At 72.7% G+C, this 57,671-nt stretch carries 50 protein-coding genes and 1 riboswitch (1 of these 51 running past the window's edge); of the genes, 21 read left to right on the top strand and 29 right to left on the bottom strand.

What is annotated here, in order from left to right; translation table 11 throughout:
- The 6 genes from IG62_RS0125435 to IG62_RS0125410 form a co-directional block, all read left to right on the top strand.
- On the top strand, nt 1-1,025 hold the 3' portion of the coding sequence (locus tag IG62_RS0125435) for a DUF2252 domain-containing protein (RefSeq protein WP_030807716.1). Its footprint begins 340 nt before the window's first position; the window shows 1,025 of its 1,365 coding nt (coding positions 341-1,365); its start codon lies beyond the left edge, outside the window; its stop codon occupies nt 1,023-1,025.
- 89 nt (nt 1,026-1,114) lie between these two features.
- Entirely contained in the window at nt 1,115-1,774 is a 660-nt protein-coding gene (locus tag IG62_RS0125430) for a hypothetical protein (RefSeq protein WP_030807713.1), read from the top strand.
- 118 nt (nt 1,775-1,892) lie between these two features.
- Entirely contained in the window at nt 1,893-2,759 is an 867-nt protein-coding gene (locus IG62_RS0125425) for a thioredoxin domain-containing protein (protein WP_030807710.1), read from the top strand.
- Nucleotides 2,760-2,861: 102 nt separating this feature from the next.
- Nucleotides 2,862-3,410 (top strand): hypothetical protein, encoded by a 549-nt coding sequence (locus IG62_RS0125420; protein WP_051798552.1) that lies wholly within the window; start codon nt 2,862-2,864, stop codon nt 3,408-3,410.
- A gap of 43 nt (nt 3,411-3,453) precedes the next feature.
- Nucleotides 3,454-4,404: a thioredoxin domain-containing protein gene (locus IG62_RS0125415; protein WP_030807704.1), complete on the top strand. Its 951-nt coding sequence runs from the start codon at nt 3,454-3,456 to the stop codon at nt 4,402-4,404.
- A 91-nt stretch (nt 4,405-4,495) separates the two neighbouring features.
- Nucleotides 4,496-6,139: an alkaline phosphatase D family protein gene (locus IG62_RS0125410; protein WP_030807701.1), complete on the top strand. Its 1,644-nt coding sequence runs from the start codon at nt 4,496-4,498 to the stop codon at nt 6,137-6,139.
- Between the two features lie 45 nt (nt 6,140-6,184).
- Here IG62_RS0125410 and IG62_RS0125405 read toward each other — a convergent pair whose 3' ends face one another.
- Nucleotides 6,185-6,790, bottom strand: coding sequence for a dienelactone hydrolase family protein (locus tag IG62_RS0125405; protein ID WP_030807698.1), 606 nt, complete (start codon nt 6,788-6,790; stop codon nt 6,185-6,187).
- Nucleotides 6,791-6,900: 110 nt separating this feature from the next.
- Between IG62_RS0125405 and IG62_RS0125400 the strand changes: the two genes are divergently transcribed.
- Nucleotides 6,901-7,971: a mechanosensitive ion channel domain-containing protein gene (locus tag IG62_RS0125400; RefSeq protein ID WP_051798562.1), complete on the top strand. Its 1,071-nt coding sequence runs from the start codon at nt 6,901-6,903 to the stop codon at nt 7,969-7,971.
- Nucleotides 7,972-8,001: 30 nt separating this feature from the next.
- Here IG62_RS0125400 and IG62_RS0125395 read toward each other — a convergent pair whose 3' ends face one another.
- From IG62_RS0125395 to IG62_RS42245, 4 genes are all read right to left on the bottom strand, one after another.
- Entirely contained in the window at nt 8,002-9,594 is a 1,593-nt protein-coding gene (locus tag IG62_RS0125395) for a Na+/H+ antiporter (RefSeq protein WP_030807693.1), read from the bottom strand.
- 130 nt (nt 9,595-9,724) lie between these two features.
- The gene (locus tag IG62_RS0125390) at nt 9,725-10,666 is read right to left on the bottom strand and encodes an RluA family pseudouridine synthase (RefSeq protein ID WP_030807691.1); all 942 of its coding nucleotides are present in this window, start codon (nt 10,664-10,666) and stop codon (nt 9,725-9,727) included.
- Nucleotides 10,667-10,739: 73 nt separating this feature from the next.
- A complete protein-coding gene (gene lspA / locus IG62_RS0125385) occupies nt 10,740-11,342 on the bottom strand; it encodes a signal peptidase II (protein WP_030807689.1) in 603 nt (200 codons plus the stop codon).
- A gap of 128 nt (nt 11,343-11,470) precedes the next feature.
- Entirely contained in the window at nt 11,471-11,947 is a 477-nt protein-coding gene (locus IG62_RS42245; protein WP_420711104.1) for a TraR/DksA family transcriptional regulator, read from the bottom strand.
- Between the two features lie 7 nt (nt 11,948-11,954).
- On the opposite strand from IG62_RS42245, the gene IG62_RS50235 reads away from it, so the two are divergent.
- Nucleotides 11,955-12,209: a hypothetical protein gene (locus IG62_RS50235; protein WP_420711103.1), complete on the top strand. Its 255-nt coding sequence runs from the start codon at nt 11,955-11,957 to the stop codon at nt 12,207-12,209.
- A gap of 602 nt (nt 12,210-12,811) precedes the next feature.
- Nucleotides 12,812-15,955, top strand: a complete 3,144-nt coding sequence (gene ileS, locus IG62_RS0125370) for an isoleucine--tRNA ligase (RefSeq protein ID WP_030807685.1) — start codon at nt 12,812-12,814, stop codon at nt 15,953-15,955.
- Nucleotides 15,956-16,188: 233 nt separating this feature from the next.
- On the opposite strand, the gene IG62_RS0125365 is transcribed toward ileS, so the two are convergent.
- The 16 genes from IG62_RS0125365 to rsmH form a co-directional block, all read right to left on the bottom strand.
- Nucleotides 16,189-17,295 (bottom strand): DivIVA domain-containing protein, encoded by a 1,107-nt coding sequence (locus IG62_RS0125365; protein ID WP_030807681.1) that lies wholly within the window; start codon nt 17,293-17,295, stop codon nt 16,189-16,191.
- A gap of 49 nt (nt 17,296-17,344) precedes the next feature.
- Nucleotides 17,345-17,638 carry a YggT family protein gene (locus IG62_RS0125360; protein ID WP_030415214.1) on the bottom strand — a complete coding sequence of 98 codons (294 nt, stop codon included), beginning with the start codon at nt 17,636-17,638 and terminating at the stop codon, nt 17,345-17,347.
- 66 nt (nt 17,639-17,704) lie between these two features.
- The gene (gene sepF, locus IG62_RS0125355; protein ID WP_030415215.1) at nt 17,705-18,325 is read right to left on the bottom strand and encodes a cell division protein SepF; all 621 of its coding nucleotides are present in this window, start codon (nt 18,323-18,325) and stop codon (nt 17,705-17,707) included.
- A gap of 122 nt (nt 18,326-18,447) precedes the next feature.
- The gene (locus IG62_RS0125350) at nt 18,448-19,182 is read right to left on the bottom strand and encodes a YggS family pyridoxal phosphate-dependent enzyme (protein WP_030807678.1); all 735 of its coding nucleotides are present in this window, start codon (nt 19,180-19,182) and stop codon (nt 18,448-18,450) included.
- On the bottom strand, nt 19,179-19,925 hold the full coding sequence (gene pgeF / locus IG62_RS0125345; RefSeq protein ID WP_078872226.1) for a peptidoglycan editing factor PgeF: 747 nt from the start codon (nt 19,923-19,925) through the stop codon (nt 19,179-19,181). The genes IG62_RS0125350 and pgeF overlap by 4 nt, the downstream gene beginning before the upstream one ends.
- Nucleotides 19,926-19,939: 14 nt before the next feature.
- Entirely contained in the window at nt 19,940-21,196 is a 1,257-nt protein-coding gene (gene ftsZ / locus IG62_RS0125340) for a cell division protein FtsZ (protein ID WP_030807671.1), read from the bottom strand.
- A gap of 282 nt (nt 21,197-21,478) precedes the next feature.
- Complete coding sequence (locus IG62_RS0125335) at nt 21,479-22,294, bottom strand: cell division protein FtsQ/DivIB (RefSeq protein ID WP_030807668.1); 816 nt, start codon at nt 22,292-22,294, stop codon at nt 21,479-21,481.
- A gap of 22 nt (nt 22,295-22,316) precedes the next feature.
- A complete protein-coding gene (murG, locus tag IG62_RS0125330) occupies nt 22,317-23,408 on the bottom strand; it encodes an undecaprenyldiphospho-muramoylpentapeptide beta-N-acetylglucosaminyltransferase (RefSeq protein WP_030415220.1) in 1,092 nt (363 codons plus the stop codon).
- Between the two features lie 6 nt (nt 23,409-23,414).
- The gene (gene ftsW / locus IG62_RS0125325) at nt 23,415-24,842 is read right to left on the bottom strand and encodes a putative lipid II flippase FtsW (protein ID WP_420711102.1); all 1,428 of its coding nucleotides are present in this window, start codon (nt 24,840-24,842) and stop codon (nt 23,415-23,417) included.
- Nucleotides 24,843-24,900: 58 nt separating this feature from the next.
- Nucleotides 24,901-26,322 (bottom strand): UDP-N-acetylmuramoyl-L-alanine--D-glutamate ligase, encoded by a 1,422-nt coding sequence (murD, locus tag IG62_RS0125320; protein WP_051798560.1) that lies wholly within the window; start codon nt 26,320-26,322, stop codon nt 24,901-24,903.
- 41 nt (nt 26,323-26,363) lie between these two features.
- On the bottom strand, nt 26,364-27,428 hold the full coding sequence (gene mraY, locus IG62_RS0125315) for a phospho-N-acetylmuramoyl-pentapeptide-transferase (RefSeq protein WP_030417128.1): 1,065 nt from the start codon (nt 27,426-27,428) through the stop codon (nt 26,364-26,366).
- A gap of 5 nt (nt 27,429-27,433) precedes the next feature.
- On the bottom strand, nt 27,434-28,876 hold the full coding sequence (locus tag IG62_RS0125310; RefSeq protein ID WP_030807659.1) for a UDP-N-acetylmuramoyl-tripeptide--D-alanyl-D-alanine ligase: 1,443 nt from the start codon (nt 28,874-28,876) through the stop codon (nt 27,434-27,436).
- A 62-nt stretch (nt 28,877-28,938) separates the two neighbouring features.
- The gene (locus tag IG62_RS0125305; protein WP_030807656.1) at nt 28,939-30,714 is read right to left on the bottom strand and encodes a UDP-N-acetylmuramoyl-L-alanyl-D-glutamate--2,6-diaminopimelate ligase; all 1,776 of its coding nucleotides are present in this window, start codon (nt 30,712-30,714) and stop codon (nt 28,939-28,941) included.
- An 18-nt stretch (nt 30,715-30,732) separates the two neighbouring features.
- Nucleotides 30,733-32,736: a peptidoglycan D,D-transpeptidase FtsI family protein gene (locus IG62_RS0125300; protein WP_030807653.1), complete on the bottom strand. Its 2,004-nt coding sequence runs from the start codon at nt 32,734-32,736 to the stop codon at nt 30,733-30,735.
- A gap of 7 nt (nt 32,737-32,743) precedes the next feature.
- Nucleotides 32,744-33,397: a septum formation initiator family protein gene (locus IG62_RS0125295; RefSeq protein ID WP_030807650.1), complete on the bottom strand. Its 654-nt coding sequence runs from the start codon at nt 33,395-33,397 to the stop codon at nt 32,744-32,746.
- The gene (rsmH, locus tag IG62_RS0125290) at nt 33,394-34,395 is read right to left on the bottom strand and encodes a 16S rRNA (cytosine(1402)-N(4))-methyltransferase RsmH (RefSeq protein WP_051798551.1); all 1,002 of its coding nucleotides are present in this window, start codon (nt 34,393-34,395) and stop codon (nt 33,394-33,396) included. The genes IG62_RS0125295 and rsmH overlap by 4 nt, the downstream gene beginning before the upstream one ends.
- 426 nt (nt 34,396-34,821) lie before the next feature.
- Here rsmH and IG62_RS0125285 point away from each other — a divergent pair, with 426 nt between their 5' ends.
- The 4 genes from IG62_RS0125285 to IG62_RS0125270 all read left to right on the top strand — a co-directional run bounded on the left by IG62_RS0125285 (nt 34,822) and on the right by IG62_RS0125270 (nt 40,565).
- Nucleotides 34,822-35,382, top strand: a complete 561-nt coding sequence (locus tag IG62_RS0125285) for a beta-class carbonic anhydrase (protein WP_030807643.1) — start codon at nt 34,822-34,824, stop codon at nt 35,380-35,382.
- Between the two features lie 242 nt (nt 35,383-35,624).
- Nucleotides 35,625-36,644 (top strand): AAA family ATPase, encoded by a 1,020-nt coding sequence (locus IG62_RS0125280; RefSeq protein ID WP_030807639.1) that lies wholly within the window; start codon nt 35,625-35,627, stop codon nt 36,642-36,644.
- Nucleotides 36,644-38,032, top strand: a complete 1,389-nt coding sequence (locus IG62_RS0125275; protein ID WP_030807636.1) for a DUF58 domain-containing protein — start codon at nt 36,644-36,646, stop codon at nt 38,030-38,032. Before IG62_RS0125280 ends, IG62_RS0125275 begins: the two co-directional genes overlap by 1 nt.
- A gap of 82 nt (nt 38,033-38,114) precedes the next feature.
- A complete protein-coding gene (locus IG62_RS0125270) occupies nt 38,115-40,565 on the top strand; it encodes a transglutaminaseTgpA domain-containing protein (protein ID WP_030807634.1) in 2,451 nt (816 codons plus the stop codon).
- A 544-nt stretch (nt 40,566-41,109) separates the two neighbouring features.
- Here the strand turns inward: IG62_RS0125270 and IG62_RS0125265 are convergent.
- The 3 genes from IG62_RS0125265 to IG62_RS0125255 all read right to left on the bottom strand — a co-directional run bounded on the left by IG62_RS0125265 (nt 41,110) and on the right by IG62_RS0125255 (nt 43,266).
- Nucleotides 41,110-41,505 carry a DUF3040 domain-containing protein gene (locus IG62_RS0125265; protein ID WP_030415502.1) on the bottom strand — a complete coding sequence of 132 codons (396 nt, stop codon included), beginning with the start codon at nt 41,503-41,505 and terminating at the stop codon, nt 41,110-41,112.
- Nucleotides 41,506-41,764: 259 nt separating this feature from the next.
- A complete protein-coding gene (locus IG62_RS0125260) occupies nt 41,765-42,520 on the bottom strand; it encodes a methyltransferase (RefSeq protein ID WP_030807631.1) in 756 nt (251 codons plus the stop codon).
- A gap of 230 nt (nt 42,521-42,750) precedes the next feature.
- Entirely contained in the window at nt 42,751-43,266 is a 516-nt protein-coding gene (locus IG62_RS0125255; RefSeq protein WP_030807628.1) for an SAV_6107 family HEPN domain-containing protein, read from the bottom strand.
- A 250-nt stretch (nt 43,267-43,516) separates the two neighbouring features.
- Here IG62_RS0125255 and IG62_RS0125250 point away from each other — a divergent pair, with 250 nt between their 5' ends.
- The 5 genes from IG62_RS0125250 to IG62_RS0125230 all read left to right on the top strand — a co-directional run bounded on the left by IG62_RS0125250 (nt 43,517) and on the right by IG62_RS0125230 (nt 49,856).
- Entirely contained in the window at nt 43,517-44,386 is an 870-nt protein-coding gene (locus IG62_RS0125250; protein ID WP_030807625.1) for an ATP-binding cassette domain-containing protein, read from the top strand.
- Nucleotides 44,358-46,565 (top strand): YhgE/Pip domain-containing protein, encoded by a 2,208-nt coding sequence (locus tag IG62_RS49645; RefSeq protein ID WP_030807622.1) that lies wholly within the window; start codon nt 44,358-44,360, stop codon nt 46,563-46,565. The genes IG62_RS0125250 and IG62_RS49645 overlap by 29 nt, the downstream gene beginning before the upstream one ends.
- Before the next feature lie 35 nt (nt 46,566-46,600).
- On the top strand, nt 46,601-47,224 hold the full coding sequence (locus IG62_RS0125240) for a TetR/AcrR family transcriptional regulator (RefSeq protein ID WP_030807619.1): 624 nt from the start codon (nt 46,601-46,603) through the stop codon (nt 47,222-47,224).
- 417 nt (nt 47,225-47,641) lie between these two features.
- Nucleotides 47,642-48,262, top strand: coding sequence for a DUF4126 domain-containing protein (locus IG62_RS0125235; RefSeq protein ID WP_030807616.1), 621 nt, complete (start codon nt 47,642-47,644; stop codon nt 48,260-48,262).
- Between the two features lie 70 nt (nt 48,263-48,332).
- Entirely contained in the window at nt 48,333-49,856 is a 1,524-nt protein-coding gene (locus IG62_RS0125230; protein ID WP_030807613.1) for a phytoene desaturase family protein, read from the top strand.
- A 73-nt stretch (nt 49,857-49,929) separates the two neighbouring features.
- Here IG62_RS0125230 and IG62_RS0125225 read toward each other — a convergent pair whose 3' ends face one another.
- The 5 genes from IG62_RS0125225 to IG62_RS0125205 form a co-directional block, all read right to left on the bottom strand.
- A complete protein-coding gene (locus IG62_RS0125225; RefSeq protein ID WP_030807610.1) occupies nt 49,930-51,138 on the bottom strand; it encodes a hypothetical protein in 1,209 nt (402 codons plus the stop codon).
- 36 nt (nt 51,139-51,174) lie between these two features.
- Entirely contained in the window at nt 51,175-52,092 is a 918-nt protein-coding gene (gene metF / locus IG62_RS0125220) for a methylenetetrahydrofolate reductase [NAD(P)H] (RefSeq protein ID WP_030807608.1), read from the bottom strand.
- A gap of 109 nt (nt 52,093-52,201) precedes the next feature.
- Nucleotides 52,202-52,852 (bottom strand): thiamine phosphate synthase, encoded by a 651-nt coding sequence (gene thiE, locus IG62_RS0125215; RefSeq protein ID WP_030807605.1) that lies wholly within the window; start codon nt 52,850-52,852, stop codon nt 52,202-52,204.
- A gap of 131 nt (nt 52,853-52,983) precedes the next feature.
- Entirely contained in the window at nt 52,984-53,349 is a 366-nt protein-coding gene (locus IG62_RS0125210) for an Rv2175c family DNA-binding protein (RefSeq protein WP_030807602.1), read from the bottom strand.
- A gap of 152 nt (nt 53,350-53,501) precedes the next feature.
- Entirely contained in the window at nt 53,502-54,785 is a 1,284-nt protein-coding gene (locus tag IG62_RS0125205) for an NAD(P)/FAD-dependent oxidoreductase (protein WP_030807598.1), read from the bottom strand.
- Between the two features lie 155 nt (nt 54,786-54,940).
- Nucleotides 54,941-55,053, top strand: a riboswitch (TPP riboswitch).
- Here IG62_RS0125205 and thiO point away from each other — a divergent pair.
- The 3 genes from thiO (at nt 55,051) to IG62_RS0125190 (ending at nt 57,329) form a co-directional block, all read left to right on the top strand.
- The gene (thiO, locus tag IG62_RS0125200) at nt 55,051-56,262 is read left to right on the top strand and encodes a glycine oxidase ThiO (protein WP_199812526.1); all 1,212 of its coding nucleotides are present in this window, start codon (nt 55,051-55,053) and stop codon (nt 56,260-56,262) included. Its footprint overlaps the riboswitch before it by 3 nt.
- Entirely contained in the window at nt 56,259-56,480 is a 222-nt protein-coding gene (gene thiS, locus IG62_RS0125195; protein WP_030415488.1) for a sulfur carrier protein ThiS, read from the top strand. The genes thiO and thiS overlap by 4 nt, the downstream gene beginning before the upstream one ends.
- Nucleotides 56,481-56,486: 6 nt before the next feature.
- Complete coding sequence (locus tag IG62_RS0125190) at nt 56,487-57,329, top strand: thiazole synthase (RefSeq protein ID WP_051798549.1); 843 nt, start codon at nt 56,487-56,489, stop codon at nt 57,327-57,329.
- Nucleotides 57,330-57,671 lie beyond the last annotated feature (342 nt).

The following is a 57,671-nucleotide window of genomic DNA, read 5'->3' as shown; positions in this document are numbered from 1 at the left end:
GCCCGTTCACCTGGGACCTCAAGCGGTTCGCCGCCTCGGTCGCGCTGATCGGCTACGCCAAGGCGCTCAGTGACGAGCAGATCACCCACCTGGTGCGGATATACGCCGGTGCCTACCGGGAGCGGATCCACGCGCTGGCCTCCGGCACGAAGCGGGCCGACAAGGACGCGGTGCCGCCCTTCAGCCTGGACACCGCCGAGGGCCCGCTGCTGGACGCGCTGCGCGACGCCCGGTCGCTGACCCGCTTCGCGCTGCTGGACTCGATGACCGAGATCCGCGACTTCGAGCGGCGCTTCGCCGCGGGCGGCGGCAGCGTCGAGCTGGACGCGGCGACCCGCTACAAGGTGCTCGCCGCGTTCGACGGCTATCTGGAGACGCTGCCGGAGTCGAGCCTGGGCCGGCCGGACTCCTACCGGGTCAAGGACGTGGTGGGCCGGCGCGGGATCGGCATCGGTTCGGCCGGCCTGCCGTCGTACAACATCCTCCTGGAGGGCAACAGCGACGCCCTGGAGAACGACGTCGTGATCTACATGAAGCAGGCGCAGACCCCGGCGGTGTCCCGGCACATCACCGACCCCGCGGTCCGCGGCTATTTCGAGCACGAGGGCCACCGCACGGTCATCTCCCAGCGCGCCCTGCAGGACCACGCCGACCCGTGGCTGGGCTGGACCGAGATCGAGGAGGACGGGCGCCGCACCGGCCAGCTGGTCGCCGAGATCTCGCCGTACGCGGTCGACCTGGACTGGTCGGACATCGACGACCCGGAGGAGATCGCCGCGGTCGTCGCCGACCTGGGCCGCGCCACGGCCACCATGCACGCCGCGGCGGACGACGAGAGCGGCCACTCCCTGGTCCCGTTCTCGACCGAGCGGGCCATCGACGCGGCGATCGCCGCCGACGAGGACGGCTTCGCCCCGCTGCTGGTGGACTTCGCGCACTCCTACGGCGCCCGGGCCCGCGCCGACCACCAGATCTTCGTCGACCTCTTCCGCAACGGCCGGATCCCGGGCCTGAAGGAGGCCTAGCCGGGAGCGGGCGGGTCCCGATCATGCCTGGTCGGGCCCCCCGTCCCCTTAGGCGCCACTTATCCCCGCGCATGGCACACTCGGCAGCGATGGACATCTCGGCGGCACACCTGCGGGCACTGCGCGCGGCGCTCTTCACGGCGCTGTGCGTGTCGCTGTCCGCGGGCTCCCACGTGCTGCTGTCCCGTATGCCGCTCCCCCTCACCACCGTCGCCGCGCTCTGCGCCGCCGTCTTCGCGCTCGCCTACGCGCTGGCCGGCCGGGAGCGCGGCTACTGGCGGATCGCGGCGCTGCTGCTCCCCCTGGAGCTCGCCGCCGACCTGGTGTTCAGCCTCGGTCAGCACACCTGCTACGGCGCGGCGGGCGGCCCGGTGGCCGGCCCGCTGCGCTCGCTCGGGGTGGACCTGCTCTGCGGCGGCGGGAGCGTGGGTGCCCCCTTCCTGCGGCTGACCGACGAGCCTTCCGTGCCCGCCTCGGCCTGGCTGCTGCTGCTCGCGGCGCACCTGGCCGTCGGGCTGCTGGCGGCCGGCTGGCTGCGCCGCGGTGAGGCCGCGCTGGCCCAGCTGCTCGGCGCGGTCTGCGCGGTCGCGTTCCGCCCGCTGCTGATCGCGGTCGCGGTCATCGGCACCACGGCCGCCCGGCCGCGCCCCGTCCCGGCCTCCGTACGGACCGGGCCGCGGGCCCGCGCCGTCCCCCTGCTCGTGCACTGCGTCGTGCGCCGCGGGCCGCCCTGCGTGCTCGCCGCCTGAGGCCGGTTCTCCCCCGGCCCGCGCGGCCCGGCCGCGCCGTACGCGTACGCTCACCCGCGCCGCGTACGCCTCCCGCAGCACGCACACCCGTCCCACGGACCCCACGGAGCAGGAAGTCATGAGCAACCGCAACAGCCAGTCCAACAAGCAGGCAGCCCGCGAGCGACTGCGCGCCGAGCGCGAGCGGCAGGCGAAGAAGGACCGGATGCGCCGGCAGCTGATCGTCGGCGGTGCGATCGTCGGCGTGCTGGCGATCGCCGGCGGCATCGGGGTCGCGGTCGCCACCTCGGGGGGCGGCAGCTCCTCCGGCGGCGACGCCGCGGCCAGCGCGGGCGACAGCACGGTGTGGGCGAAGGCCGCCAAGGCCAAGCTGGTCAAGCCCGCGAACACCACCGGCGCCAAGGGCACGACCGTCGTCGTCGGCAAGCCGGACGCCAAGAACACCCTCGGCCTCTTCGAGGACCCGCGCTGCCCGGGCTGCGCGGCCTTCGAGCAGAACGTCGGCGCGACCGTCGAGAAGGACATCAAGGACGGCCGGTACAAGGCCGAGTACCACCTCGGCACGTTCCTCGACGCCAACCTCAAGGGCACCGGCTCCAAGAACGCGCTGTCCGCGCTGGGCGCCGCGCTCAACGTCAGTCCGGACGCCTTCCTGAAGTACAAGTACGCGCTGTACTCGAAGGAGTTCCACCCGGAGGAGACCGGGCCGGACAAGTTCGCCGACGACAGCTACCTGATCAAGGTCGCCGACACCATTCCGGCGCTGAAGGGCAACGCGGCGTTCCAGAAGGCCGTCAAGGCCGGGACGTACGACCGGTGGGCGCTGGAGATGTCCACCGAGTTCAACTCCCACAAGGACGTCACCAGCACCCCGACCCTGAAGGTCAACGACACCGTCATCGGCACGGACAGCCCGCAGGGCAAGGTGGCGCCGTCCACCGTCGCGGCCTTCAACTCGATGGTCGACAAGGAGCTCAAGCACTGACCTGACGGTCCGTGGTGTTCCCCGGCCGGCGTGCGGTCCGCACGCCGGCCGATGCCAAATCTTGACCCGGCCGGATGCCGTGAACATGGCAGACTCCCGACCGTGCAGGCGACGGGAGTGCGCCCGGGCGCCCGGCCTGCGGGCGCACCGGCGGTTCAGCTCAGGGTGGTGCGGGCGGCGCTGTTCACCGCCCTGTGCACCACGCTGTCCGCGGCCTCCCATGTGCTGCTCTCGCACGCCCCGTTGCCGCCCGCCGCGGTCGCCGCGATCTGCGCCGGGGTCTTCGCCGCGGCCTGTCCGCCGACCGGCCGGAAGCGCGGCTACCGGGCCGTGGCCGGGCTGCTGGTGCCGCTGGAGCCGGCCGCCGTCTTCACCGCCGGGCAGCACACCTGTTACGGGCCGGCCGGCGGGGTCGGTCTGCTCGCCGCCGGCTGGCTGCACCGCGGGGACGCCGCCCTGGACGCGCTGCTGCGCGCCGCGGCGGCCGCCACCTTCCGCCCGCTGCTGACCGCGGCCGCGGTGGCCGCGGCGGCACTGCTCCCGCCCCGCCGCCGGGTCCGTCCGCTGCACCCACTGCCGCCGGCCCGTCCGCTCCCTCTCCTCGTGCACTGCGTCCGGCGCCGCGGCCCGCCCCGCCCGGCCGCCGTCTGACCTTCCGTACGCACCACCACACCACCTTCGAGGGGACCCCCACATGAGCAACCGCAACAGCCAGGGCAACAAGCAGGCGGCCCGCGAGCGCATCCGCGCCGAGCGCGAGCGGCAGAAGAAGAAGGAGCGGCTGCGCCGGCAGCTCGTCGTGGCCGGCGCCGTGGTCGGCGTGCTCGCCGTGGCCGGCGGGATCGGCTTCGCCGTCGTCAAGGCCAACGAGCCGACCGGCTGGGAGGCCGCCAAGGAGGCCCGGCAGGTCGCCCCGGCGCACACCCAGGGCAAGGACCACACCGAGATCCTGATCGGCGACCCGAAGGCCAAGGAGACCATGGAGGTCTTCGAGGACGTCCGCTGTCCGGCGTGCGCGGCCTTCGAGCAGAGCAGCGGCTCGGCGCTCCTGAAGGACCTCCACGACGGCCGCTACAAGGTCCGCTTCACGATGTACACGTTCATCGACGGGATGCAGGGCGGCGAGGGGTCCAAGAACGCGCTGAGTGCCCTGGGCGCGGCGCTCAACGTCAGCCCCGAGGCGTTCTTGAAGTACAAGTCCGCGCTGTACTCGGGGAAGTACCACCCGGACGAGCGCGAGGACCTCTACGCCAAGGACTCCGAGCTGCTCAAGGTCGCGGCCGACGTGCCGGAGCTGAAGAACAACAAGGCGTTCGAGACGGCGGTCAAGAAGGGCACCTACGACCGCTGGGCGATGGACATGACCGCGCTGTTCGGCCGCAAGGGCGTCAAGGGCACGCCGACGTTCATGCACGGCGACAAGAAGCTGGTGATGCCCCAGATCCCGCAGGATCCGCGGATGACGCAGGCGCAGTACAACCGGCTGGCGAAGGCCGCCTTCGAGAAGATGATCGACAAGGAGTTCGGCCCGGCGAAGGGCGCGGGCGCCGGGGCGGACGCCGGCAAGAACTCCGGCGGGGATTCCGGCAAGAGCGGTGGAAAGGGTATTCGCGAGGGCGAAAAGGACCCCACCGGCTCCCACTGAGCGGACGTCCGGCAACGGGAGGGCGAATTCCGGGTAATTCCCCTGCACCGCCCTCCCGTTGACCGTCTACCGGCCAGTAGGGTGAGCGGCCGTGACCGATCACGACCAGATCTCGCGCCGCACCGCCGTCACGGCCGTCGCCGCCACCGCCGCCCTCCTGCCGCTCGCCGGTGCCACCGCCGCCCACGCCCAACAGGGCCCGGGCCAGGGCTCGTTCTTCCAGCACGGGGTCGCTTCGGGGGACCCGCTGCCGGACGGCGTACTGCTGTGGACCCGGGTCACCCCGGACCCGTCGGCCACGCCGGGCTCCGGCCGCGGCCCGGCCACGGAGGTGGCCTGGGAGGTGTCCGCCGACAAGGGCTTCGGCACCACCGTCGCCCGGGGGAAGGTGACCACCTCGGCGGCCCACGACCACACCGTCAAGGCGGACGTCCGCGGCCTGCGGCCGGCCACCACCTACTACTACCGCTTCACCGCGGGCGGGCAGCACTCCCCCGTCGGCCGCACCCGCACCGCCCCCGCGCACGACGCCGCGCCGGGCAACGTCCGCTTCGGCGTGGTCTCCTGCGCCAACTGGGAATCCGGGTACTTCTCGCCCTACCGCCACCTGGCGGCCCGCACCGAGCTGGACGCGGTGCTGCACCTCGGCGACTACCTCTACGAGTACAAGTCCGGCGAGTACCCGGACTTCAAGTACGTCGTGCGTCCGCACTCCCCCGCCCACGAACTGCTCACCCTCGCCGACTACCGGATCCGGCACGGCGTCCACAAGACCGACCCGGACGCGCTGGCGATGCACGCCACCCACCCGGTCATCGCCATCTGGGACGACCACGAGTTCGCCGACAACGCCTGGAAGGGCGGTGCGGTCAACCACCAGCCGGACACCGAGGGTTCCTGGTCCGCCCGGATGGCCGCGGCGAAGCAGGCGTACTTCGAGTGGATGCCGGTGCGGCCGTCCGTCGCCGGGACCACCTACCGCCGGCTGCGCTTCGGCAACCTCGCCGATCTTCACCTGCTGGACCTGCGGTCGTTCCGCGACCAGCAGGCGGCACCGGGCAGCGGCGCGGTCGACGACCCGGGCCGGACGATCACCGGGCGGGCCCAGCTGGACTGGCTCAAGGCCGGTCTCGAACGCTCCGACACCGCCTGGCGGCTGGTCGGCACCTCGGTGATGATCTCCCAGGTCGCCTTCGGCTCCATACCGGCGCGTCTGCTCGGCCCGCTCGCCGAGATCCTCGGGATACCCAAGGAGGGCCTGGCGATCAACACCGACCAGTGGGACGGCTACACCGACGACCGGCGCGAACTGCTCAGCCACCTCAGCGACCGCGGGATCGACAACACCGTCTTCCTGACCGGCGACATCCACATGGCCTGGGCCAACGACGTCCCGCTGAAGGCGGCGACCTACCCCGCCACCCCGCCGGTGGCGACGGAGTTCGTGGTCACCTCCGTCACCTCCGACAACGTCGACGACTTCCTGCACGTCGCCCCGCACACCGTCTCGCTGGCCGGGGTCGCCGCCATCCGGGCCGCCAACCGGCACGTGAAGTGGCTGGACATGGACTCGCACGGCTACGGGGTCCTGGACGTCCAGGCCGAGCGCACGCAGATGGACTACTACGGCATCTCCGACAAGACCGACCCGAACGCGACCAGCAGCCTGCTGCGCTCCTACCGCACCCGGAGCGGCACCCAGCAGATCGAGCGGGCGGACCGGCCGGCGGGCTAGGACCGGGGCGGCGGGCCAAGGGGTGACTCCCCTGGCCCGAAGTCCTCAGATTTCCGCCAGGAACCCCAGCGCCACCTTCCAGGCGCTCTCCGCCGCCTCCGCGTCGTAGTCCGGCAGGTCGGGGTCGGTGAAGAGGTGGCCGGCGCCGGCGTAGCGGAAGACCTCCACGTCCGCGCCGGCCCGGCGCATCTGCAGGTACCAGGCGGTCAGCCAGTCGTGCGGCTCGAACGGATCGGGGTCGGCGACGTGCAGCTGCACCGGCAGCTCGTCGACGACCGCGCCCTCGGCGATGTCCGAGGTGCCGTGCATCAGCAGCAGCCCGCGGGCCTTCTCGTCGCCCAGCGCGAGGTTCTGGGCGACCGCGCCGCCGAAGGAGAAGCCGGCGTAGACCAGCCCGCGCTCGGAGTACGGGGCGACGGCCGTGATGGCGCGCTTGAGCAGCTCCTCCTTGCCGATCTCGTCCTTGATCAGGATGCCGTCCGGCACGGAGTCGGCGGTCCGCCCGTCGAACAGGTCGGGGACGATCACCTCGTGTCCCGCGGCGCGCAGCCGGGCCGCGGCCGAGTGGACCGCGGGGCGCAGCCCGCACACCGAGTGGAACAGCACAATCGTCAAAACCCCGCTGGTCGCGGGCTCGCTGGAGGCCGGCACTGCATCACTTCCCTTGATCGGATCGCTCTCCTTCCATCCTGCCAGTTACGGTCGGCAGGACCGGGTACCCGCACAGACAGCGCATCCCAGCCGAGGAGGAATCCGTGTCCGTGGAGGACGTGCTGCGCCCCATCGCCGTCCTGGGCGGCTCCGTCGTCATCACGCTCGTCCTGGTCTGGCTCGCCGACCGGGCGCTGCGCCGGGTGGACGCCGCGCACCCCGAGACCCCCCTGTGGGGGCTGCTGCGGCGCTGCCGGATACCGCTGCAGGTGGCGCTGTGCGCGGCCATGCTGCGCGGCGCGTACGACGAGACCGGGCTGAAGGCCGTCGAGAATCACGAGGCGGGGATCGGCCAGACGCTCAGCCTGGTGCTGATCGCGGCCACCGCCTGGCTGGCCATCCGTGCCGCGGCGGCGATAGTGGAGTCGTCGTACTCCCGCTACGCGGCGAGCGCCCGGGACGTGGCGCGGGTGCGGCGGGTGCGCACCCAGGTGACGCTGATCCAGCGGGTGGTGACGGCGGTGGTGACCGTCGTCGCGGCCGCCTCGATGCTGCTGACGTTCCCGGAGATGCGGACGGTCGGCACGTCCATGCTGGCCTCGGCCGGGCTGCTGGGCATCGTCGCCGGTATCGCCGCCCAGTCCACCCTCGGCAACCTCTTCGCGGGGCTGCAGATCGCCTTCGGCGACATGGTGCGGATCGGCGACACGGTCGTGGTGGACGGCGAATGGGGCACCGTCGAGGAGATCACCCTGACCTTCCTGACCGTGCGGACCTGGGACGAGCGGCGGATCACCATGCCGGTGTCGTACTTCACCGGCAAGCCGTTCGAGAACTGGTCGCGCGGCGGCGCCCAGATGACCGGCACGGTCTTCTTCCACCTCGACCACAGCGCGCCGGTGGAGAAGATGCGGCAGCACCTGCTGGAGGTCCTCCAGGAGTGCGCGGACTGGGACGGCCGGGCCTGGAGCCTGGTGGTCACCGACACCACGCCGACCACGATCCTGGTGCGGGCGCTGGTCACCGCCCGGGACGCGGACGCGATCTGGTCCGTGCGCTGCGAGGTCCGCGAGCGGATGCTCGAATGGCTGCGGACCGAGCACGCCTACGCGCTGCCGCGGATCAGCACGGCACCGGCGGAGCTGGACGGGCCGCAGGACGCGGGCCGCACGCGCGACTGACCCCGGAGCCCCCGTGGGCCCGCGGACGTCTCAGGGGGCGCCGCGCAGACTGCGCATGTCCAGATGGCGCAGCACCCGGTCGACGATCTCCGGGTCGGCGCCCGGCTCGCTGCGCGCGGCCAGCACCTCGTGGCGGGCCGCCGAGAGCATCTCGCCCTGGATGCGCTGCACCTTCTTCAGCCGGCTGATCCGCTTCTCGAAGAGCTCGCGCCGCTCGTCGTCGACGATGTCCGGCGCGATCCGGGCGCCGATGTCGAAGGCCCGGCGGGAGAGCTGGTCGCTGACCTCGTCGGGCAGCTCCTCGACCTCCATGATCTCCTTCAGCCGCCGCTTGGACGCCTTGATCACCCGGACCGCCAGCTCCCGCTCCAGGGCGTCCACGGCGTCGGTGTCGGCCCGCACCCGCAGCCTGCGCACGAGCCAGGGCAGCGTCAGGCCCTGGACGAGGAGGGTGGCGAGGACCACCGCGAACGCGATGAAGAGGATGTCGTTCCGGGCCGGGAACGGCCCGCCGTCCACGCCGAACGGGATGGCCAGCGCCAGCGCCACCGAGGCCACGCCGCGCATCCCCGACCACCACATGATGAGCGTCTCGCGCCAGCTCATCGGGATGTCCTCGTCGTAGTCGCGGCGCTTGTGCATCCGCTTGGCCAGCCAGGCGGCGGGCAGCAGCCACAGCAGGCGGACGCCGACGACGACCGCCACGACCACGGCGCCGGCGCCGATCAGCTGGCCCCAGCGGTGCGCGGCGGCCCCGAAGATGTTGTGCAGCTCCAGGCCGATCAGCCCGAAGGCCACACCGGTGACGAGGGTGTCGACGACCTCCCAGAAGGTGTATCCGGCGAGCCGGCCCATCACGTCGTCGGGGTCGACCGCGTACTCGGCGAGGAAGAGCGCGCAGGTCAGCACCGCCAGCACCCCGGAGCCGCGGAACTCCTCGGCGAGCACGTACGCCACGAACGGCACCAGCAGCGTCAGCCCGATCTGCAGCGTGGGGTCGCCGAGCAGGCCCATCAGCTTGTTGGTCACCCAGCCGATCGCCAGACCGACCGCTATGGCCACGACGGCGGACAGGACGAGGGAGCCGAGCGCGCCGGGCACCGAGAAGGTGCCGCTGACCGCCGCGGCGAGCGCGACGTGGTAGAGCACGATCGCGGTGACGTCGTTGAAGAGCCCCTCGCCCTCCAGGATGGAGACCATCCGGCGGGGCAGCCCGAGTTTGCCGGCGACCGCGGTCGCGGCCACCGGGTCGGGCGGGGCGACCAGCGCGCCGAGCACCACCGCGGCGGCCACCGGCATCCCGGGCACCACCGCCTGGGCGACCGCGGCCACCGCGGCCGTGGTGGCGAAGACCAACGCGACGGCGAGCAGGAAGATCGGCCGGAGGTTGGCGGTGAACTGCCGCCAGGACGTGCGCTGCACGGCCGCGTAGAGCAGCGGCGGCAGCACCACGGGCAGGATGAACTCGGGCGGTACCTCGACGTTGGGGACGAACGGCAGCAGCGCCAGGACGGCCCCGGCGAGGGTCATCAGCACCGGTGACGGCAGCCCCAGCCGGTCGCCGACCGGAACCATCACCACGGCTCCGAGCAGAAGGACGAACAGCAGAGCCAGCTGGTCCACGGTGGCTACGCTCCGAAGCGGTCGGATTCGATCACTTTCCGCCCAAGGGTGCCATGCCCGCCGTGGTTGACCGCCGTGCCGGCCCGCGCGGCGCCGCGTTCCGCCGGCCGCGCGCCGGCCCGCGGCTCCGTCAGCTGCTCTCGTCCCGCACGGTGTCCAGGGCGTGCTGGAGATCGTCCGGGTAGGCGGAGGCGAACTCGACCCAGCTGCCGTCGGAGGGGTGCTCGAAGCCGAGGCGGACCGCGTGCAGCCACTGCCGGCCGACGCCCAGCCGCTTGGCGAGGGTGGGGTCCGCGCCGTAGGTGAGGTCGCCGACGCAGGGGTGGCGGTGGGCGGCCATGTGCACCCGGATCTGGTGGGTGCGGCCGGTCTCCAGCTTGATGTCGAGCAGGCTGGCCGCGCGGAACGCCTCGATCAGGTCGTAGTGCGTGACCGACGGCTTGCCCTCGGCGGTGACCGCCCACTTGTAGTCGTGCTGCGGATGCCGGCCGATGGGGGCGTCGATGGTGCCGCTCATCGGGTCCGGGTGGCCCTGGACCAGGGCGTGGTAGCGCTTGTCGGGGACGCGCTCCTTGAACTGCCGCTTGAGGGAGGTGTACGCCCGCTCGGACTTGGCCACCACCATCAGGCCGGAGGTGCCGACGTCGAGGCGGTGCACGATGCCCTGGCGCTCGGCGGCGCCGGAGGTGGAGATGCGGTAGCCGGCCGCGGCCAGTCCGCCGATGACGGTGGTGCCGGTCCAGCCGGGGCTGGGGTGCGCGGCCACGCCGACCGGCTTGACGATCACGACGATGTCGTCGTCGTCGTGCACGATCTCCATGCCCTCGACGGGCTCGGCGACGATCTCCACGGGCGCCGCGGCCTGCGGCATCTCGACTTCCAGCCAGGCACCGCCACGCACCCGCTCGGACTTCATCACCTCGGACCCGTCGACCCGGACCTTTCCGGCGGCGGCCAGCTCGGCCGCCTTCGTACGGGAGAAGCCGAACATCCGGGCCAGCGCGGCGTCGACGCGCTCGCCCTCCAGGCCGTCCGGTACGGGCAGGGTGCGGATCTCGGGAATGGTGCTCACCCCACGAGTATGGCAGTTGCCCCATGGTGTCCTGCCCGGCGGCCGGGGGCCCGGGCACCGACCCCTGGTGAGGTCAGTCCTTGTGGAGCGTTCCGTCGGGGTCCAGCCCCCGGAACGAGAGGATCACGATCAGGATGCCGCCGCAGACGATGGCGGAGTCGGCGAGGTTGAAGACGGCGAAGTGCGCGGGGGCGATGAAGTCGACCACGGCGCCCTCGAAGACGCCCGGCGAACGGAAGATCCGGTCGGTGAGGTTGCCGAAGGCGCCGCCGAGCAGCAGCCCGAGGGCGATGGCCCAGGGCAGGCTGTAGAGCTTGCGGGCGACCCGGGCGATGACCAGGATCACGGCCGCCGCGATGATCGTCAGGAAGATGGTCAGCGCCTCGCCGATGCTGAAGGCGGCGCCGCGGTTGCGGATCACGCTGAACTGCAGCAGCGTGCCGATCACCTGGATCGGCTCGTGGTTCTCCAGCTTGGCCACGACCAGCAGCTTGCTTCCCAGGTCGAGCAGGTAGACCACGCACGCGACCAGCAGCAGCGCGGCGATCCGCCGCTTGCCGCGGCCGGCGCCCCGCTCCGCCTCCGCCGGTGCTTCCGCTGCGGCCCCCGCCGTGGGATCCGCTCCGGTACCCGGCTCGGGTTCCGGCGTGCCGGTGATGCGTTCCGCCTCTGCCACGTGTGAGTCCCTCAGCCCGTCGTGTCCGCGGCCAGGCCGTGCCTGGCTGAACCACGAGAGTACGGCACACACGTACGGGCGCGGGCGGTCCGGGGGCCGCCCGCGACGACCGGTCCGAGAGCGCCGGCTCAGCGGCGCTCCTGCTTCTGCTTGCACTCCACGCACAGCGTCGCCCGGGGGAATGCCTGCATCCGCGCCTTGCCGATGGGGTTGCCGCAGTTCTCGCACAGCCCGTAGGTGCCCGCGTCCAGCCGGCCGAGGGCCCGCTCGGTCTGGTGGAGCATCTCGCGGGCGTTGGAGGCGAGCGCGAGCTCGTGTTCGCGGGTGATGTTCTTGCTGCCGGTGTCTGCCTCGTCGTCACCGGCGCCGTCGCCGGAGTCGCGCATCAGCCCGGCGATGGCGTCCTCGGCGGAGGTGATCTCCAGCCGCAGCCGCCCGACCTCCTCCATCAGTTCCGACCGGGCCTCGGCGACCTCGGCGGCCGTCCAGGGGTCCTCGCCGGGCCGGACCGCGAGCTCGCCCGGCGCCGCGGCCGTCCGGGCCACCGGCACCGCGGAGTCGTTGCCGTGCTCCCCGGCCGTCGCGGCCGCCGTCTTCTTCGCCACCACCGTCTTGGCTCCCGTCTTCTTCGCGGGAACCGCGGCCTTCGTGGCCGGAGCCCGCTTCGCGGTCTTCGCGGCCGCCGTCGTCCTGGCCGTGGTCTTCGTGGCCGTCGTCTTCCGGGCGGCCGCCTTCTTCGGAGCGGCCTTCTTCGGAGTGCTGTTCTTCGGTGCGGGCTGCTTCGCGACGGCCTCGCCGGCAGGCGTCGTGCTCTTCTCCGCGGCGGTCTTCTTCGCCACCATGGCCGCGACCCCTTCACATATGTGACTTTTATTCGCGAATCGTGACGGGAACGATAAATCGCCACAGAGCATGCGGCAACGGGACGCACCGCCCCATCGGGTCCTGCCACCCGGCCCGGAAGTCCGGTCTGCCTCGGTTGTGCCCCGCTGCCCGCCCCGTAATCCGCTTGGCCGCCCGGCACCCGGCCGCTGGCCATTCGGGTCACGCCCCGGTCGCACGCCCCCATCACGCGCCGCCGCCGGCACTCCGTACGGAACCCCGCGCACGCCCCCGTGCGCCCCCGCCGGAATTCCGGTCGGCCGCTGTCGGTGGCGCCCCGTACACTGGGCCCAGCGAGAGGCAGTGATGGGACGAGTAGCGCCGTACGCAGCCAGCAGCGACCCGGGGACGGTGGAAGCCCGGGGGCGTGCGCGGCGTGAAGATCACCCCGGAGCCGCCGGAAGAAAGCGCTGGACAGTGGGCTTGGCCCACGGGCCTCGGGCCACCCAGGGCGAGTAGAACCGGCAGCGCGACCCCAATGAGGGGGCGGTGCGGCACGCACCGCCAAGGAGGGTGGTACCGCGGGAGCCAGCGCTCTCGTCCCTCCGGACGGAGAAGCAGCAGATGTCCGCCGGAGGAAGCCCCCGATGAGTGAGCAGCCCTTGTACCGCCAGGTACCCGCCCAGGTAGACCTGCCCGCCCTCGAGCATGCCGTGCTCGATTTCTGGCAGGAGCAGAAGGTCTTCGCCCGCACCCTCCAGCAGTCCGAGGGCCGGCCCGAGTGGGTCTTCTACGAGGGCCCCCCGACAGCCAACGGCATGCCCGGCGCGCACCACATCGAGGCCCGCGTCTTCAAGGACGTCTTCCCCCGGTTCCGCACGATGCAGGGCTACCACGTCGACCGCAAGGCCGGCTGGGACTGCCACGGCCTCCCGGTCGAGCTGGCCGTGGAGAAGGAGCTGGGCTTCAACGGCAAGAAGGACATCGAGGCGTACGGCATCGCCGAGTTCAACGCCAAGTGCCGCGAATCGGTGACCCGGCACACCGACGCCTTCGCCGAGCTCACCACGCGGATGGGCTACTGGACCGACCTCGACAACCCGTACCGCACCATGGACCCCGACTACATCGAGTCGGTGTGGTGGTCGCTGAAGCAGATCTTCACCAAGGGCCTGCTGGTCCAGGACCACCGCGTCGCCCCGTGGTGCCCGCGCTGCGGCACCGGCCTGTCGGACCACGAGCTGGCGCAGGGCTACGAAACCGTCGTCGACCCCTCGGTCTACGTCCGCCTCCCGCTGACCTCCGGCCCGCTGGCCGGCGAGGCGTCCCTCCTGGTCTGGACGACGACCCCCTGGACCCTGGTCTCCAACACGGCCGCCGCCGCACACCCGGACGTCACCTACATCGTCGCCACCGACGGCACGGAGAAGCTGGTCGTCGCCGAGCAGCTGCTGGAGAAGGCGCTGGGCGAGGGCTGGGAGGCCACCGGCCGGTCCTTCACCGGCCGCGAGATGGAGCGCTGGTCCTACGAGCGCCCGTTCTCCCTGGTCGAGCTGGAGGGCGCCAACTTCGTCGTCAACGCCGAGTACGTCACCACCGACGACGGCACGGGTCTGGTCCACCAGGCCCCGGCCTTCGGTGAGGACGACCTCAGGACCTGCAAGGCGTACGGCCTCCCGGTCGTCAACCCGGTCCGCCCCGACGGCACCTTCGAGGGCGAACTCCCGCTGATCGGCGGCCAGTTCTTCAAGAAGGCCGACGGCACGCTGGTGGCCGACCTGGACGCCCGTGGCCTGCTCTTCAAGCACATCGCCTACGAGCACAGCTACCCGCACTGCTGGCGCTGCCACACCGCGCTGCTCTACTACGCCCAGCCGTCGTGGTACATCCGCACCACCGCGATCAAGGACGCCCTGCTCCGGGAGAACGAGAACACCAGCTGGTTCCCCGAGTCGGTCAAGCACGGCCGGTTCGGCGACTGGCTGAGCAACAACATCGACTGGGCGCTGTCCCGCAACCGCTACTGGGGCACCCCGCTGCCCATCTGGCGCTGCGAGGACGACCACCTCACCTGCGTCGGCTCGCTCGCCGAGCTGACCGAGCTGACCGGCACCGACCAGTCGGGCCTGGACCCGCACCGCCCGTTCATCGACGCGATCACCTTCGGCTGCCCCGAGGAGGGCTGCGCCCACACCGCGGTCCGCGTCCCGGAGGTCATCGACGCCTGGTACGACTCCGGCTCGATGCCGTTCGCGCAGTGGGGCTACCCGTACCGCAACAAGGAGCTCTTCGAGAAGCGCTACCCGGCGCAGTTCATCTCGGAGGCCATCGACCAGACCCGCGGCTGGTTCTACACACTGATGGCCGTCGGCACCCTGGTCTTCGACAAGTCGTCGTACGAGAACGTGGTCTGCCTCGGCCACATCCTCGCCGAGGACGGCCGGAAGATGTCCAAGCACCTGGGCAACATCCTCCAGCCGATCCCGCTCATGGACCAGCACGGCGCGGACGCGGTCCGCTGGTTCATGGCGGCCGGCGGTTCGCCGTGGGCCGCCCGCCGGGTGGGCCACAACACCATCCAGGAAGTCGTCCGCAAGACCCTGCTGACGTACTGGAACACCGTCGCCTTCCAGGCGCTGTACGCCCGGACGTCCCAGTGGGCGCCGTCCGCGTCCGACCCGGCCCCGGCCGAGCGGCCGCTGCTGGACCGCTGGCTGCTCGGTGAACTCCACACCCTCGTCGAGCAGGTCACCGAGTCCCTGGAGTCCTTCGACACCCAGCGCGCCGGCAAGCTGCTGTCCACCTTCGTCGACGACCTGTCCAACTGGTACGTCCGCCGCTCGCGCCGCCGCTTCTGGCAGGGCGACGCGGCCGCGCTGCGCACCCTCCACGAGGTCATCGAGACGGTCACCCGCCTGATGGCGCCGCTCACCCCGTTCATCACCGAGCGGGTCTGGCAGGACCTCGTCGCCCCGGTCACCCCGGACGCCCCGGACTCCGTCCACCTCTCCAGCTGGCCGGTCGCCGAGCAGTCGCTGATCGACCCGGCGCTCTCCGCCCAGATGGCGCTGGTCCGCCGGCTGGTCGAGCTGGGCCGGGCGACCCGCGCCGAGTCCGGTGTGAAGACCCGCCAGCCGCTGTCCCGCGCGCTGGTCGCGGCCCACGGCTTCGCCGGGCTGCCGGAGGACCTGCGCGCCCAGATCGCCGAGGAGCTCAACGTGAGCTCGCTGGCGTCCCTCTCGGAAGTGGGCGGCTCGCTCGTCGACACCACCGCGAAGGCCAACTTCCGCGCGCTGGGCAAGCGGTTCGGCAAGGGCGTCCAGGCGGTGGCCAAGGCCATCGCCGGGGCCGACGCCGCGGCGCTCTCGCTCGCGCTCCGGGAGGGCACGGCGAGCGTCGAGGTCGACGGCGAGACCGTCTCCCTCGCCCCGGACGAGGTCATCATCACCGAAACCCCCCGCGAGGGCTGGTCGGTGGCCTCCGACGCGGGCGCCACGGTCGCCCTGGACCTGGAGATCACCCCCGAGCTGCGCCGGGCCGGTCTGGCCCGGGACGCGATCCGGCTGATCCAGGAGGCGCGGAAGAACAGCGGTCTGGACGTCGCGGACCGGATCGCGCTGCGCTGGGCGTCGTCCGACGAGGAGGTCCGTACGGCCCTGGCCGAGCACGCCGGCCTGATCGCCGAGGAGGTCCTCGCCACGGACTTCGCCCCCGGCGAGCCGGACGACGGTTACGGCCCGGCCTTCACCGACGAGGCACTGGCACTGACGTTCCACCTCCGTAAGGCGTAATCCGCGAGGCCCGACCTCGCCTCGAATGCCCCGGTGTGCGCCACACCGGGGCATTCGTCATTTCCGTACGGATGTGGGTAGTTGGGACCGGTTTGTCGATACGGAGACCGGTCGCCACCGACCGGCCGGGGGCGTGCCCCGACAGGTCCGGCCCACCGCACAAAAGGGCCGGGCCCCGAGGGAAGTCCCTCGGGGCCCGGCCCTGATTGCCGACGTTACGCCTCAGGCGGGCGTCAGTTGTCGTCCTCGTCGATGAGGAAGCCCCTCATCGGCGACGGGGTCTGCTGCATCGGCGACGGGCCCTGCGGCCGCACCGGAGCCATCGGCTGGGTCATCGCCGGCGACATCTGCTGCTGACCGCCGTAGGACGGACCGCCGCTGGAGCCGTTGCCCATCGAGTGGTTGCCGCCCATGGACTGGCCGCCACCCATGGTGTGGTTGCCGCCCATCGTGCCGGCACCGGCCGACGCCATCGACGGGGACGGCGGCAGCGAGGCGGCCGCCGGGGTCCGCGGCGGGGCGAGCGAGTCGTCCGCCTGGTTCTCCAGCTGACGCAGCTGGCTCTCCAGGTAGGACTTCAGTCGCGTGCGGTACTCGCGCTCGAAGCCGCGCAGGTCCTCGACCTTGCGCTCCAGCGTCGCGCGGGCCGACTCCAGCGAGCCCATCGCCACGCGGTGCTTCTCCTGCGCGTCCCGCTCCAGCGCGTCGGCCTTGGCGCGGGCGTCCCGCTCCAGGCCCTCGGCGCGGCTGCGCGCCTCGCCGACGATCTTGTTGGCCTCGGAACGGGCCTCCGCGATCGCCTGGTCGGCGGTCTGCTGCGCCAGCGACAGCACGCGCGCGGCGCTGTCACCACCGGGACCGCCCTGCGGGCCGCCCTGCTGGAGCTGCTGCGGACCACCGGGGCCGCCCATCGGGCCACCCATCGGACCGCCGGGGCCCATCGGGCCGGGACCGTGCGGGCCCTGCGGGCCGTGGCCACCGGGACCAGGAGGCAGCTGCGGTGCACCACCGGGCAGTTGGGGCGGGCCACCCATCCCCTGCTGCTGCGGCGGGACCGGCTGCGGACCGGATATGGCGGCGGGCACAGGAGCCCCCGGACGCTGCTGCTGCTCCTGCTGCTGGTCCGGTCCCTTGCGCAGCCCCTGCTGCTGCTGGTTCTGCGCGGCGGCGCGCGTAGCGGCGGCCAGCTTGGCGCGCAGGTCCTCGTTCTCCCGCAGGAGCCGGGTCAGTTCGGCTTCGACCTCATCGAGGAAGGCATCGACCTCGTCCTCGTCATAGCCTTCTCGGAGGCGGACGGTCGTGAACTGCTTGTTCCGCACGTCCTCGGGGGTCAACGGCATCTCTACTTCACCTCAACGTAGTCGTCGGCAATCGGCAAGACCGTATCGTTCACACCAACAACACCGACCTCACGACGGTGATCAGGATGTAGACGATGATCATCAATACGAAGAAGGACAGGTCGAGCGCCACGCCCCCGAGACGCAGCGGCGGGATTACCCGCCGCAGAAGCTTGAGTGGCGGATCAGTGACAGTGTAGGCGGCCTCCAGAATGACCACCATCGCCTTGCCGGGTTGCCATGAACGGGCGAACTGGAAGACATAGTCCATCACCAGCCGGAAGATCAACACGATCAGGAAGCAGTACAGCGCGATATAGATCACCTGACCAGCGACACTCATCTCGCGCGTCCCTCTCCCCTTGCTTCTGTGTCGGCCCTACGGCCTCGGTGTGCCCGGTGTTGCGTCTCAGCTCTGGTTGAAGAACCCGCCCTCTGCGATGCGGGCCTTGTCCTCCGCCGTGACATCGACGTTAGCAGGCGACAACAGGAACACCTTCTGCGTCACCCGCTCGATGCTGCCGTGAAGACCAAACACCAAACCGGCCGCAAAGTCGACAAGTCGCTTCGCATCGGTGTCATCCATCTCCGTCAGATTCATGATCACCGGAGTGCCCTCGCGGAAGTGTTCCCCGATGGTACGGGCTTCGTTGTAGGTCCGGGGGTGCAGCGTGGTGATGCGGTAGGGCTCCCGCTCGGACACAACCTTGGGCATGATCACCGGTGCGTTCTTCTCCAGATTCGGACGGTCGGGTGTGATGGATGACACGGGGGCGATTCGCGCGGGTCGTCCGTTTTCCGGGGCGAGCGGGGCGGGTTCGCGTTGCGCCGGGGGCGTCACGGCACGGACGGGTTCGTCCCGTTCCGGGCGTGTTTCGGCCTGCACTTGGTGCTGTTGCCGCCGTCCCCGGTCGGGTTCCGGGTCGAGCTCGGGCTCGAACTCGTCGTCGGGGTCGAACCCCCGGCCGTCGTACCCATCGTCCTCCACGAGGCCGAGGTAGACCGCCATCTTGCGCATCGCGCCGGCCATTCTCTGCGTCCTCCGCTCTGTGGTGGATCGGCTCCGTCACCAGGGCCTTGGATCCACGCGGCCTCCCCGCTTTCTGCGGAAATGACCATATTTTGTGCTGTGGTCCGACTTGCTTGGCGACGTTACCCGAGCCGTGGTCGGACTCCGAGTACCGCGGTACCGACGCGCACATGTGTCGCTCCGGCCGCCACGGCGTCCTCAAGGTCCGCGCTCATGCCTGCTGACACCATGTTGGCAGCAGGATGGGTGGCGCGCAGGTCGGTTGAGATTTCCATGAGCCGTTCGAACGCGGCCAGTTGGCGGCCGGCATACGGCCCGGCCAGCGGCGCGACCGTCATCACGCCGTCCAGCCGCAGCCCTTCGGCTCCGGCGATCGCCTCCGCCAGCGCCGGGACGCCGTCCGGTGCCACACCGCCCCGGTCACCGGTGCTCCCCCGAGCCGCACCCGACTCGACGTCAAGCGCCACCTGGATCAGGCATCCCAGCTCCCGGCCCGCGCGGACCGCTTCCTTGGAGAGCGCGGTGACCAGTCGCGCCCGGTCGACCGACTGCACAATTCCGGCATAACTCGCCACGGACCGCACCTTGTTGGTCTGCAACTGACCGACGAAGTGCCAAGTAAGCGGCAAATCAGTGCATTCGGCGGCCTTGGGCGCCGCCTCCTGGTCACGATTCTCGGCGACCTGCCGCACCCCCAGTTCCGCCAGCAGCCGGACGTCGCTCGCGGGGTAGGTCTTGGTGACGACGATCAGCGTCACCTCGTCCCGCGGCCGTCCGGCCTTGGCGCAGGCGGCGGAGATACGATCCTCCACCCGCGCCAGGTTGGTCGCCAGTTCCGTTCTACGGTCGTCCGTCACAGCTCGCCGTCCAGCCACACGTAACTCGCGAGCCGCCCGGTCGTGCGGTCGCGCCGATAGGAGAAGTGATCCGCGGATTCCCGCGTGCAGACGTGCGAGATGTGGGCATCGTCACGCACCGGCACGCCCGCCGCGGCGAGTTGGGCACGTACGCCGGCGGTGACGTCCACCGCCGGGGTGCCCCAGCTGGTCGTCGCGTGTGCTTCGGGCACCACCGCCGCGACATCGGACCGCATCCGGTCGGGCACCTCGTAACAGCGTCCGCAGATCGCCGGGCCGGTGTGGGCGAGGATCCGGGCCGGCTCCGCGCCCAGCTCGGCCATCGCCTCGACGACCGCAGGTACGACACCGGCGACCAGACCCGGCCGGCCGGCGTGTGCCGCCCCGGCGACGCCCGCGACCGGGTCGGCGAGGAGTACCGGGGTGCAGTCGGCGGTCAGGACGGCGAGCGCGAGACCCCGGCGGGCCGTCACCACCGCGTCCACGCACGGGACGTCGGCGTCGCGCCAGGGTCCGTCGACCACCGCCACGTCCCGGCCGTGGACCTGGTTCATCCAGACCACCGCGGTCGGGTCGAGACCGAGCGCGCCGGCCGCGCGGGCGCGGTTGGTGCGGACGGCCTGCGGGTCGTCGCCGACCGCGCCCCCCAGGTTGAGCTGCTCATACGGAGCGGCGCTCACCCCGCCCCACCTGTCGGTGAAGGCGAAGTGCGCGCCGCTTTCGTGGTGCTGTTTCCCTATCACTTCGGTGCTTTACGTCACTTCAGGAAGTCGGGAACGTCGAGTTCCTCGGCCGCGCTGTCGGAGTACGACGGACGGGCCGGGGGAACCTGCGGTCCGCTCGACGGGGTGGGTGCCGCCTCGCCCAGCGAGGACGACGGCTCGGCGGCCGATTCACCACGGTCCGCCAAGGACCCGGCGTCCCGTACGGGGACGGAGCCCAGGCCGCCGAACGACGAGGCCGGGGTACGGGGCTCGGGCGGGGCGGCCGGACGGCTGGCGGCCGGGGCCGGCTCCTCGCGCTTCGGGGACGACAGGGTGGACTGCTGGTCACGGCGGGCCGGCGGCTGGCCGCCGTCGAAGCCCGCGGCGATGACGGTGACCCGGACCTCGTCGCCCAGCGCGTCGTCGATGACCGCGCCGAAGATGATGTTGGCCTCCGGGTGGGCGGCCTCGCTGACCAGCTGGGCGGCCTCGTTGATCTCGAAGAGACCGAGGTCGGAGCCGCCGGAGATGGACAGCAGCACGCCGCGGGCGCCGTCGATGGACGCCTCCAGGAGCGGCGAGGAGATCGCCATCTCCGCGGCGGCCACCGCGCGGTCGTCGCCGCGCGCCGAGCCGATGCCCATGAGGGCCGAGCCGGCCTCCGACATCACGGACTTGACGTCGGCGAAGTCGAGGTTGATCAGACCGGGCGTGGTGATCAGGTCGGTGATGCCCTGGACACCCGACAGCAGCACCTGGTCCGCGGACTTGAACGCGTCGAGCACGCTCACCTGGCGGTCCGAGATGGACAGCAGCCGGTCGTTGGGGATCACGATGAGGGTGTCGACCTCTTCGCGCAGCTGGGCGATGCCGTCCTCGGCCTGGTTGGCGCGACGGCGGCCCTCGAAGGTGAACGGCCGGGTGACCACACCGATCGTCAGGGCGCCCAGCGAGCGGGCGATGTTGGCGACGACGGGTGCGCCGCCGGTGCCGGTGCCGCCGCCCTCGCCCGCGGTCACGAAGACCATGTCGGCCCCCTTGAGGACCTCCTCGATCTCCTCGCGGTGGTCCTCGGCCGCCTTGCGCCCCACGTCCGGGTTGGCGCCGGCGCCGAGGCCGCGGGTCATTTCGCGGCCGACGTCGAGCTTGACGTCGGCGTCGCTCATCAGCAGCGCCTGCGCATCGGTATTGATCGCGATGAACTCGACGCCCTTGAGCCCGACCTCGATCATCCGGTTGATGGCGTTCACGCCACCGCCGCCGATGCCGACGACCTTGATGACTGCGAGGTAGTTCTGCGGTGCTGCCACGTCGAAGGCCTCTCGCCTCGAGTTACGTGTCGTCGCCGCACTTGCCTGTGGACGCCGACTGATGCCGATGGGACGGTCCGTATCGCCGACCCGAACCCTAACGTTGAAGTTTAGGGTTACCTGTGCCTGTGTTCCTTGGTTCCATAGTCCCTTTGGAACGAGACACTAAGTCGACAAGGCGCGCCCGTTCAACGAACACGCCGAACCTCCCGTTTTTCTTTTCACCCTATGTGATCACCCATAGTCGTAGCCATCCAGGGTGCTGGCCTGCGACTTGGTACGTCAACTCCCGGACACCGCAGGGGCGCTGGGGACCGAGACGTCGAAGTGCCGGGCGGTACCGGCCGCTTTCAGCAGCGCGACCAGCACCTTCGCCTTTTCGGCGCCCTGTTCGCGGCTACCCCAGGCGACCGTGCGCCCGCCGGCCAGTTCGACGCTGATGGCGTCATATGACCGTACTCGGACCTTGCGTACGTCTTTGCGTACGACTGGGGGCAGATCCTGAACGACCTCGACCGCGGCGCGCCGCAACCGGTCGGGACCGAACCGGCGCAGACTCGGGGAGTCGGAAACGGACATTTCCAGAAGGGGAACGCCCTTGGGGGCGGCGCTGACGGTGGCGAACCGGACGCCCTCGGCGTCCACTTCGGCAAACTTTCCGCCCGTTTGCATCAGCAGTTCCGGGGTTCTTTCCGTCACTTCGAGACTGATGGTGTGCGGCCAGGACCGTTCCACGTCAACGCTCTTGATGCGTGGCAGCCGGGCCCGCAACCGGCGTTCGAGGGCGTCGGTGTCCACCGAGATCAGCGGGGAGTTCACCGGGGCGTGCGCCGCCGCGACGACCTCACGCGGGGTCAGGACGTCGGTCCCGGTGGCCCGGACGCGCTCCAACCGCAGCCAGTCGGAGGCGTAGAGCGCCCAGACGCCGAACGCGCCGAGCAGCACCGCGAGGACCAGGATGATGATCAGACCGCGGCGGCCCGGCGCGCGACGGGGCAGGCGCACCCAGCGGAGTCTTCGCCCGCGCACCTCCGCGGAGGAGGGCGGGCCGGACGGTGACTTCTTCTCGCCGCGCCGGGCGGTCGTCGGTCCGGCCACGCTCCCTGCCTTCTCTCGTGCGCTACTTGCGGTGCTGCTCGATCGCCTCGTACACCATGCCGACCAGCAGCTCGTCGGCGTCCCGGCGGCCGAACTCGGAGGCCGCGCGGGACATCTCGTACAGCCGGTGCGGATCGGCCAGGACCGGGAGCACATTGCCCTGCACCCAGTCCGGGGTCAGCTGGGCGTCGTCGACCAGCAGGCCCCCGCCGGCGTTGACCAGCGGCTGGGCGTTCAGCCGCTGCTCGCCGTTGCCGATGGGCAGCGGGACGAACGCGGCCGGCAGCCCGACGGCGGACAACTCGGCGACGGTCATCGCGCCCGCACGGCAGAGCATCATGTCCGCCGCGGCGTACGCGAGATCCATCCGGTCCACGTACGGTACCGGGACATAGGGCGGCATCCCGGGCATGTTGTCCACATGCGGCAATTCGTTCTTCGGGCCGACCGCGTGGAGCACCTGGATGCCGGCGCGCTGGAGGGCCGGCACTGCGGCCTGGATGACCTCGTTCAGCCGGCGGGCACCCTGGGAGCCACCGGACACCAGCAGGGTCGGCAGGTTGGGGTCGAGGCCGAAGGCGGCCCGCGCCTCGGGGCGGACCGCGGCCCGGTCGAGGGTGGCGATGGTGCGGCGCAGCGGGATGCCGACGTAGCGGGCGCCGCGCAGCTTGCTGTCGGGGGTGCTGACGGCGACGAATTTCGCGTACCGCGAACCGATCTTGTTGGCCAGGCCGGGGCGGGCGTTGGCCTCGTGGACGATGATCGGCACCCCGAGGCGCTTGGCGGCCAGATAGCCGGGCAGCGCCACGTAGCCACCGAAGCCGACCACGCAGTCCGCCTTGGTGCGCTCCAGGATCTGCTCGGCGGCCTTGATCGTGCCGCGCAGCCGCCCGGGGACGGTGATCAGTTCGGGGGTGGGCTTGCGCGGCAGCGGTACGGCCGGGATGAGGCCCAGCTCATAGCCGCGCTCCGGGACGAGCCGGGTCTCCAGCCCCTTCTCCGTACCGAGTGCCGTGATCCCCACGGTGGGGTCCTGCCTCCGCAGTGCGTCCGCGAGGGCGAGCGCGGGCTCGATGTGGCCGGCGGTCCCCCCACCGGCGAGTACGACATGCACCGAAATTCACCGCTCTCCGGACGGCCGCTTCTTGACGCGCCGTCTCATCGTCTTCCATCTCACCCCAGCCGGTTTCCTGCCGAAAACCGGCTTCCGCGTAGCCAGCGCGGCCAGCGCCGCCCGGGCGGCGGGCTCGTCACGCGCGAAGGCGATCAGCAGCCCGACGGCGAACATCGTCGGCAGCAGGGCGGAGCCTCCGTAGGAGAACAGCGGGAGCGGGACACCGGCGATCGGCAGCAGGCCGAGCACCGCACCGATGTTGACCACGGCCTGGGCCGTGATCCAGGTGGTCACACCTCCCGCGGCGTACCGTACGAAGGGGTCCTCCGTGCGTCCGGCCACGCGGATACCCGCATAGCCTAGAGCCGCGAAGAGGGCGAGGACCGACAGCGTCCCCGCCAGACCCAGTTCCTCCCCGGTGATGGCGAAGATGAAGTCGGTGTGCGGTTCAGGGAGTTCGCCCCATTTTTCCATACTTGCACCGAGGCCGGAACCGAAGAATCCGCCGGAGGCCAGGGCGTAGATCCCGTGCACGGCCTGCCAGCACTGGTCACCGGGGCCCGGATCGGTCGCCCCGATGCAGGCGAGCCGGGACATCCGGTTGGCGCTGGTCTTGATCAAGAGCGCGCCGATCACCGTCGCGGTGCCCAGCACCCCGACGAACAGCCGGGTCGGCGCACCTGCCAGCCACAGCAGCCCGAACAGGATCGCCGTGAGAATGATCGCGGTGCCCATGTCGCCGCCGAGCATGATCAGACCGAGCAGCAGGAACGCCACCGGGATCAGCGGCACCAGCAGGTGCTTCCACTGCACCAGCAGCTTCTTGTCGTGCTTGCGGGCCAGCAGGTCGGCGCCCCATAGAACCAGCGCGAGTTTGGCGAACTCGCTCGGTTGCATCTGGAAAGGACCGCCGAGGTTGATCCAGTTCTGGTTGCCGTTGACCGCGACCCCTATGCCCGGAATCTGCACCAGGCACATCAGGAAGACCGAGCCCGCGAGCAGCGGATAGGCCAGCGTACGGTGCAGCCGGACCGGCATCCGGGTCGCGATCAGCAGCAGCACGCCACCGAGCACGGCCGCGAGCAGCTGTTTGCGAAAGAAATACGACGGGGCGAGGCCGGACTGCAGCGCCTTGATCTGGGACGCCGAGTAGACCATCACCAGGCCCAGGACGGTGATCAGCAGACTGCCGCCGAGGATCAGGTAGTACGCGGTCAGCGGACGGTCCCAGGCGCGCTTCAGCCGGTCCAGCAGCCGCTGCGGACCGCCGGCCGACGGACGGCCGCCGCCGCGCGCCGGACGCGCCGTCGCGGGCCGGCGGGACGGGCGCGCGGGGCCGGACACGCGCCCGCCGGCTCGCGCGGCGGATCCCGCGCGCGGTCTCGCGGACGATCCTCCGCCCGCTCTGCCTGCGTCCGCCGATCGGGCCGTCATCCTCGTCCCCTCCAAGTGCGCTCGCCGCCGGCTGCCGGCGGCCACGGGGAGAAACGGTCTACTGGTCCTTCGCGGTCAGCTCGCGGACCGCATCGGCGAAGGCGTCGCCCCGCTTGTTGTAATTGACGAACATGTCCATCGAGGCACAGGCCGGAGCCAGCAGGACGGTGTCGCCGGGCTCGGCCAGACGGGTCGCTTCCCGGACGGCCTCGGGCATCGCCCCAGTGTCGGTCCGGTCGAGGTCGACGACCGGGACCTCGGGGGCGTGTCGCGCCAGGGCTTCGCGAATCAGCGCCCGATCGGCACCGATCAGCACCACGCCGCGCAACCGGGCCGCCGCCGTCTTCACCAGCTCGTCGAAGGTTGCGCCCTTGGCGAGCCCGCCGGCGATCCACACGATGTGCTCGTACGCCGCCAGCGACGCCTCGGCGGCGTGCGTGTTGGTGGCCTTGGAGTCGTCGATGTAGCGGACGCCGTCGATCTCCGCGATGTGCTGGATGCGGTGGGCCTCCGGGTGGAAGGCGCGCAGGCCGTCGCGCACCGCGGCCGGGGCGACGCCGTAGGCCCGGGCCAGCGCGGCGGCGGCGAGGGCGTTGGCGACGTTGTGCGGGGCGGCGGGGCCTGCGCCGGGTGCGATGTCGGAGACCTCGGCGAGCTCCTGGGCCTGCTTCTGGCGGTTCTCGACGAAGGCGCGGTCGACCAGGATGCCGTCGACGACGCCGAGTTCGGAGGGGCCGGGGGTGCCGAGGGTGAAGCCGATGGCGCGGCAGCCCTCCTCGACGTCGGCCTCGCGCACCAGGTCCTCGGTCGCCTTGTCGGCCACGTTGTAGACGCAGGCGACGCGGTTGCCCTCGTAGATCCGGCCCTTGTCGGCGGCGTAGGCCGCCATGGAGCCGTGCCAGTCGAGGTGGTCGGGGGCGAGGTTGAGGACCGCGGCGGAGTGCGCGCGCAGCGACGGTGCCCAGTGCAGCTGGTAGCTGGAGAGCTCGACGGCGAGCACGTCGTAGGGGCGGGCGCCGTCCTTGCCCTGGTTCAGCACGACGTCGACGATCGGGGTGCCGATGTTGCCGACGGCCATGGTGTGCAGGCCCTCGGCCTCCAGGATGGCGGCGAGCATCCGGACGGTGGTGGTCTTGCCGTTGGTGCCGGTGACCGCGAGCCAGTCGGCCGCGTCCGGTCCGCGCAGCCGCCAGGCGATCTCCACGTCGCCGACGACGTCCACACCGGCCGCCGCGGCCGCCGCGAACAGCGGGCTGTCGGGCTTCCAGCCGGGCGAGGTGACGACCAGGTCGGTGCCCTCGGGCAGGGTCTCGCCGTCGCCGAGGCGGACCGCGATCCCGGCCGCCTCCAGTTCGCGCGCGGACTCCTGCTGCTTCTCGCCCGCGCCGCCGTCCACGACCGTGACGCGGGCGCCGAGGCCGGCCAGGGCGCGGGCGGCACTGATGCCGCTCACGCCGAGGCCGGCGACGGTGATGTTCATGCCGGCGAACCCCTCGGGGATCCGGTCCGGGTCGTGCGTGGTCACTTCGCTGCCTGCCAGCCGCCGTAGAAGATGCCGAGTCCCACGATGACGCACATGCCCTGGATGATCCAGAACCTGACCACCACAAGGACTTCGGACCACCCCTTGAGTTCGAAGTGGTGCTGTAGTGGCGCCATCCGGAAGACCCGCTTGCCGGTCATCTTGAAGGAGCCGACCTGGATGACCACGGACATGGTGATCAGGACGAAGAGGCCGCCGAGGAGGGCGAGCAGCAGCTCCGTGCGGGAGCAGATGGCCAGACCGGCGAGCGCGCCGCCCAGGGCCAGCGAGCCGGTGTCGCCCATGAAGATCTTCGCGGGCGAGGTGTTCCACCACAGGAAGCCGAAGCAGGCGCCCATCAGGGCGGAGGCCACGACCGCCAGGTCGAGTGGGTCGCGGACCTCGTAACAGCCCGGTCCCGCGGTGATCTGGTTGGCGCAGGACTCCTGGTGCTGCCAGATGCCGATGAAGGTGTACGCGCCGAAGACCATCACCGAGGCGCCGGTGGCCAGGCCGTCGAGGCCGTCGGTGAGGTTCACGCCGTTGGACATCGCCAGGATCATGAACAGCGCCCAGATGACGAAGAGCACCGGGCCGATCTGCCAGCCGAAGTCCTGGGTGAAGGACAGCCGGTCCGAGGCCGGGGTCTGTCCACGCAGGTCCGCGAACTGCAGCGAGAGCACGGCGAAGGCGATGCCGACGATGAGCTGGCCGGCCATCTTCGCCTTGGCCCGCAGGCCCAGCGAGCGCTGCTTGACGATCTTGATGTAGTCGTCGAGGAAGCCGACCAGGCCCATCCCCGCGAAGAGGAAGAGCACCAGCACGCCCGAGAACGTCGGGTCGCTGGAGGTGATCACCTTCGTGACGACGTAGGCGATGATCGTCGCCAGGATGAAGGAGATGCCGCCCATGGTGGGCGTCCCCTTCTTGCTGCCGTGGGTGCGCGGGCCGTCATCGCGGATGAACTGCCCGTACCCCTTCTTGGCCAGCAGTTTGATCAGCAGCGGGGTGCCGATCAGGGTCAGGAAGAGCCCGATCATTCCGGAGAAGAGGATCTGCTTCATCGAGTTCATCGGGTCGCGGCTCCACCCTCGGCGCCCGAAAGCCCTGCGTCATCCAGCAGTGCTGCGGCCACCCGCTCCAACCCCACCGACCTGGACGCCTTCACCAGCACGACGTCTCCCGGCCGCAGCTCGCTGCGCAACAGGTCGACCGCCGCCCGCGCGTCGGACACGTGCACCGACTCCTCACCCCACGAACCCTCGTTCTTGGCGCCCATGTCGAGCCAGGCCGCTTCCCTGCCGCCGACCGCCACGAGCTTGCTGACGTTGAGCCGGACGACCAGCCGCCCGACCGCGTCGTGTTCGGCGAGTGACTCCTCGCCGAGCTCGGCCATCTCACCGAGCACCGCCCACGTACGAGCACCCTTCGCCTTGGCGGCGGCGCCCATCGCGACCAGCGCACGCAGCGCCGCTCGCATGGACTCGGGGTTCGCGTTGTAGGCGTCGTTGACGACCGTCACGCCGTCCGCGCGCTCGGTGACCTCCATGCGCCAGCGGGAGAGCGTGCCGGCTTCGGAGAGCGCGGTGGCGATCTCGTCTACGGGCATGCCCAACTCATGGGCGACGGCGGCCGCGGCGAGCGCGTTCGACACGTGGTGCTCACCGTACAGCCGCATGGTCACATCGCTGCACCCGGAGGGTGTGTGAAGCGTGAAGGCGGGCTGTCCGAGCTCCGTGAGCCGGACATTCTCGGCGCGTACGGCGGCGTCCTCGGCCTCGCCGAACAGCACCGTGCGGGCCTTGGTGCGAGCCGCCATGGCGCGGACGTAGGGGTCGTCGGCGTTCAGCACCGCGATCCCGCCGTCCTCGGCGGCCGGCAGCGCCTCGACGAGTTCGCCCTTCGCCTCCGCGATCTGCGCACGGCCGCCGAACTCGCCGATGTGCGCGGAGCCGACGTTGAGCACCACGCCGATCCGGGGCGGGGTCAGCGCGGCGAGGTAGCGGATGTGGCCGACGCCGCGGGCGCCCATCTCCAGCACGAGGTGACGGGTCGTCGCATCGGCGCGCAGCGCGGTCAGCGGCAGCCCGATCTCGTTGTTGAGGTTGCCCTCGGGCCAGACGGTCGGGCCGTGCCGCTGCAGCAGCTGGGCGATCAGGTCCTTGGTGCTGGTCTTGCCGGCCGAGCCGGTCAGGCCCACGACGGTGGTGCCCAGCCGCTCGACGACGGCGCGGGCGAGTGCGCCGAGCGCGGCGGTGACGTCGTGCACGACGATCGCCGGGACGCCGAGCGGGCGGGCGGCCAGTACGGCCACCGCGCCGGCCTCGACGGCGCCGCGGGCGAAGTCATGGCCGTCGACGCGTTCCCCGGCGAAGGCCACGAACAGGCCGCCGGGGCGGACCGCCCGGGAGTCGGCAACGACCGGTCCGGTGACCTGACGGTCGGCGTCCGGTATGTCGTACTGCTGCCCGCCGACGATGCTCGCGATCTCTGCGAGGGACAGGGAGATCACAGGTCACCCCCGGCGAACGGCGGTCGGTGACGGCGAATCGGTTGTGCGCGCATGGCGGAGTGTCATCCCTGGTGTTTCGGGTGCGGTGACGTCAAGGAAGCCTCGATGGCCTCGCGCAGCACCTGACGGTCGTCGAAGGGGCGTACCACTCCGGCGATGTCCTGGCCCTGCTCATGGCCCTTGCCCGCGACGATCACGGTGTCGCCGGGCTCGGCGCGGGCGACGGCGGCGGCGATGGCGGCGGCCCGCTCTTCTTCCACCAGCACCGTGCCGCGTTCGTGGATCGGCACCTCCGCGGCGCCCGCCAGCATGGTGGCGAGGATCGCGAGCGGGTCCTCGCCGCGCGGGTTGTCGGAGGTCAGGATGGCCGTGTCGGCGAGGCGGGCGACCGCGGCGCCCATGGGGGCGCGCTTGTGCGGGTCGCGGTCGCCGCCGCAGCCGAGGACGGCGTGCAGCTTGCCGTCGGTGACCTTGCGCAGCGCGCGCAGGACCGACTCGACGGCGTCGGTCTTGTGGGCGTAGTCGACCACCGCCAGGTACGGCTGGCCGGCGTCGACGCGCTCCAGGCGGCCGGGGACGCCGGGCACCGCGGCGACGCCGTCGGCCGCGGTCTGCGGGTCGATGCCGGCGACGACCAGCGCGGTGATCGCGGCGAGCGCGTTGGCCACGTTGAACGGGCCGGCGATCGGGGAGGCGGCGCGCAGCGTCTGCCCGTCGGGGCCGTGCACGGTGAAGGTGGAGCCGAGCGCGCCGACCTCGACGTCGGAGGCGCGCCAGTCGGCGTCCGGGTGGCCCTCGGCGGAGAAGGTGGTGACCGGGACCTCGGATTCGCCCTCGGCCAGCCGCCGGCCGTACTCGTCGTCGAGGTTGACCACGCCGGCCCGGCTGCGGGCCTTGGTGAACAGCTGGGCCTTGGCCTGGAAGTAGTCCTCCATCCCGGAGTGGAACTCCATGTGCTCCGGGCTGAGGTTGTTGAAGATCGCGACGTCGAAGACGCAGCCGTCGACCCGGCCGAGGACCAGGGCGTGGCTGGAGACCTCCATGGCGAGGGCGCGGACGCCGCGCTCGCGCATCACGGCGAACAGCGCCTGCAGGTCGGTGGCCTCCGGGGTGGTGCGCTCGGACTTGATCCGCTCGTCGCCGATCCGGGTCTCCACGGTGCCGATCAGACCGGTCAGCCCGCCGTCGGGGCGCTTGGCCGCGGCGGCGCGCAGTCCGCCCTCGATGAGGTACGCGGTGGTGGTCTTGCCGGAGGTGCCGGTGATGCCGATCTGGAGCAGGTCCTCGCCCGGCGCGCCGTAGATGGAGACGGCCAGGGCGCCCATCCGTCCGCGCGGGTTGTCGACGACGAGGACCGGCAGGCCGGTCGCGGCCGCGCGGTCGGCACCGGACGGGTCGGTCAGGATCGCCGCGGCGCCGAGGTCGGCGGCCTGGGCGACGAAGTCGGCACCGTGCAGCCGGGCGCCGGGCAGCGCGGCGTAGACGTCGCCGGGACGGACCGCCCGGGAGTCGTGCGTGATGCCGGTGACGTAAACGGGCTGCGCGGCGTCAGCCGCTCCGGTGGAGCCGGTGCCTGCACCGGGATACTCGGGTGCAAGCGCCGGGGTTCCCAGCTGCTCGGCGAGGTCCGCCAGGGGGGTGGGGCGGACGTGGTCAGGGCGCGGCGCTCCCGGGTACGTACCGGGGCCACCCTTCTGAGCGTGCGGGGCGTTCGGGGACTGATCAGCTTGTGACACGGCGGTGAGCGTACCGGGCCGATCGGGCCCGGGGCGAAGTGAGGGCCGTGTGGGGGCGCGGTCGGCGGGCTCGGGGAGGCCGTCGGGGGTGATGGTCGTCACGGCGGGATTGCCTCGATTTCATTGGCCTGGCCTGAAGGTGACCGGCAGGCGCGGGGGCTCGGCGCCGGTCGGCGGTACCTGGAGGGTCTTCAGCGCGAAGGCCATGACCTGCTGGTAGATCGGGCCGCAGACCTGGCCGCCGAAGTAGCTGCCCTTGGTCGGGTTCTGCACGGCGCAATAGACCGTGATGCGCGGTTTGTCCGCGGGGGCGAACCCGGCGAAGGACGCGGTGTAGCCGTGGTAGCGGCCGGTTTTGGGGTCCACCCGGTTGGAGGTGCCGGTCTTGCCGCCGACCCGGTAGCCGTCGATCTTCGCCTTCGCGCCGGTGCCCTCCTCGTCGTCGACCACCGACTCCAGCATGGTGGCGAGGGTGCGGGCCGTCTTCTGGCTGACCACGCGGGTCTTCGCGGGCTTGGGCGCCGGGACGAAGCGGCCGTCGGGCCCGGTGCTGCCGCGGACGAGGGTGGGGGCGATCCGCTCGCCGCCGTTGGCGATGGTGGAGTAGACCGAGGCGGCCTGTACGGCGTTGAGGGACAGCCCCTGGCCGAAGGGGATCGTGTACTGCTGTGAGGTGTTCCATGCCTGCGGCTTGGCCAGGATGCCGTCGGTCTCGCCCGGGAAGTCCAGCCCGGTCGGCCGGCCGATGCCGAATTTGCGCAGGTAGGAGTAGAGGACCCGGTTGGCCTCGGGCTGGGTCCGGCCGAGCTGGCCGGCCGCGAGGATGGTGCCGATGTTGCTGGACTTGGCGAGCACGCCGTTGAGCGTGAGGTGCCAGGTCTCGTGGTCGACGTCGTCGGCGAAGAGCCGGTCGCCGCGGTGCAGCCGGTTGGGGACGGTGACCCGGGTCGACGGGGTGGCGACCCCCTCCTCCAGTACGGCGGCCATCGACATCAGCTTGCTGGTGGAGCCCGGTTCGAACGCGTCGGACAGCGCGGCGTTGCCGAGCGCCTCCGGCTCCGCCTTGGTGATGTCGTTGGGATCGAAGGCGGGAGCGTTGGCCAGTGCCAGGATCTCGCCGGTGCGGGTGTCCTGGACGACGACGTAGCCGCGGTCGGCCCCGGACTTCGCCACCTGTTTGGTGATGGCCTGCTGGGCCGCCCACTGGATGTCGCGGTCGAGGGTGAGCTCCATGTCGGCGCCGGGGACGGCGGGGTGCTCCTGGGTGGCGGCGGTGGGCACCCTGCGGCCGCCGGACTGGGCGTAGACGAGCTTGCCGTCCTTGCCGGCGAGCTGTGTCTCGAGCCGGGCCTCCAGGCCGCCGCCGCCCTTGCCGACGCTGTTGACGAAGCCCAGGACGCCGGAGGCGAGGTCCTTGTTGGGGTAGACGCGCCTGCTGTGTTTGTCGGCGAAGATCCCGACCAGGACGTCGGGGCGGGGCGCGCTCTTGGGGGCGGCGGCCGCCCGGGCGTCGAGGGTCTTGCGGAGGTCCTTGATCCGCTTCCACACCTGGGGGGTCTGCTGCCGGGCGAGCAGCACGTAGCGGGAGCCGGGCCGGTCGAGCTTCTCGGTGAGCGCGGCCTTGTCGAGGTGCAGGATCGGCGCGAGCAACGCGGCGGCCTGCTGCGGGGCGTCGCGGATCTTGGTCTTGGCGGGCGCCAGCAGGCTGGGGTCGGCGGTGATGTCGTACGCGTCCACGGAGGTGGCCAGCGCCACGCCGTTGCGGTCGGTGAGGTCGCCGCGCTCGGCGGCCAGCTTGACCGGGACGTAGCGGTTCTCGTTGGCCCGGGCGGCGAACGCCCCGGCGTCGACGGCCTGCACCTGGAAGAGCCGTACGACGAAGACCAGCATGATCAGCGTGAGCCCGAGGGAGACCAGGCGGAGCCGGGGGCGCGGGCTGCCGAGGCGGAGCGCCTGAGGGCCGGAGCCGAGCCGGGCCGGGGCGGGGCGGCGGGCGGCCGGGCGGGGCGCGCCGGGCCGCGGCGCGGGGCGCCGGGCGGCGGGCGGGCGGCCGGTGCGGTCCTGGGGCTGACCGCCGCGCCGGGCGGGGCGCGGAACCCGGCGGGGGTCCCTGGGCTCGGTCATACCGCGGTCACCTGCCGGGGGTCGTCGGGGCGGGGGCGGGCCCGGAGCCGGAGGGGCGGGCGGCGGCCCGGGCGGGGACGCGCGCGGGGGCGGGGGCCGGGGACGCAGCGGGAGCCGGGGTGCTCTGCGGGCCGAGCGTCCCGGAGCCGGCCGGGACCGGCGGCTCGACGGACGGCGCGACGACCGGTGCGGTCGCGGGGACGCGCGGGGCGGCCGGCCCGCGCGCGGTGGTGCCCAGGAGGGCGGACGCGGACGGCTCGGCCGAGGTGCTCAGCGGCGCGCCGTCGGCACCGGCCACACCTGGCTTGCCGCGGACCGTGCCGTCCGGGAGCAGGAACGCCGGAGCGCCGCCGGGCACCATCCCGAGCTGCCGGGCGCGCCGCTCCAGGGCGCCCGGTGCGGAGTAGCCGTCCACCTCCTGCTGCAGCGCCTGCTGCTCGTCGGTCAGCTCGTCGGTCTTCTTCTCCAGCCGGCTCAGCTCGAACGACCCTTGGTTGAGCGCGGAGTTGAGCAGCAGCAGGGTGATCAGCCCGGAGCCGAGGAGGACCACGATGAGGAGGACGAACGGGGTGCGCGCCGCGGTGCCGGGGGCGGCCGGGGCGGCCGGGAACAGCGCGGAGAGCCGTTTCTGCGCGCCGCGCGGCCGCCCCTGGCTTCTCACGGGGTGCCCACCGGGTGGTGGGTGTTCCTGCCGTTCCTGCCGTCCCCGACGTTCTCGCGGATGCGCTCCGCGCCGCGCAGCCGGGCGGGGGCGGCCCGGCGGTTCTCCGCGATCTCCTCCTCCGTGGGGAGTTCGGCGCCGCGGGTGAGCAGCTTCAGCCGGGGCTGGTACTGCTCCGGCACGACCGGCAGGCCGGGCGGTGCGGTGCTGGTGGCGCCGGCCGCGAAGACCTGCTTGACCAGCCGGTCCTCCAGGGAGTGGTACGAGAGCACGGCGATCCGGCCGCCGACCGCGAGCGCGTCCACGGCGGCCGGGACGGCCCGCTCCACGCAGGCGAGTTCGCCGTTGACCTCGATGCGCAGGGCCTGGAAGGTGCGCTTGGCGGGGTTGCCGCCGGTGCGCTTGGCGGCCTGCGGGAGCGCGTCCCGGATCAGCTCGACCAGCCGCGCGCTGTTCGTGAAGGGTTCCTTGGCGCGCTCGCGGACGATGGCCGAGACGATGCGCTTGGCCTGCTTCTCCTCGCCGTAGGTGCGCAGGATCCGCACCAGCTCCCCGGGCGGGTAGGTGTTGAGGACCTCCGCCGCGCTGATGCCGGTGGTCTGGTCCATGCGCATGTCCAGCGGGGCGTCCTGGGCGTACGCGAAGCCGCGGTCGGCCTCGTCGAGCTGCATGGAGGAGACGCCGAGGTCGAAGAGCACGCCCTGGACCCGGGGGACGCCGAGCCGGGCGAGCACCTCGGGGAGCTCGTCGTAGACGGCGTGCACCAGGGTGGCGCGGTCGCCGTAGGGGGCGAGACGTTCACCGGCGAGCTTCAGGGCGGCCGGGTCGCGGTCGAGGGCGATCAGCCGGACCGCCGGGAAGGCCGTGAGCAGCGCCTCGCTGTGCCCTCCGAGGCCGAGGGTGCAGTCGACGACGACCGCGCCGGGCTCGGCGAGCGCAGGGGCGAGCATGTCCAGACACCGCTGGAGCATGACGGGTACGTGGCGGGTATTACTCATGCGCCTTCCGATGGGGTGGGCGGCAGGTGGGTCCCCGGCCGCTGGCTGGGGGATGCCGCACGTACCGCTTGGTCCCCGCCCGCTCTGAAGGGGAAGTGGCCCTCCGGCGACGGGGAAGTGACGTCGGAAGTCCATGGGAGCGGGAGGAGGCCGAGCCGTACGTACGATGCGCGCACGCGAGGAATTCGGTATCCAAGGAGAGCGTCACGCCTCCCACTTCGCGCCACTTTAGTCCACCGGCTGCCCCGGTCAATCAACTGGTTCCGCGCGTCCCGCGACGGGTTCGCCGGGGCCGTCCCGGCGGGCTTTTCACCCGTGTGGCGGCTGCCCGGTCGGAGCTGTGGATTACCTCACAAGGGGTGACGTTGCCCCCTATGCCCGGCCTCCCACGGCGCCGGAACGCCCAGTGACTATTACGGTGAATGCATGCCCATACCTGCATCGCAGCCGTCGTCCCCGTCCCTCGACAGTGCGGCCGTGCGCTCCGGCGGCACGGTCACCGACCGTCTGGTCGAGGCCAACCAGCGCTATGCCGCCGACTTCACCGATCCCGGCATGGACGCCCGGCCCGTCCTCAAGGTCGCCGTCGTGGCCTGTATGGACGCCCGTATCGACCTGCACGCCGCGCTCGGCCTGGAGCTCGGCGACTGCCACACCATCCGCAATGCCGGTGGTGTGGTCACCGACGACATCATCCGCTCCCTGACCATCAGCCAGCGGGCGCTCGGCACCCGCTCCGTCGTCCTCATCCACCACACCGGGTGCGGACTGCTCAATCTGACCGAGGACTTCCGCCACGAGCTCGCGGCCGAGGTCGGCCAGCGCCCGACCTGGGCGGTCGAGGCGTTCAAGGACCTCGACGAGGACGTCCGGCAGTCCATGCAGCGGGTGCGCACCTCGCCCTTCCTGCTGCACACCGACGACGTGCGCGGCTTCGTCTTCGACGTCACGACGGGTCTGCTGCGGGAGATCGACCCCCAGGACTGACCGTCCGGAGTGCGGGCCGGCCCGGTTTTCCGGGCCGGCCCGCGCCGGAATCGCCGGGTTCGCCCGGAACGCCGGGGCACGAGGTGGTGAGTTATCCACAGGTCATGACGCCGGAGCGCGCGGGCGGCAAGAATGCGTAGGTGACGTCGTGCCGGCGGTGGCCGGCCCGGCGCGCATTTTCGGGGTGGGCCGGTTCCGCACAAGGGGGTGTCGGCCCGTGGCACAGGGCCGAGGAGGGCCGAGTGACGACGTATGACGAACGAGCGAGCCTCACCGATCTGACCACCACCGCGGAGCGGGTTCACCGGTCGGTGGAAGGCGTGATCGAGGGCAAGCCGGAGGTCGTACGGCTCGCGCTGACGGTGCTCCTGGCCGAGGGCCATCTGCTCATCGAGGACGTGCCCGGCGTAGGCAAGACCATGCTGGCCAAGGCGCTCGCCCGCTCCATCGACTGCTCGGTGCGGCGCATCCAGTTCACGCCCGATCTGCTGCCCTCCGACATCACCGGCGTCAGCATCTTCGACCAGCAGCAGCGCGACTTCGAGTTCAAGCCCGGCGCGATCTTCTCCCAGATCGTCATCGGCGACGAGATCAACCGCGCCTCCCCCAAGACCCAGTCCGCGCTCCTGGAGTCCATGGAGGAGCGCCAGGTCACGATGGACGGGCAGACCTACGAACTCCCCAGCCCGTTCATGGTCGTCGCCACCCAGAACCCAGTCGAGATGGAGGGCACCTACCCGCTGCCCGAGGCCCAGCGCGACCGGTTCATGGCGCGGGTGTCGATCGGCTACCCCAGCCCGGCCGCCGAGCTGCAGATGCTGGACGTGCACGGCGGCGCCTCCCCGCTCGACGACCTCCAGCCGGTGGCGCACGCCCACGAGATCCTCAAGCTGATCGACGCGGTCCGCGACGTCCACGTCGCCGAGGCCGTCCGGAGGTACGCCGTCGACCTGGTGTCCGCCACCCGCCACCACCCCGAGCTGCGGCTCGGTGCCTCACCGCGGGCGACGCTGCACCTGGTGCGCGCCGCCAAGGCCACCGCGGCCCTCGCGGGGCGGGAGTACGCCCTGCCGGACGACGTCCAGTCGCTGGCGGTCGCGGTGCTGGCGCACCGTCTGCTGCCCACCGCCCAGGCGCAGTTGAGCCGCAGATCGGCCGAGCAGATCGTGGTGGAGATCCTCCAGCGCGTCCCGGTTCCCGAGCCGTCCGCGCAGCCGTGGCGGACGCACGGCCGGCAGCCGCCCGGGGTCCGGGGGTTGTGATGAGCGGAGGGGGGAGCGAGGGGACGCCGGAGCCGGGTGGGCTGCGGGCGGCGCTCGGGGGGATGACGACGCGGGGGCGGTCGTTCCTGGCCGCCGGGGTGGCCGCCGCGGTGTGCTCGTATCTGCTCGGGCAGCCGGACCTGCTGCGGGTCGGGCTGCTCCTCACCGCACTGCCGCTGGTGTGCGTCCTGGTCCTGCACCGCACCCGCTACCGCGTCGCGGGCAGCCGCGCCCTCTCGCCCGCCCGGGTGCCGGCCGGCACCGAGTCCCGGGTCCGGCTGCTGATGGAGAACGTCTCCCGGCTGCCGACCGGCGTGCTGATGCTGCAGGACCGGGTGCCGTACGTCCTCGGGCCGCGGCCGCGCTTCGTCCTGGACCGGGTGGAGGCCGGCGGCCGCCGGGAGGTCACCTACCGGGTCCGCTCGGACCTGCGCGGCCGCTATCCGCTCGGGCCGCTGCAGCTGCGGCTGTCCGACCCGTTCGGGATGTGCGAGCTGACCCGCTCCTTCCAGACCTTCGACACGCTGATGGTGGTGCCCCGGGTCGAGCCGCTGCCGGCCGTCCGGCTGGCCGGCGAGACCGCGGGGTACGGCGAGGGCCGGCACCGCTCGCCGGCCCTGGCCGGCGAGGACGACGTCATCCCGCGCGGCTACCGCCACGGCGACGACCTGCGGCGGATCCACTGGCGGTCCACCGCGCGCCACGGCGAGCTGATGGTCCGCAGGGAGGAGCAGCCGCAGAAGGCGCGCTGCACGGTCCTGCTGGACACCCGCGACCTCGCCCACCCCGGAGGCGGACCGGACTCGGCCTTCGAATGGGCGGTGTCGGCCGCCGCCTCGACGGCGGTGCATCTGCTGGAGCGCGGTTTCGCGGTCCGGTTGCTGACCGACACCGGCAGCTCGGTCCCGTGCCCGGACGGCGCCGGTGGTTTCCCGGGGAGCGCCGGCTCCGCCGACACCGCCGGCCTCATGCTGGACACCCTCGCCGTGGTCGAGCACTCCGAGGAGGAGGGGCTGTCGGCGGCGTACGAGGTGCTGCGCGGCGGCAGCGAGGGGCTGTTGATCGCCTTCCTCGGCGACCTGGACACCGAACAGGCGGCGATCGCCGGGCAGATGCGCCGGCGCTGCGGGACGGCGATCGCGTTCGTCCTGGACGGCGACGCCTGGAGCCGGGGGCCCGGCGGCATCCGGTTCGCCACCGGCCAGGTGCCGCTCGCCGAACGGCTGCGGCTGCTGCGGCGGGCGGGCTGGACGGCGCTGCCGGTGACGCCGGGGGACGCGCTCGCCGATCTGTGGCGGGCCGCCGCCGACCAGGCCGGGACGGTGCCGGACCGCCTGGAGCCGGGGCCGGACGACGCCGCGGAGACGGTGACGGGGGGACGGCCATGAACGGGAGCGTGCGGCCGGTGCGGAAGCACCACGTCTACGGGGATGCGTACGGGGACGGCTTCGCGCGAGGGGAGGCGGACCGATGAGCGGCCGGGCACGACTCGCGCTGTGTGCCGCGGTGGCCACCCTCTGTGCCGCCTGCGCACTGCTGCCGCTGGTGGATCCGATCAGCTGGATCCTCCAGGCAACGATCCTGCTGGCGATCATGACCGGAGTGGGCGCGCTGGCCCGCCGGGTCCCGCTCGCCGGCCCGCTGACGATCGCCGCCCAGCTGCTGATCATGGTCCTGCTGCTGACCGTGCTCTTCGTGCCGGCCGACGCCGTGCTCGGCCTGCTGCCGGGCCCGGACGCGGCCGCTGCCTTCGGCCGGCTGCTGCGGAGCGGCGTCCAGGACGTCGGCCGGTACGCCATCCCCGCCCCGGTCACCCCCGGCATCCGGCTGCTGCTGGTCGCCGGGGTGCTGCTGATCGGCCTGATCGTGGACGCCCTGGCGGTGACGTACCGCAGTGCCGCGCCCGCGGGCCTGCCGCTGCTCGCCCTCTACTCGGTCGCGGCGGGGCTGGCCCAGGGCGGTGCGGGCTGGCTGTGGTTCCTGATCGCGGCGGCGGGCTATCTGTTGCTCCTGCTGGCCGAGGGCCGCGACCGGCTCTCCCAGTGGGGCCGGGTCTTCGGCGCCGCGGACCCGGGCCGGCCGGGCGGCGGGCCGGGTTCCGCGGCGTACGGACCGGCCACCGCGCCGGTCCGTACGGGCCGGCGGATCGGTGCCCTGGTCCTCGGCATCGCCCTCGTGGTGCCCGCCGCGCTGCCCTCCCTCGGCGACGGACTGCTCGGCCCCACCGGCGGCGGTCCGGGCCGCGGCGGCGGGGGCGGCACGATCTCCGCGGTCAACCCTCTGGTGTCGCTGCAGGACAGCCTCAACCAGCCCGAGGACCGCGAGGTCCTCAACTACCGCACCACCGCCGCCGATACCCGCGATCTGTATCTGCGGATCGTCGCCCTCGACCAGTTCGACGGCACGACCTGGAAGCCGTCCGAGCGCACGGTCACGGACGTGCCTGAGCGGCTGCCGGAGCCGCCCGGCCTCAGTTCCGCGGTCGGCCGCGAGCGGATCAACACCTCCATCTCGACCGCCGGGTGGTACGCGCAGAACTGGCTGCCGCTCCCCTATCCCGCGTCCCGGGTGGACATTTCCGGCCGCTGGCGCTTCGAGCCGCAGGGCCGCACGCTGGTCGGCGACCGCGGCCAGAACACCCGCGATCTGCAGTACCAGGTCGAGAGCCTCCAGGTGCGGCCCACCTCCCGGCAACTGGCCGCCGCCCCGGCACCACCCGGCGAGCTGCTGCGCGAATACACCAAGGTGCCCGCCTCGCTCCCCCCGGTCGTCCGGTCCACCGCCCGCCGGATCACCCGGGGCGCCTCGACCGCCTACGCCAAGGCCGTCAAGCTCCAGGACTGGTTCGCGCTCGACGGCGGCTTCACGTACAACACCGAGGTGCGGGCCGGCAGCGGCGCCGAGGCGATAGCCCGGTTCCTGCGGCAGAAGGAGGGCTTCTGCGTCCACTTCTCGTTCTCGATGGCGGCGATGGCCCGCACGCTGGGCATCCCGGCCCGGGTCGCGGTCGGCTTCACCCCGGGGACGAAGCAGCCCGACGGCACGACCTCGGTCAGCCTCAAGGACGCGCACGCCTGGCCCGAGCTGTACTTCCAGGGCATCGGCTGGACCCGTTTCGAGCCCACACCGAGCCGCGGCAGCATCCCGGACTACGCCTATCCCGACACCTCGGGCAGCACCGAGCCGGGCCGCCCGGACCCCGCGCCGGCCCGGCCCGCACCGCCCACGCAGGGCCCCTCGGCGACGCCCTCGTGCGGCCCGGGTGAGCATCCGGCCGGCAGCGGAGCGGCCTGTCCGACGGTGCCCGCGCAGTCCGGCGCCCGCCCGTCGGACGGTGGCCCGTCCCCCTGGGCGGTGGCCGCTCTCGGGCCGGCCGCGCTGCTCGTCCTGCTGCTGCCCCTGGTCCCGCTGCTGTGGCGGCTGCGGCTGCGCTCCCGACGACTGGCGCCCGGCGGCCCGGGCGGGGGCCGCGCGACGGACGCCGGCGGGGCGGCGGCCGCGCTGGCGGCCTGGCAGGAGTTGCTGGACACCGCCTGGGACTTCGGGATCGTCCCGGACGAGTCGCTGACCCCGCGCAGGGCGGCCGCCCGGATCATTCGCGTCGGGGAACTGCAACCGGAGCCCGCCGCCGCTGCCCGCCGGGTCGCGGAGGCGGTCGAGCAGATCCTCTACGCCCCGCGCCCCCGGCCGGTGACCGGACTGGCCGGCGACGTCCAGCAGGTGCTGGCCGGATTGCGGGCCGGTGCGCCCCGTGCCCTGCGGCTGCGGGCACTGTTCGCCCCACGCTCGGCCGCCCGCCTCCGCCGGGCCGTCGCGGCCCGCTGGGCATCCCTGCGCCTCCGCTGCCGTACGAGCCGCCCGTCGACCGCACTACGACGAGCCACGTCCGCGCTCCGGCGGGGGCGGCGGCAGCGGGCGTAGGGGGCAGGGGCGGCGCCCGGCCACAGAGGGCGTCCGGGGCGTGGCGCGGGGCCAGGGCGAGGCGCGCGTCCGTCGGACGGGCCCAGGGCGTCGTGCAGCGGTCCGCGACGTCCAGCAGGGCCAAGGGCCGGGGACAGCCGGTGGGGCCAGAGTGCTCGCCAGGGCCAGGGACTCGGCAGGGCCAGGGACTCGGCAGGGCCAGGGACTCGGCAGGGCCGCGACGGTCGGCGGGGGCCCGACGCCGGGGAGAACGCGACGCCCGGTCAGGCCGCGACGGTCGGCGGGGCCGGTAGGGGGCCAGCGGGGCCGGTACGGCCATGCCACCCGGCGCGGCCGTACCCAGCTGGCCCGGCGCGGCCATACCGCCTGCTGGCACGGCACAGCGCGGCAGCAAAACCTGCCGGCGGCACACCATATCGGCGGCAGCAAAACCTGCCGGCGAGAGCAGAACGTGCTGTGGCCGCCCGAAGGGATCGGGCGGCCACAGCACGGAAGACCGGTGACGCGGCGACGGCGCGTCAGGAGGAGGACGTTCGGAGCGGGGTCAGTGGCCCTGCTGCTCGTCGCGGCGGCGCTGCCAGCGGTCCTCGATGCGGTTCATCATCGAGCGCCGCGGCCGGGCCTGACGCCGCGCCGGGCCCTCGGCTCCGGCGCGCTGTTCACCGGGCTTGGGCGCCTTGCGCCACCCGGTGACCGCCAACACGGCACAACCGAGCATCACGAGGAATCCGACCACGCTGATCCAGATCTGCTGCGCGACCATGCCGGCCATGAGCAGGGCGATACCCACCAGGAAGCCCGCGACCGCTTGGTAGACCCGTCGCCGGGTGTACGTACGCAGCCCGCTTCCCTCAAGCGCTGTCGCGAACTTGGGATCTTCGGCGTACAGCGCTCGCTCCATTTGCTCGAGCATGCGCTGCTCGTGCTCCGAGAGCGGCACGGAGTCCTCCTACTCGTCGGTCGCGGGGGGCGACCGGGGTGCGACCCTTTCAGGATAGGCAGGGAATCGCCCCCGTGAAACCCGCCCCTCGACGCCAGTTCACTGTCCGGGCCGCCGTGGCGACCGGGGGTGATGCTGCGTGCATTCCCCACCCGCCTGTCCGTCATGCCGGAACGTCGTACACCGATCATACGGGGCCAAGGGGCTGATCGGGTGGCCTGTGGCCGACCGCACGCAGCCGGCCGGGCCCGCTCCCCGGTCAGTCGCGCTCGGCGAGGACGTGCAGCTGGGTCGCGACGGCGTGGAAGGCGGGCTGCTCGGCGGCGGCCGCCTCCAGCTTCAGCAGGGCGTCCATGGCGCCCGGCTCGGTGTCGACGAGTACGCCCGGAACCAGGTCGGCGAAGACCCGGACACCGTGCACCGCACCGACCTGCAGGCCGGTGGCGGCGACCAGGCCGGTGAGCTGTTCGGCGGTGAACCGGCGGGGCACCGGGTCGCCCTCGCCCCAGCGGCCGGCCGGGTCGGTGAGGGCCTGGTGGGCCTCGGTGAAGTGGCCGGCCAGGGCGCGGGCGAGCACGGCACCGCCGAGGCCGGCCGCGAGCAGGCTGAGGGTGCCGGCCGGGCGCAGCGCGTCGACGGCGTTGCGGATGCCCTCGGCCGGGTCGTCGACGTACTCCAGCACGCCGTGGCAGAGCACGGTGTCGTAGCCACCGCGCTCGACCACGTCGAACAGGCCGTGGGCGTCGCCCTGGACGGCCCGGATCCGGTCGGCGACGCCGGCCTCCGCGGCCCGGCGCTCCAGGGCGAAGAGGGCGTTGGGGCTGGGGTCGACGACCGTGACGTGGTGACCGAGGCGGGCGACCGGCACGGCGAAGTTGCCGGTGCCGCCGCCGGTGTCGAGAACGTCCAGGGCGTCGCGCCCGGCCGCCTTGACCCGGCGCTCCAGGGCGTCCTTCAGGACGTCCCAGACCACGGCGGTACGAAGGGATGCGCGCGGGCGCAGCGGGTCAGACACGGCGGGTGGCTCCTCGGCGGGGGCATGAACATCCAGTCGTCCACCACCCTATTCCGTCCCGCGCCGTCCGCCGTCCACGGAGCCCCGCGGAGTGGGTGAGGGCCTGCTCAGCCCGCCCCGCCGGGCCTCGCGGCCCGTCCGTGACGCTCCCCCGCCCAGCCCCGGGGCCCGCCGCCGGCGGCCCGCTCGCTCCGCCGGTGACGCCCCGCGCTTCCCTTACGGCGGCCCGCTCACCCCGCCCGCTGGGGCGGCAGCGGTGGCTGGAGGAGCAGCATCCGTTCGACCAGGCGCAGGAACATGGCGACGTCCCGCAGGAGGTCGTCGGCGTCCCGGCTGCTGGCCGCGCCGGCTATCCCGGCCTCGGCCCGGGCCCGGCGGGCGGCGCCGGAGGCGAACAGGGCGCTCCACTCGGTGAGTTCGGGCGCGACCTCGGGGAGGAGGTCCCAGGCGCTGCGGATGCTTTCCCGGCGGCCGCGGCGCGGAGCGGTGCCCGGCCTGCGGCGTAGGGTGGGCTCCGGACGGGCGCGCACGGCGAGGACGGCGGCTGCGGTGCGCAGCGCGGCCAGATGGGCGGTGGCGAACCGCTCGTTGGGGGCGTTCAGGGTCCGCGCTTCTTCGAGACCCTGCTGGGCCTGGGCGAGCAGGGCCAGGGCGGCGGGTGGTGCGGCCGCCCGGCGCAGGACGGGGTGGACATCGCTCGGGGGACCGTACGCAGCGGAACTGGCCCCGGTGGGACGAGCTGCCATGACGAACCTCCTGTCGTCACATGCCGGTTCGGGGCCGAACGCTGATTCGGCCCGTCTGACCCCATCGTGCGGCACACCACTGACAATCGGCCCTGACCTGCACTTCCCCGGCCGGACGGCGAATTTCGCGTGGAGCGGGGCAAGCGCGGACGATTCCCGGCCCGAACCGGTCCACCGGACCCCCTTGCGGAACGCGGGGTGGGATGCTGCATACTTTTTGCACTGACCAGTCAGTGCAAGGGAGGGGATCGTGGACAGCACCCCGCACGGGGCGGCGCTCACGGCCGAGCGGTTCGGGGTCAAGGGCCCCCGCGGCTGGGCGTTCCGGAACGTCGACATCACGGCCGGCCCCGGCTCGCTGATCGCCGTACAGGGCCCGTCGGGCTCGGGCCGTACGTGCCTGCTGCTCGCACTCACCGGCCGGATGAAGTCCGCCGAGGGCACCGCCGGGATCGGCGGGCTGGCGCTGCCCAAGAAGAAGGCCGCGGTCCGGTCGGTCACCGCACTCGCGCATGTGCCCGGGATCGCCGATCTCGAACCTGCCCTGACCGTAGGTGAGCACCTGCGCGAACGCGCCCTGTTGCAGGGCCGGTTCGGCGGTTCGCTGCGCGCCCTGCTGCGGCCGCGCCGGGAGCGCCGGGCCGAGGCCCGCGCCCTGGTGGACGACGCGCTGGCGACGGCCGGGCTCGACCTCGCGGCACTGCCCAAGGGGATCCGTACGTCGGTGCGCGACCTGGAGCGGCTGGAGGCGCTGCGGCTCTCCGTGGCGCTCGCGATGATCGGCCGGCCCCGGCTGCTGGCCGTCGACGACACCGACCTGAAGCTGTCCGCCGAGGAGCGCACCGCCGCCTGGGAGATGCTGCGCGGCATCGCCGCGGCCGGCACGACCGTCCTCGCGGTGTGCAGCGAGCCGCCCGGGGACGGCGCGGACGTGGTGCTGGTCCGGACCGGCAACCGCCCGGAGCGGGCCGGCGGGCAGGACGCCGCAGACGGGCGGGACACCGGCGCACGGCCCCCCGCACAGGAGCCCGGGGAGCCGTCCGCCGGGGACGGCGACGGCGAGGCGAAGGACGACGAGGAGGGGGCGGCCGATGCGCTCGCCGAGGCTGGCCGCGCTTGAGCTGAAGCGGTTCGGGAGGGGGAAGCTGCCGCGCGCCGCACTGGCCGCACTGCTGCTCCTGCCGCTGTTGTACGGCGCGCTCTACCTGTGGTCCTTCTGGGACCCGTACGGGCGGCTGGACAAGATACCGGTCGCGCTGGTCAACGAGGACAAGGGTGCCGAGGCCGGCGGGAAGCACCTCTCCGCGGGCGACAGCATCGTCGACGGCCTCGCGGACAGCCACACCTTCGACTGGCACCCGGTGGGCGCCGCGGAGGCCGCCCGGGGCGTCGAGGACGGCACGTACTACCTGTCGCTGTCCATCCCGAAGGACTTCAGCCGGCGGATCGCCTCCAGTTCGGGCGACCACCCGGAGACCGGCGCACTCAAGGTGCGCACGAACGACGCGAACAACTACATCGTCGGGCAGATCTCCCGGACGGTGTTCTCCGAGGTGCGCGCGGCGGCCTCGGCGAAGTCGTCGCGCACCTTCCTCGACAAGATCTTCGTCTCGTTCTCGACGCTGCACGGCAGGACCGAGCAGGCCGCGCACGGCGCCGACCGGCTCAAGGACGGCATCGGGCAGGCCGAGGACGGCGCCGGCAAACTGGCCGACGGTCTGGGCAGCGCCAAGAACGGCAGCGGCAGGCTCGTCACCGGCCTCGGTGACCTGAACGCGGGCGCCGGGCGGCTCTCCCGGGGGAGCGGCGACCTCGCCCGCGGCGCCGGCACGGCCGCCGACGGCTCGCGCCAACTGGCCGACGGCGCCGGGCAGGTGGCCGACGGGACGCAGCAACTGGCCGACACCGTCAACGGCGTCGTCGGCAAGGTGGGACCGTTCGTCCGGGCGCACGGCAAGGAGATCGGCGAGGCCGCCCGGCTCGTCGCGGACGGCTCGCAGGCGGTCCACGACCACCTGGACAAGCTGCCCGCGGCGGCCTCCATGGGGGCCAAGCTCTCCCGCGGCATCTCCGACCATCTCGCCACCTACTACCGGCTGCGCTGTGAGAGCGGGGTCACCCTCGACACCTCCTGCGCCGAGCTGAAGCGGATCAAGGACCAGGCGGCCACCGCGGCGGACAAGGCCGAGGAGGTCAGCGGCTACGTCCACGACCAGAAGAACCTCGACCGGCTGGGCCGGGACCTGGAGACCCTGCACTGCCTGGCGAGCGAGCTGGCGCAGCGCGGCCCCACCCTGGGCGCCGACATGGACGCCGCGGTCAAGAAGATCAACGACCTCAACGACGGTGCCCACAAGGTGTCCGCGGGCGCCCGGAAGCTGGCCGCGGGCAATGCGAAGCTCGCCGCCGGCGCGGACCGGCTGAACGACGGGGCGCACCAGCTGCACGACGGCACGGGCCGGGCCGCGGCCGGGATGCAGGACCTCGACTCCGGGGTGGGCAAGCTCAAGGACGGCGCGCAAACCCTGGACGGCGGCATGTTCAAGCTCTCCGACGGCTCACAGAAGCTGGCCGGCGGGCTGAACGACGGGGCGAGGCAGATCCCCGACTACGGCAAGAAGGAGCGCGACGCCCGCACCCTGGTGATGTCCGACCCGGTGCAGCTGGCCTCCGGCGCCGCCCACAAGGCGCCCAACTACGGCACCGGCTTCGCGCCGTACTTCATCCCGTTGTCGCTGTGGGTCGGCGCCATGGTGGCGTACATGCTGATCCAGCCGCTCAACAGGCGGGCGCTGGCGATGGGCGCCTCCTCCTGGCGGGTGGCGGTCTCCGGCTGGCTGCCGGTGGCCGGCGTGGGTGTGCTGCAGACCGCGGCTCTGATGTCCGTGCTGCACTTCGGGCTCGGCCTGCAGATGGCCAGGGCGGCCGGCACGCTCGGCTTCCTGGTGCTGGTCACGGCCTGTTTCTCGGCGATCGTGCAGTGGCTGAACGCACAGTTCGGACCGGCCGGCCGGATCCTGGTGCTGGCGCTGCTGATGCTCCAGCTGACCTCGGCCGGCGGCACGTACCCGGTGCAGACCAGCCCCGGCTTCTTCGGCGCCATCCACCCGTATCTGCCGATGAGTTACATCGTGGAGGGGCTGCGCCGGCTCATCACCGGCGGCGACCTCGCGCCCGTATGGCAGGGCAGTGCGATACTGGCGGCCTTCACCGTCGGCGCGCTCCTGCTGACCTCACTGACCGCCCGTGGCCGCCAGGTGGTCCGGATGAAGGACCTCCACCCGGAGCTGAGCCTGTGAGCACGCACACCCCGGAGAGCGGCACAATCCCCTCCATGGACAGCTCCAACACACGCCGCGACGCCACCCGGCGCAAGCTCTTCGAAGCCGCGGTCACACTCATCGCCGAACAGGGCTTCTCCTCCACCACGGTGGACGAGATCGCCGAACGGGCGGGGGTCGCGAAGGGCACCGTCTACTACAACTTCGCGAGCAAGAACGTTCTCTTCGAGGAGCTGCTGCGACACGGCATAGAGCTGCTGGCGACCTCCTTGCAGGCGGCCGCCGACGAGGTCACCGACCGGGGCGGCAGCCGGATCGACGCACTGGACGCGATGATCCGGGCCGGTCTGGACTTCATCTCCCGTTACCCGGCACTGACCCAGCTCTACGTCGCCGAGCTGTGGCGCACCAACCGCGCCTGGCAGTCGACGCTGATGGTGGTGCGGGAACGGGCCATCACGGTCGTGGAGAACGTGCTGCGCGAGGCGGTCGAGCAGGAGGAGCTGAGCGAGGAGATCGACATTCCGCTGACCGCCTCGGCACTGTTCGGGATGGTCCTGGTGGCGGCCCTGGACTGGCAGTCGTACCAGCCGGACCGGTCGATCGACGATGTGCACGCCGCGCTGTCGCGGCTGCTGCAGGGCCGGGTCAGCGGCCGTTCCGCGGAAGGGCCGTGACGACCGGCCACGACGGCCGCGGGTAGCTGCGGACCGACCGCAGAAATGGACGAGTGCGCGCCGTATTGGTCAGGTACGGCGCGCACTCCTTTGTGTTCCCCCGCGGGCCCGCACCGGAGAGTGCGCCGCCCTGGCGCGGATCGTTCCCCCGTCGATCCGACCAGGGCGGCGTTTCCCCCGTGCTCCCCCGTGGAGCCCCCGTACTCCCCCGTCGTTCCCCCGTCTTCCCCCGTCACGTCCGGGAGCCGCGCCGCTCCGCCGCCCCGTGTCGGCGGTGCGGCGCCGCTTCCCTTCCGTGGCCCCCACTCTTCCGTCCGGGGGGCAGTCCGCCCATCCGCGTACCTACTCATCTGGCCGTCTGAGTACGGATACTCAAAACTGAGCACCGGGCCCCACGGGCGGCCTACCATCTGCGGCGTGTCCGTACTTCCCTTGGTTTTCACCAGTGGCTGGGCGAGCGGGATCAACGCCTACGCCGTCGTCCTGCTCCTCGGCCTGCTCGGCACCGCCGGCGTCACCGACGACGTGCCCGCCGCGCTGCAGCGCCCCGACGTGCTGATCGTGGCCGGGGTGCTCTTCCTGGTCGAGGCGATCGCCGACAAGGTCCCCTACGTCGACTCGGTCTGGGACGCGGTGCACACGGTCGTCCGGCCGGTCGCGGGCGGCGTGGTGGCGGCGCTGCTGGCCGGGCACGACGGGTCGCTGCCCGAGCTGGCGGCGGGCGCGGTGGGCGGCTCCACGGCGCTGCTGAGCCACTTGGTCAAGGCGGGCACCCGGATCGCGGTGAACACCTCGCCGGAGCCGGCCAGCAACATCGTGCTGAGCCTGCTGGAGGACCTGGGCGTGGCCGGGATCGTGGTCTTCGCGGTGTTCCATCCGGTGATCGCGGCGTCCCTCGCGGCCCTGCTGCTGCTCACGGGCATCGTGGTGATCGTCATGCTGTGGTCGCGGATCCGCCGGTACCTGCGCCGGCGGCGGGCCCGGCGCGAGGAGAAGCGGCTGGCCGCGGCGGGCGCCGGGGTGCCGCCGGCGGGCTGAGCGGGCCGCCGGCCCGCGGCCGCACCCGCCCGTTCCGGCGTTGTCAGTGGCGGCGGATAAAGTCGCAGGCATGGCACGGATTGCGGTGATCGGCGCCGGGATGGGCGCGATGGCGGCCGCTGCCCGGCTGGCCGTCGCGGGCCACCGGGTGGCGGTGTTCGAGCGTGCCGCGACGCACGGCGGCGCGGTGCGGCAGCTGGCGCGGGACGGTTTCACCTTCGACACGGGCCCGGGCCTGCTGCATCTGCCCGCGGTCTACCGCGACCTGTTCATCAAAACCGGCCGCGAGCCGCTGGAGAGCTGCCTGGAGCTGTCCCAGGTCGATCCCGCGAGCCGCCATGTCTTCGCCGACGGTACGGCGGTGTCGCTGCCCAACGCCTCGCGGGCCGGGGTCCTCACGGCGCTGGACGAGGCGCTGGGCGCGGGGGCCGGTGAGCGCTGGAGCGAGCTGGTCGGCCGCGCCCGCGACGCCTGGGACGCCGCCCGCCGGCCGCTGCTGGAGGAGCCGCTGTGGCAGGACTGGCGGGTGCTGGGGCGCGATCCGTATCCGGCGGTGCGCCGGCGCGGGCTGTTCGGCCGGCGCGACAAGGGGCCGACGACGGCCACCCTCGCCGAGATCGCCCGCCGCGAGCTGGCCGACCCCCGGCTGGTCGCCCTGCTGGAGAGCCATGCGCTGGCGTATGGCCTCGACCCGCGCCGGGCCCCGGCGAGCGCCGCGGTGCTGCCGTACATGGAGCAGACCTTCGGCAGCTGGTATCCCCGCGGCGGCGTGCGGGCGCTGGCCGACGCGCTGTACGCGCGCTGTCTGGCCCGCAAGGTGGAGTTCACCTTCGGTGCGGAGGTGACCGGGATCGCCGAGAAGGACGGCCGGGTGGCGGGCGTCGAGCTGGCCGACGGCCGGCTGGAGGAGGCCGCCTTCGTGGTGGCGGGCCTCGATCCGGCCCGGCTGCCCGGGCTGCTGGGCGGCCGCGAGCCGTACGGCGCGGACGAGGTGCGGCCGCGGACCGGCCCGGAGGACCGCGCCCCGGGGCGGCTGACGGTCTGTCTGGCGCTGCGCGGGCCCCGCGAGGCCGGCGCGGTCCACCGCACGGTGGTCCATGCCGCGGACCGCGCCACGGAGTTGGCCGGCGTGTTCGGGGACGGCAGCGGGGGTCCGCGGACGCCCTGCGCGCGGCCGACGGTGACGGTGCTGCGCCCGGACGACCCCACGACGCGGCCCGACGGGGAGCACGAGGCGGTGACGCTGTCCGCGACGGTCGCGCCGCACGGCCCGGTGGACCGGCTCGACGGTACGGCCGTCGAGGAGGCGGCCGACCGGCTGACGGCGGTGGCCGAGGCCGCGGTGCCGGGGCTGCGCGAGCGGGTGCTGTGGCGTGAGGTGCTGCCGCCGGCGGACGAGGAGGCGGTGCCGGCCCCCGCCCTGCCGGGCCAGGAGGGCCGCTTCCTGCGGCCCGGGAACCGCACCCGGATACCGGGGCTCTACGCGGTCGGCGGCTGGTCACATCCCGGCGGCGGTCTGGCGCACGCCGGGATGTCCGGGGCGCTCGTCGCGGGCCTGATCGTGCACGGCGACGACTGGCACGGCTCCACGTAGGGCCGGGCCGGGGCCGGTCGGAGCGACCCGGTGACGGGCCGCGGCGGGCCAGGACCGGGCTTCGGCTCCCGGCTCAGTAGCGGTAGGGCTGGCCGTCGTAGCCCTGCTGGTAGGGCGGGTAGGGCGGCTGTTCGGGCGGGAGTTCGTCACCGCGCTGCTGCGGGACCCAGACCCCACCGGGCGGGGTCTCGCCGTAGCCCTGGCCGGGGTTCTGTCCCGCCGGCTGGTCCTGGCCGCCGTACTGCTGCCCGCCGTAGGACGCCTGGCCGTAGGGGTCGGGCTGGCCATAGGGGTCGGGCTGGGCGTAGGGGTCGTAGGGCGCGGCGTACTGCTGGCCGCCGTAGGGGTCGGAGTAGCCGGCCTGGCCGGAGCCGTCGCCGTAGGCCGCGTACGGGTCGCCGTAGGGGTCCTGGCCGGCCGCGGGCGCGCCGTAACTTCCGCCGTAGCCATAGCCGTTGGCGTCCCCGGTGCCGCTGCCCGCGGTGCCGTCCGCGGTGGCGCCGTATGCGTCGTAGCCGCCGTACTCGCCGTAGTCGCCGCTCTGCGGTGCTCGGGCGTCCGGGCTGTAGATGCCGTACTGGCCGGTCTCCTCGGGCATCGGCTGCGGCGCGTAGACGGTGGTGGCGTCGAAGGGCTGGGTGGCGAACACGCTCCGGTCCTGCGGGTCCTGGTACGGGTCCTGACCGCCGTAGCCGCCCGCGCCGTACCCGTCGGTCGCGTAGCCGTAGGAGTCCTCACCCGCGTAGGAGCCCTGACCCGCGTAGGAGTCCTGACCCGCGAGGGAATCCTGACCGGCGTACGGGTCCTGGCTGCCGTAGCCGTCCTGCCCGGGGAAGCCGGGACTCTGGAAGCCCCCGGTGCTCTCGAAGGTGTCCGGGCCCCGGCCGGGGCCGGCCTGCGGACCGTCGGCCGGGCCACCACCGGGACCGTCGGCGGGCGGCACCGCCTCGACGTCGGAGACCTGCAGGGACGGTTCCGCGGCGGGCGGTCCGGACCGGCGACCGCGGCGCCGCCGGCTCTCACCGGGTTTGCCGCCCAGCGCCCAGCCCTCGGTGAAGCCGCGCTTGAAGGAGAGCGTCACATTGGTCTGGCCGGTGGCGAACGCGATCAGACCGACGCCGATCACGATCACCGAGGGGATGATGACGCCGATGACGACGCCGAGGAAGCCGACGAAGGCGAGCAACCGCCAGCGCAGCCGGGCCTTGTACTGGAGCAGCACCTCGCCCAGCAGCCACAGGGCGACCAGACCGAACGCGATGTAGAGGATCGTCCAGCCCATATACGCCCCTCTTCCGCCGCTCGCCGGCCACCGTGATCACGGCCGCTGGTGCAGCCCCAGATTCTCGTAGATTTCCAGAGTCGCCGTGGAGTGGTTGAGGGTAATGAAGTGCAACCCGGGCACGTCCTCGGCCATCAAGCGCGAACACAGCTCGGTCGCGTACTCGATCCCAATGGAGCGTACCGCCGCCGGGTCGTCCTTGACGGCCAGGATGCGCTCGGCCAGTTCGGGCGGGAACGCGGCATTGCTGAGCTGCGCGAACCGCTCGATCTGACGGACGTTCGTGACCGGCATGATCTCCGGGATGATGGGCGTCTGGCAACCCGCCGCCGCGACCCGGTCGCGGAGCCGGAAGTAGTCCTCCGGGTAGAAGAACATCTGGGTGATGGCGAAGTCCGCGCCGGCCCGGCACTTGGCGACGAAGTGGGTCACGTCGGTGTCCCAGTCCGTCGAGCGCGGGTGCATCTCGGGGAAGGCGGCGACGCCGACGCAGAAGTCGCCGGACTCCTTGATCAGCCGGACCAGGTCGGCGGCGTAGGAGACGCCGTCCGGGTGCCTGATCCACTCGCCCATGGGGTCGCCGGGCGGGTCGCCGCGCAGCGCGAGCATGTTGCGGATCCCGGCGTCGGCGTACTGGCCGATGATGTTGCGCAGGTCCGCGAGGGAGTGGTTGACCGCGGTCAGATGGGCCACCGGGGTGAGGGTGGTGTCCGTGGCGATGCGCTCCGTGGCGCGCACCGTGCCGTCACGGGAGGTGCCGCCGGCACCGTACGTCACGGAGACGAAGGTCGGGGAGACGGCCTCGATCCGGCGAATGGCGTTCCACAGGGTCCGCTCACCCTTCTCGGTCTTCGGGGCGGCGAACTCGAAGGAGTAGGACTGCTTGCCGGAAGCGAGCAGCTCGCGCACGGTCCGTGCGCGATCAGTCCTGGTGGAAGCTGTACCTAGGGCCATACGGGCAGGTTAACCAGCAGCCGGTCACACACCAACCGTCATCGGCGTTATGCCTGGTTGGTCCGGTTCATGTCCAGTGGGTGGACATTTTGCGGCCCGCCGGGGCCCGTCAGGCGTCCCAGGTCCGGATGCGCTTGGCCAGTGCGGCGGCCGCCGCGCCCGGATCGTCGGCCTCCGTGATCGCCCGGACCACCACCACCCGGCGGGCGCCGGCCGCCAGCACCTCGTCGAGGTTGCCGGCGTCGATCCCGCCGATCGCGAACCAGGGGCGCTCGGGGGCACGGGCCGCGGTGTACCGGACCAGGTCCAGGCCGGGGGCGTGCCGGCCCGGCTTGGTGGGGGTCGGCCAGCAGGGGCCGGTGCAGAAGTAGTCCACGCCCGCTTCGGTGAGCGCGGCGTCCACCTCGGCCTCGGCGTGCGTGGAGCGGCCTATCAGGACGTCCGGGCCGAGCAGGGCGCGGGCGGCCGGGACGGGCAGGTCGCCCTGGCCCAGGTGCAGCACATCGCCGGCGGCGGCGTGCGCCACGTCCGCCCGGTCGTTCACGGCCAGCAGCTTGCCGTGCCGCCGGCAGGCGTCCGCGAAGACCTCCAGATGCCGCAGCTCCTCGCCGGCCTCCATGCCCTTGTCGCGCAGCTGGACGATGTCGACCCCCGAGGCGAGCACCGCGTCCAGGAACTGCGGGAGGTCGCCCTGCTTCCTGCGGGCGTCCGTGCAGAGATAGAGCCGGGCGTCGGACAGGGCCTGTCGTGCGGTGCTCATGGGCGGCTTCCCCCCAGATGAGGGGCGTACGGACCGGGTCTTCCGGTCCGTACGCCCCGAAAGGTGGTTACGGATCGAGGTGGCTGCACAGGCCGCCGCGGCTGCCGGGGGCGGCCGCGGCGGCGGGGGCGTCAGACGGCGAGGGCCTGGGCTCGGCGCTTGACCTCCGTGCCGCGATTCTCACGCAGCGCCTGGGCCGGGGTGCCGGGCAGGCTCTCATCCTCGGTGAACAGCCACTCCAGCATCTCCTCGTCGGTGAAGCCGTCGTCCTTGAGGAGGGTGAGGGTACCGACGAGGCCCTTGACCACCTTGTCGTCCTTGATGAAATCGGCGGGCACCTGGAGCACCCGGTTCTCGCCGCGGCGCACCGCGATCAGCTGGCCCTCCTTGACCAGCTGCCGGACACGGGTCACCTCGACGCCGAGTTGTTCGGCGATGTCGGGGAGGGTGAGCCAGGCGGGAACGAGTCCATCGATCTTTGCGTCAATCTCGGTCACAGGACAAGCCTGCCACCTCGCACTGACAGCCGGTAGCCGGGCATCCCCATCAGGCGCTTTCCGGCACACCGGAGAGTGACGACACGCTCTCGGCGCGCCCGCCGGTGCGCCCGCGGTGCCCCGGCGCCCCCGATGCCCCGGCCGCCCGTCGGCTACAGCGCCGCGGCCTTCAGCGGTACCGCCGCGTTCGCCGCCCGCTCCCGGTCGAGGGCCACGCCCCGCTCGATGAGCTTGCGCCCCTGGGCGAGGTCCCGCGGCCGCCCCACGGCGAGCAGGGCGACCAGCCGGCCCGCGGGGCTCTTGCCGGCCGGCGTCTCGCCCGGCCCCTCGGCGCCACGCAGCCACAGCACCGACCAGGCCGCGCCGGAGGGATCGCCGCGCCACACCAGTTCGTCGGAGTCCACGTGGTGGCCCACGTACTGCACGAACCGGCCGAACTGCTCGGACCAGAAGTACGGGACGGGGTCGTAGACCAGCCCCTCCGATCCCGCGCGGGCGATGTTCTCGGCGACCGTACGGGGGCCCTGGAGGGCGTTGTCCCAGTGGTGGACCAGCAGGCGGGTGCCGTAACGGGTGGAGGGGAAGGAGGCGCAGTCGCCGACCGCGTAGACATCGGGGGCGGAGGTGCGCAGCTGCTCGTCGGCGAGCACGGAGCCGTCCTCGGCCGAGATCTCGACGCCCGAGCCGGCGAGCCAGGCGGTGGCGGGGCGGGCTCCGATGCCGACGACCACCGCGTCGGCGGGCAGCACGGTGCCGTCGGCGAGGGTGACCGCCCCGGAGGTCACGGAGGCGACCCGGGCACCGAGCCGCAGCTCGGCGCCGGCGTCCGCGTACCAGCCGGTCATGTGGGCGGTGACCTCGGCGGGCAGCGCGCCGGCCAGCGGGCGGTCGGCGGCCTCGACGACGGTGACCGCGCAACCCGCCTCCCGGGCCGCGGTCGCGAACTCGGCGCCGATCCAGCCGGCCCCGACGACCACGATCTCGTGCTGGGCGGCGAGCACCGGCCGCAGCCGTTCGGCGTCGTCGAGGGTGCGCAGCAGGTGGACGCCGGGCAGCCCCTCACTGCCGGGCAGCGTGATCGGGGCGGCACCGGTGGCGATCACCGCGTGGTCGTACGGCACCCGGGCCTCGTCCGTCTCGACCACGCGCTCCTCCGGGACCAGGGCGGTGACCCGGCGGCCGAGGTGGAGGTCGATGTTCAGTCCGGCGAAGTCGACGTCGAAGGCGGAACCGTCGGCCTTGCCCAGCAGGACCGCCTTGGAGAGCGGGGGGCGGTCGTAGGGCTGGTGCGGCTCGTCGCCGATCAGCGTGATCGTGCCGGGCCAGCCCTGTTCCCGCAGGGCGACCGCGGTCTGCACGCCCGCGATTCCGGCGCCGACGATCACCACGCGCGGCGTGTGGTCAGGGGCCTGGGAGGACTTGCTCTGCTCGCTCACCCGATCACTCTAGGACGGGCGGCGACGCGGCTCGCAGCAGCGCGCAAGGAGATCTCTGACACACCGTCACGGATCACCGCGCGGGTCCCCGGGACCACCGGACCGGCCCCGCGTTCCCTTACGGCCCGTCGCGGCCCCGTATTAGGGTGACGGATGCACGCACTCGCGGGAGCCCGGGCGTACCGGGCTGAGAGGGAGGCTGACCGGCCTCCGACCGTACGAACCTGATCCGGGTCATGCCGGCGAAGGGAGGGGCTGGACGCCCATGCATCCACCTGCCACAGGAACCACCGACCACCCCGATGTGCTCGTCATCGGGGGCGGCATCATCGGGCTGGTCACCGCCTGGCGGGCGGCCGGCCGCGGGCTGACCGTCGCCGTGGCCGACCCCGCACCGGGCGGCGGCGCGGCACACGTCGCGGCCGGAATGCTGGCCGCGGTCACCGAGCTCCACTACGGCGAGCAGACCCTGCTGGGCCTCAACCTCGCCTCGGCCCGCCGCTATCCGCGGTTCGTCGAGGAACTGGAGGAGGCCGGCGGGCAGCCGACCGGCTACCGGCGGTGCGGCACCCTGGCGGTCGCCCTGGACGCCGACGACCGGGCCCACCTGCGCGAACTGCACGCCCTGCAGACCCGTTCGGGGCTGGACTCCCAGTGGCTCACGGGCCGGGAGTGCCGCCGCCTGGAGCCGATGCTGGCCCCCGGCGTACGCGGCGGGCTAAGGGTCGACGGCGACCACCAGGTCGATCCGCGCCGGCTGGCCCATGCGCTGCTGGTGGCCTGTGAGCGCGCCGGGGTGGTCTTCCACCGCACCCGCGCGCAGCGGCTGACGGTCGATGCCGGGCGGGCCACCGGGGCCCAACTCGCCGACGGGACACGGTTGTCGGCCGGCCAGACCGTACTGGCGGCGGGCAGCTTCAGCGGCCGGCTGGCCGGGGTGCCCGAGGAGGTGCGGCCGCCGGTGCGGCCGGTCAAGGGCCAGGTGCTGCGGCTGCGGCTGCCGGACATGCCGGCCGGCTCCCCCGCCTTCCTGTCGCGCACCGTACGGGCCGTCGTCCGTGGCAATCCGCTCTATCTGGTACCGCGGGAGAGCGGCGAACTGGTCGTCGGCGCCACCAGCGAGGAGCTGGGCTGGGACACCACGGTCACCGCCGGCGGCGTCTACGAGCTGCTGCGGGACGCGCACGAGCTGGTGCCCGGCATCACCGAACTGCCGCTCGTGGAGACCTGCGCCGGGCTGCGCCCCGGCTCCCCCGACAACGCCCCGCTGCTCGGCCCGACCGAGCTGCCCGGCCTGCACCTGGCCACCGGCCACTTCCGCAACGGTGTGCTGCTGACGCCGGTCACCGGTGACGTGATGGCCGAACTGCTGGCCACCGGGAGCCTCCCCGACGAGGCCCGCCCCTTCAGCCCCGCGCGCTTCGCCGCCACCTCAGAGGCCGCGCGCCCCCGCCTCCTCCAGGAGCAACCCGTATGAGTGCCCCCGCCCCCACCGTCTCGGTGTCCGTCAACGGCGAACCCCGCGAGATCCCCGGCGGCCTCACCCTCGACCGGCTCGTCGCGACCCTGTCCTCGGCGCCGTCCGGGGTGGCCGCCGCGGTCAACGAGGTCGTGGTGCCTCGCACCCGGTGGCCCGCCACCCCGCTCGGCGACGGCGACCGGGTCGAGGTCCTCACCGCGGTCCAGGGAGGCTGACCCGCCATGGCCGAAACCGACCTCTCCCCCGAGACGCGCGTCACCCCTTCCACCGATGTCTCCGACCCCCTCACCATCGGCGACACCACCTTCACCTCCCGCCTGATCATGGGCACCGGCGGCGCGCCCAGCCTCGACGTCCTGGAGCGGGCACTGCTCGCCTCCGGTACGGAGCTGACCACGGTCGCCATGCGGCGGCTGGACCCGACCGTGCAGGGCTCGGTGCTGTCCGTCCTGAACCGGCACGGGATCCGGGTGCTGCCCAATACGGCGGGCTGTTTCACCGCGGGCGAGGCGGTGCTCACCGCCCGGCTGGCCCGGGAGGCGCTCGGCACCGACTGGGTCAAGCTGGAGGTCGTCGCGGACGAGCGCACCCTGCTGCCCGACCCGATCGAGCTGCTGGACGCCGCGGAGACCCTGGTGGACGACGGCTTCACGGTGCTGCCCTACACGAACGACGATCCGGTGCTGGCCCGCAAGCTGGAGGACGTGGGCTGCGCCGCGATCATGCCGCTGGGCTCGCCGATCGGCTCCGGCCTGGGCATCCGCAACCCGCACAACTTCCAGCTGATCATCGAGCGGGCCGGCGTCCCCGTCATCCTGGACGCCGGCGCCGGCACGGCCTCCGACGCGGCCCTCGCGATGGAACTGGGCTGCGCGGCGGTCATGCTGGCCTCCGCGGTGACCCGCGCCCAAGAACCCGTCCTCATGGCACACGCGATGCGCCACGCGGTGGTGGCGGGCCGCCTGGCCCATCGCGCGGGCCGCATCCCGCAGCGACACTTCGCGGTCGCGTCCTCCCCTCGGGACGGGGTGGCCGCACTGGACCCTGAGCGGCCCGCTTTTTAATCCCACGTACCTGGCCGCTGCGCTTTGCGGTGCCTCCCACGTACTTGGCTGTCCCGCCGTGGGGGTTGCTCGCCGTTGCGCTTTGCGGCGCGCCGCACGTACCCGTCTGCTGCGCCGCGGGGCGTCTCGCCGTTGCGCGCTTTGCGGCGCCCCGCACGTACCTGTCTGCTGCGCCGCGGGGCGGCTCGCCGTTGCGCTTTGCGGCGCGCCGCACATACCTGGCCGTTCCGCCGCGGGGCTTGGTCGCCGTTGCGCCTGCGGCGGGCTGGGTGGGTGTTGGGTGCGGTGACGGGCCTGCGGGGCCGGTGTTTGGGACTGCTGTCGCTTTACGTCCCAAACACC

Origin of the sequence: Streptomyces sp. NRRL S-337, assembly GCF_000720175.1 — a bacterium.
Taxonomy (GTDB): Bacteria; Actinomycetota; Actinomycetes; order Streptomycetales; family Streptomycetaceae; genus Streptomyces; species Streptomyces siderophoricus.
The sequence above is the reverse complement of the archived record's forward strand: the minus strand, read 5'-3'. Positions and strand labels throughout refer to the sequence as shown.

What these genes read in the sequence shown, in the direction of transcription:
- IG62_RS0125365 (WP_030807681.1), bottom strand. Translation starts at nt 17,295, where the DNA reads ATGCCGTTGACCCCCGAGGACGTGCGGAACAAGCAGTTCACGACCGTC.
- IG62_RS49645 (WP_030807622.1), top strand. Translation starts at nt 44,358, where the DNA reads ATGCGCTCGCCGAGGCTGGCCGCGCTTGAGCTGAAGCGGTTCGGGAGG.
- IG62_RS0125275 (WP_030807636.1), top strand. Translation starts at nt 36,644, where the DNA reads ATGAGCGGAGGGGGGAGCGAGGGGACGCCGGAGCCGGGTGGGCTGCGG.
- thiO (WP_199812526.1), top strand. Translation starts at nt 55,051, where the DNA reads ATGCATCCACCTGCCACAGGAACCACCGACCACCCCGATGTGCTCGTC.
- thiE (WP_030807605.1), bottom strand. Translation starts at nt 52,852, where the DNA reads ATGAGCACCGCACGACAGGCCCTGTCCGACGCCCGGCTCTATCTCTGC.
- murD (WP_051798560.1), bottom strand. Translation starts at nt 26,322, where the DNA reads ATGAACATCACCGTCGCCGGCCTCGGCGTGAGCGGCATCAGTGCCGCC.
- IG62_RS0125230 (WP_030807613.1), top strand. Translation starts at nt 48,333, where the DNA reads ATGGCACGGATTGCGGTGATCGGCGCCGGGATGGGCGCGATGGCGGCC.
- IG62_RS0125190 (WP_051798549.1), top strand. Translation starts at nt 56,487, where the DNA reads ATGGCCGAAACCGACCTCTCCCCCGAGACGCGCGTCACCCCTTCCACC.
- metF (WP_030807608.1), bottom strand. Translation starts at nt 52,092, where the DNA reads ATGGCCCTAGGTACAGCTTCCACCAGGACTGATCGCGCACGGACCGTG.
- IG62_RS0125430 (WP_030807713.1), top strand. Translation starts at nt 1,115, where the DNA reads ATGGACATCTCGGCGGCACACCTGCGGGCACTGCGCGCGGCGCTCTTC.
- ileS (WP_030807685.1), top strand. Translation starts at nt 12,812, where the DNA reads ATGAGTGAGCAGCCCTTGTACCGCCAGGTACCCGCCCAGGTAGACCTG.
- IG62_RS0125300 (WP_030807653.1), bottom strand. Translation starts at nt 32,736, where the DNA reads ATGACCGAGCCCAGGGACCCCCGCCGGGTTCCGCGCCCCGCCCGGCGC.
- IG62_RS0125255 (WP_030807628.1), bottom strand. Translation starts at nt 43,266, where the DNA reads ATGGCAGCTCGTCCCACCGGGGCCAGTTCCGCTGCGTACGGTCCCCCG.
- IG62_RS0125225 (WP_030807610.1), bottom strand. Translation starts at nt 51,138, where the DNA reads ATGGGCTGGACGATCCTCTACATCGCGTTCGGTCTGGTCGCCCTGTGG.
- thiS (WP_030415488.1), top strand. Translation starts at nt 56,259, where the DNA reads ATGAGTGCCCCCGCCCCCACCGTCTCGGTGTCCGTCAACGGCGAACCC.
- sepF (WP_030415215.1), bottom strand. Translation starts at nt 18,325, where the DNA reads ATGGCCGGCGCGATGCGCAAGATGGCGGTCTACCTCGGCCTCGTGGAG.
- IG62_RS0125270 (WP_030807634.1), top strand. Translation starts at nt 38,115, where the DNA reads ATGAGCGGCCGGGCACGACTCGCGCTGTGTGCCGCGGTGGCCACCCTC.
- IG62_RS0125425 (WP_030807710.1), top strand. Translation starts at nt 1,893, where the DNA reads ATGAGCAACCGCAACAGCCAGTCCAACAAGCAGGCAGCCCGCGAGCGA.
- IG62_RS0125360 (WP_030415214.1), bottom strand. Translation starts at nt 17,638, where the DNA reads ATGAGTGTCGCTGGTCAGGTGATCTATATCGCGCTGTACTGCTTCCTG.
- mraY (WP_030417128.1), bottom strand. Translation starts at nt 27,428, where the DNA reads ATGAAGCAGATCCTCTTCTCCGGAATGATCGGGCTCTTCCTGACCCTG.
- IG62_RS0125415 (WP_030807704.1), top strand. Translation starts at nt 3,454, where the DNA reads ATGAGCAACCGCAACAGCCAGGGCAACAAGCAGGCGGCCCGCGAGCGC.
- ftsW (WP_420711102.1), bottom strand. Translation starts at nt 24,842, where the DNA reads ATGACGGCCCGATCGGCGGACGCAGGCAGAGCGGGCGGAGGATCGTCC.
- IG62_RS0125240 (WP_030807619.1), top strand. Translation starts at nt 46,601, where the DNA reads ATGGACAGCTCCAACACACGCCGCGACGCCACCCGGCGCAAGCTCTTC.
- IG62_RS0125285 (WP_030807643.1), top strand. Translation starts at nt 34,822, where the DNA reads ATGCCCATACCTGCATCGCAGCCGTCGTCCCCGTCCCTCGACAGTGCG.
- rsmH (WP_051798551.1), bottom strand. Translation starts at nt 34,395, where the DNA reads ATGAGTAATACCCGCCACGTACCCGTCATGCTCCAGCGGTGTCTGGAC.